This window comes from Hydrogenovibrio halophilus DSM 15072 (assembly GCF_000384235.1).
Classification (GTDB): Bacteria; Pseudomonadota; Gammaproteobacteria; order Thiomicrospirales; family Thiomicrospiraceae; genus Hydrogenovibrio; species Hydrogenovibrio halophilus.
On the sequence record NZ_KB913033.1, the window covers coordinates 230687 to 288357 of the forward strand.

The window sequence follows — 57671 nt, forward strand, 5'->3', positions numbered from 1 at the left end:
CCCATGGTCACAATGATCCCCAGCACCGCGGCCACGATACCAAACCCAGGCAACGCCTCCCCGACCTTGCCGACGGCTTCACTCGGTGCCATGGCTTCATGATGATGCACATCCAGTTCGGCAATCATCAGATCTTCCAGCTGATAGGGGTTACTGGCCCCGCTGATCATCAGTCGCAGATAATCACAGATGAAATCGACCACATGATGATCCTCGGCAATCTTGGGGAACTGGCTAAACAACTCACTGTTTTCAGGCTCTTCCACGTCCTGTTCGATCGCCATCAAGCCCTCTCGGCGGGCCTTGTTGAACAGGCGAAACATCAGCCCGATCAGTTCCATATACATTTCTTTGTCGTAGCCGGGCGATTTGACCAGTCCCAGCGCGCTGGAAAAACTCTTTTTAACCACCCAGCCCGGATTCGCGATAATAAACGCGCCAAGCGCCCCGCCACAGATGATCAAAACTTCCAGCGGCTGAATCAGGATGCCGATGCTGCCGTGCGGCAGATACCCCCCGAGCAGCGAACCGAACACCACCACTGTGCCGATGATTGCTTTCATAGTCGAACCTTATTGTTATTTTTTACCACACTTTTCACTCGGGTTGATTCAGCGCCAGAGAGCACGCTTCAAGAACTTTCGACCGCTTGAGACAAGGCCTTCTGAGACGACTTCAATTCCGCCAGATTCGCCTCGATCTCATGCAAAAAATCACTGACTTTGCTGGCCTGGCCCTGCGTTGTCTCCACACGTTCTTGACCGTTTTGCATCACACCCACTGCGCTTTGCGCACGGCCCTGCAATTCTTCGATGATGGATTGAATTTCGGTGGTGGCCTGCTGGGTCTTGCCGGCCAGCACCCGCACCTCATCGGCGACTACCGCAAAACCGCGGCCGTGTTCACCGGCACGGGCCGCTTCGATCGCTGCGTTCAGGGCCAGAAGGTTGGTTTGTTCGGCGATGTCACGGATCAGTACCAGCACCGTGCCGATGTTGCTGCTGTCTTCTTCCAGCTTTTTGATCACACTGGAAGCATGGGTGACCTCATCGGTCAAGCCAGAGACTTCGGAAATCACGCTTTCCACCGAGGACATGCCTTCGTCCGTGCCACGGCTCATGCGCTCGACCACCCCTTCAAGCTGGTCCGACAGAGACACCAGTTCGCTGTTGTCAAAACGACTGGCCGCCGGATCCGGCAAAGCCGCATCCTCTGCGCCAAATGCGTCCTGACTGCTCAACCGCTCATTCAACTGCGCCACCTCTTCTTGCAATGACATCGCCTGCTGGTTGGCCGAGTCGATTTCGGAGGATTTGACCGCCAGCGCCGACTCCATCTGCTCAAACAACTGATTCAGGGTTTTCACCACTTTGGGATCGGTGCCTTCCGCCCGGAAAGTGGGCGAATAGTCATTGGCATCCAGTTTTTCTTTCAGGGCCTCGTTGAGCTGACTTTGTTCACAGGCCCCGGATTTGTTGCACCAAAGCAGATAGACCAAAGCGCCCGCCACGACCCCGCCGACGCCCAGCGCAATCAAGACCACGCCAGTGGTTGGCAAACCGGCAATCGCAGAGGCGTGGCTGGGCGTCGCCAGACCAAGCAGTCCGAACAAAGGCAAAAGTTGGGTTACGACTCTCATGCGGAATCCTTTACTAAGTTAAGCGTAATAGTCTACTAAATTATTCGAGGTGGCCAAAACCGATTCGCGCGAAGAAGCTGTCGCTTCCTCACCGTGATCCTCTCCGGACTGGCCTGTCTGGCCCTGCGCCCGTTGCCCCTCGCCTTTCTCTTGAGCCTGGTCACCGGCGAACGACTGACGTTCCTCCGACACATCCATGGACCCGAATTTCATGCCCGCATTCTCAAGCATTTCCTTGAGTTTGGGCATCGCCTGCTCAATCGCTTCACGGGTGGTGCCCTGCTGCGTCAGCATGGACACGTGCACCGCCTGATCCTTGTCCACATTCAGCTTGACCTGGATCGAGCCGAGTTTTTCCGGATTCAGAGTGATTTTGGCTTCCTGCAATTTGTGATTGGCCATGTAGAGCACCCGGTGCCCCAGGGCCTGACTCCAGTTAGGGCTGCGACTGGGCTGCGACAAGGTCTGCAGCTGACCCGGCAAACCGTTTTTGGTGTCCATGCCCAAACTGCCCAGCAACTTTTCCACCCGCTCCGCTTTCTGCTCCTCGGTCACGCTGCCATCGGCGGCCATCTTGGTCGCCTGCTGCTGAGATTGTGCCAATTGACGTTGCTGCTGGCTCTGCTGCCATTGCTGCTGAGCTAACTGCTGGGCCAGTGATTGCTGGTTCTGCCCGGACTGGCCCGATTGTCCGCCGGAGGAGGACGCACCCGCTTGCTGCATTTCCGCGCGCAATTCCTGTTTTAATTCGTTTTTGGCCTCGGCCCAGCGCGTGGTCTCAACCTTCATATCGCGCCCATCGACTTTGAACGTGGGTTTGGCTTCGGCTTCCTGACGGCGTTTGGCCGCCTCTTCATTCAATTTGGCGTCCTGATTCAGAGAATCTGCGTTTGCTGCCAGTGCTCGATCCGTGCTGGCCGGGCGCACATCCGCCTTGCCTTCGGAGCCTCGGCTGGCTTCTGCCGCAGAACGCTCCGTCGGTGCCGCCAGGCTGGCCAACTTTTCCGCCAGCGCCTGCAAGGGCGTGCCACTCAGCGGATGCGGCTCAGAGGACTCTGTCACGTCTTCGATTGCCTTCGAATCTGTCCTGTCCGTTGAACCTGTGCCGGACGTCGATTCCGCCAATTGCGTCAGACTTTCCAGCTTGTCGGCCAGTTTGTGCAAAGCGGCCAATCCCGGCGCGGTCTTATCTTTGTCAGTGTCTGCTGTGTCAGAAGCTTTGGCTTGAATTTTTTCAGCCAATTGCTCAATTTTTGCCAAGGCCTTCTCCAGCCCCTGAACCAAAGAACCCGCTTTCTTACTGCTTTCGTCGTCTGGATTGGCAGGCTTTGCCGCTGTGGCATCGTCCGACGCCAGCAAGGCCTGCAACTGCTTGAGCACGTCTTCGATCGATTTCGCATCCGGTTTGCCCGCCGCCCCGCTTTCAGACGCTGTGTTTTTAACCAGGCCTGGTAAATTCAGTTGCGACAGCGTTTCTTCCAGCGATGTCAACCAGTCCTGCGTTTCCGCATCCAGATCCAGCTGGGAAAGCGCTTCGTCAAATGACACACCCGGCATTTTGTGTTCGATTTGCTGTAAAACCGCTTGCAGGTTTTGCGCCATGTCTTCGCTCAACTCACCATTCATGGTCAAGTTCAGCTGATCCAGTGCTGCCTGGTCCAGGCCGATGTCAGACAGGGAAGCTTCGCCCTTAAAGGCTTGAAGCCACTGTCCTTTTTTGACCTCAGACATTTTCATGTCCGATTCCTCGGCCAGGCGATTCAGCAACGCCGTGAACCCGGATGCCCCTTTCGGCAAAGATTGCCGCGCATCGGTCTTGTCGGCGCCGGATGGGCCGGAAAGCAAACTGTTGATCGTTGTTTTTTCCATCATCGTGTTGGTTCCATACGCGATTTTCCAGCTTTTCTGCCATGTGAGCCATGTAACACTCACCTGACAGAACCCTTGTGCAGGAATGTTTTAGCAACATGCAAGCCAACTTGCCCAAACAAACGCGAATTCATACTGTGACTCAGCAGGAGTGGCTTACAGCGGACGCCGGCTGCCGGCTTGAGAAGCCAATTCATCCAGCATTTTCTGTTCCTGCTTGTCCAGACGCTGGGTTTCGTGCTTTTCCAGCTTTTCCAGCAAACGGCTCAATGCCTGATGATGGGCCCGCTTTTCGATCCAGTGCTGGCGGGCTTCTTCCAGAGAATCTTCCAGTGCCGCCACCTGGCGCTTCTGCGCAACGATGGCCTCATTCACTTTATTGAGAAAGGCCTGATTGGTGTGAATCTGAGTGGTGGTTGTGTCCGCGGCCTGGCGCAAGGAGTGAAGGTAACCGATCTGGTATTCGGTCAGAGATTCCAACTGGGTCTGGTGTTGCTGCCAGGTCTGCTCCTGAGCCGCCAGATAGTTTTGTGCCGTTTCCAGCTCTCTGTCTGCCAGATCCACCAACATGCGAATGCGTTGAATGCGATTGTGTTTCATAATGGCCGACCGTCTGTATCAGTCATTATTTGAGGGCTTTTTCCAGGGCTTTCTGGCTGGCCGCCAAATCAAAAGGCTGGTTCATGGGCTGGGACAGGAATTCGGTCAATCGGGGGTAACGGTTGATCGCCTCATCAATGCTCGCATCCGACCCTTTGCGGTAGGCCCCCACATTGATCAGATCCTGATTTTGCTGATAGGTGGCGTAAATCTGTTTAAACCGGCGTGCCAGACGCGTTTGTTTGTCCGACACCACATCGATCATCACCCGACTGATCGAAGATTCGATGTCAATCGCCGGATAACGCCCGGAATCGGCAATCTGGCGGGAGAGCAGAATATGGCCGTCCAGAACCCCTCGGGCCGAATCCACCACCGGATCGGTCTGGTCATCGCCTTCGGCCAGCACTGTGTAGATCGCCGTAATCGAACCCGAATCGGTGGTGCCATTGCCGGCGCGTTCCACCAACTGTGGCAACTTGGCAAATACCGAAGGCGGATAGCCTTTGCTGGCAGGCGGTTCGCCCACAGAAAGTGCGATTTCACGCTGTGCCTGGGCAAATCGGGTCAGCGAATCCATCAACAGCAACACATTTTTGCCCTGATCACGAAAATACTCGGCAATGGCCGTGGCAAGCATGGCACCATGCAAGCGCATCAACGGCGGATCATCTGCCGGTGTCGCCACCACCACCGAACGGGCCAGGCCTTCTTCGCCCAGGTTGTTGCGCACAAAGTCATTGACTTCCCGCCCACGCTCACCCACCAGGCCCACCACCACAATTTCAGCCTCAGTAAAGCGCGTCATCATGCCCAGCAGCACACTTTTGCCGACCCCGGTACCGGCCAGCAGACCGACCCGCTGGCCACGTCCCAGCGTCAACAGACCATTGATGGCTTTGATTCCCACATCCAGCGGAGTGTCGATCGGCGCCCGATGCAAAGGGTTGATTTTTTCACCATTAAGAGACACAAACGCATCGTAATGCAGCGGCCCTTTGTCATCCAGCGCGTTGCCCGCGCCATCAATGACCCGGCCCAGCAGGGATTGAGACACGCCGACCTTGACCCCGCCCGACATGGGCATCACGGTGGCATTGGGTTCAATCCCGTGCACCTTGCCGATCGGCATCAAATAAAGTTTGTCGTTGTAAAAGCCGATCACTTCGGCTTCGACTGGGTCCTGATTTTTGGGGAAAATGCGACAGCGGGCCCCGACCGGCGCGTAGGTACCGACCACTTCCAGCGTCATGCCCACCATGCGCACCAGCTTGCCCTGAATCGACAGGGGTTTTCTGGGCGGCAATCGCTCTCGCAATTGCGCGGTTTTGGCCAGAAGTGTGTGGTTCAAGTCATTCAGACTCATGAAGACGGCGTGTCCTTGCCCTGCGGCGATTCTGACTGAGAAGGTGATTGGGGTGTAGGCTCTGGCTCTACCTGAGAGGTCGCGTCAGCAGCCTTGTCGTGACCGGCCAGTTGCGCCGCCAGGGTTCGCGTGTCACCCAAAAGGGTTTCCAGACGGGTTTGCCAGTCATTGACCACAATGGAATTGTGCTGTTTGACTTCGCAAGTCCCCGGTTTGATCCGAGCGGCCGATTTGAGCGTCCAATTTCGGGCACTGGCGTTCAAATAATCGGTCAAAGCGTTGTAATCTTCGGGATTCAGATGCACCTCAATGGCCGCATCTTCATCCGGCAATTGAGCCACGGCTTCTTCGATGGCCTCTTTTAACCAGGCCTGGTGCTGGTCCACTTCCAGTTCCACCAAACGCGACGCCAGCGCAATCGCCAGTTCGGACAGGCTTTCAAACACCTGCTCCGAGATGGCTTGATAAGGCGAAGCCATGGTATCAAGCAATGCGCCTAGCGACTCGACTTTGGGGGTCAGGGCCGCATCGGCTTCCTGCTTGGCCTGGTCAAAGGCCTGCTGACGTCCTTCCTGCCTGCCTTGTTCCAACCCGGCCTCATAACCTTCTTTTTTTGCCGACTCATAGGCTTCTTTTTTGAGAAGTTGGGTTTCTTTCTTGATTTTGGGTTCGATTTCACGGCGCAACTGTTGGGTCACTTCGACCTTGTGCGTTCTGGCCTGCTCGACCTCTTCCTTCTCAAAGTCGGTAAAGTGCCAGGCTTTGACATCCGGCTCGGACACTTCTTCCGCCGGCAAGACTGTGGCAACAGGCAAGTTCTCGTCTCTGGGACTTTCCGGGGTGACGTCCACCCCTTGCTTGTTCATGACCAATGCCGACCTCCTTTAGCCCGGAAAATTCATAAATTTGCGCCAATATCGCGCAGAATTTTGTTTTCACAAGGGAATTTCCGAAGAAATGCCGTATCAACGATTACGGCTGACTGAGGAAATATGCATTGTGGAAACAAGGGGCAAGCGAGATGGTGCATAATTTATGAATTTTCCGGGTTAAACAAATTCTTCGGCACCGCCAGGCATCATCACCTTCTCTTCGTCGGCCAGACGACGCACGGTCTGCACAATGGTGCGCTGTGCATCCTCGACGTCGCTGAGTTTGACCGGACCGGCCATTTCCAATTCTTCCTTGAGCATTTCGGCCTGACGCTTGGACATATTGGACAAAAACAGTTCTTTCATATCGTCGTCCGCCCCTTTCAGAGCCACCTTCAGCACATCGTTGGGCACCTCGCCCAGGATGGTCTGAATGCCGCGCGGTTCGATGCCGCTGATGTCTTCGAACACAAACATCTTGTCCTGAATCGCTTTGGCAATGTCATCGTGTTCGACAGAGATGTCGTCCAGCACACGGGCATCCACGCCGCCACCGACCATATTGAGGATTTCGGCGGCGCGTTTTTCCCCACCGATGGTGGCCAGCTTACCGCCCTCGCCATCGCTGGAGGCATGCTCCAGCACGTCGTTCAAATCAAACAGGGCGCGCGGCTGAATGGTGGTCAGAGTGGCGATCCGGTAAATGACTTCGGACTGGAAACGCTCCGGAATGCCGGCAAGAATTTCCGCCGCCAGATCGGGTTCAAAATACGACAGCACAATCGCCACCACCTGCGGGTGCTCGTTGCGCAGCATGTTGGAGATGGTCGCCGGATGCATCCACTTGAGTGCCTCCAGCCCTTTGACCTGGTCGCCCAGCATGGCCGCGTCCATCAGGCCGCCACCGCCTTCGCCCAGCGCATCCACCATCAGAGACTGTGCGTATTCCGTCGGGTTGATGCCCAGCGCATCATCGCCCAGCTCGCTCAAAAATCCGTCCAGCACAGCATGCATCTGATCGCGCGTGACTTCTGAGACACCGGTCATGGCGGTCCCGATCTGCTGCACTTCACGCGGATTCAGGTGCGACAATACCTTGGAAGCGGTCTCTTTGCCCAATGCCAGCAACAGGATGGAGGTCTTGTCCAATCCGGTCATTTCGTCCTGAATTTCTTCGATTTCTGCCTTGGCCATACGCTACTTCTTGTCTTTTGCCATCCATTGTTTGATGATATGTGACGCCAGTTTCGGATCGGCCGAGACCAGTGCTTTCACTTTTTCCAGTGTTTCCTTATCCTGCTCGGACGTCAGGTCTTCTTCTTCTGCCTGCTGACCAACGTCTTCGTTCATCTGCTCAAGCGCTTTGGAGATTTCTTCGGCATTTTCCAGCTCGTCTTCTTCTTCGTCCACGTCTTCCGGGTATTCCAGCTTGATTTCTTCGTGCTTGCTCAAGTCGCGGATCATCGGACGAATCACCCCGAAAATGATGATCAGCACGGCCAATCCGGCCAGAACCTGCTTGACCAGTGTCCAGAACCAGGACTCTTCCCAGATTGGCGGCGGTTCGTAATCGTCGGTCTGCTCTTCCACAAAGGACGCATTGACGATGCTCAGTGTGTCGCCCCGAGCCGTGTCCAGACCGGTCGCATCACTGACCAGAGAACGGTAACGCTCGATTTCTTCCTGGGTGTAGGGGGTGCGGGTAATGTCGCCATTGTCCCCCACCGAAACCTTGTCATCAATCACCACCGCCACAGACAGACGACGGATATTGCCCACCGAATTTTTGATGTGGCTGACCGTACGGTCAATCTCATAATTTTTGGTGGTTTTTTCCTTGGAATTCTTCAGGTTCGGGTCCTGGCCGGGGTCGTACCCTTCTTCCGGCGCAATCCCGGCTCTGGGCGGCTGATTGGTCAGCGCACCGGGCACGCCAGCCGGACCGTTTTCACGATTGATTTCGCGAATGGCCTGTTCGGAACGCACCGCATCCGGATCAGGCTCGTAGTTTTCACGGGTCTGTTCCTGCTGGGTAAAGTCCAATTCGGCGGTTACCTGTGCCCGAACCTTGTGCAAACCGCCGGCAACCGGAGCAAGCAGGCGCACAATCCGATCCGACAGGGTGTTCTCCACCTGACGGGTGTATTCAAGCTGTTTGAGGCTGACATTCATCATGCCCGAATTGTCGTCCTGGGTCAGCAGGTTGCCATTCTGGTCAACCACTGTGACCCCTTTGGGCTTCATATTGGGCACACTGGAAGACACCAGATAGACAATGGCACTGACCTGCTCATCACTTAATGAGCGTCCAGAATGCAGTTTGACGGTGACTGACGCGGTGGGTTCCTTTTGCTTACGCACGAAAACGGTTTTTTCCGGCATCCCCAGCAAGACCCGAGCGGAATCCACTGAATTGATGCTGGACACCGACTTGGCCAGTTCGCCTTCTATGGCGCGCTGATAGCGCTTGGTTTCACGAAACTGGGAAATCCCAAACCCCTGATCGACGTCCAGAATCTGGTACCCGCTCGGGGCCTGCTTGGGATAGCCTTCGGCGGCCAGAGACAAGCGCAGTTTGTGTACCCGTTCCTGAGGCACCATCAAGGCCCCGGTGGCCTCATTGATCTCGTAAGGCACCTGCTGGGCGTCCAGCGTCTGCATCACCTCAGACAGATCCTGCGATTCCATATTGGCAAAAAGAAGGGAGTAATTGGTGGTCTGAGACCAGAGAAGAATGCCAATCGCCAAAGCCACCGTCGCCGCCAAAGCGATGATCAGGCTCACCTGCTTGGCCACAGGCAGAGACGTCAGGTTTTTCAACAACACGGACGCACTGGTGTTTTTTTCCGGTGAAATGCTTTGATCCAGTGTGGGTTGTTCTGCCATGTACCTGTCAGTCTCTCATTTAAGCCACGTGCAATTTCAGTGACTTATCGTTCCGTTCCGGGGTGGTGTGATGCCCCCGAAACGACCGTGATTAAAGGGCAAATTATACAAGGCCAATGAATCAGATTGGCATGTTTTTAATGTCTTTGTACGCCTCAACCAGTTTGTTGCGCACTTCTTTCATCGCTTCAAATGACAAACTGGCCTTCTGGGCCTGCAACATCACCTCGGTGAGTTCGATGTCTTCGCCGCGCTCAAACGCTTCTTTCATGTCGCCGGACTTGTTCTGCTCACGGGCGACGGCATTGATCGACTGATTCATCAGATCGGAAAAGCTTTCCGCCGCTTCCATGCCTTTGGCCGGCTCCGTCGGAGCCTGAACCGATTTGTTTTGCGTTGAGGCTTCTGCGGCCAGGGAGCGCATTTGCAACATCAAGCTTTGTGTGTCCACGGAGTTTGTCATCAATCCGTCACCTTCTTTCACCGGGTTGAGGTTTCCATGCAGGGGTTAAAATTCCCTGCAAGATCAATTTTATGGCACAAAGCCGATGTCATTCGTCTTTGGGGTGCCTGCGATAACGATTTGTGTAGCAATTTCAGTGCCATTGACCGTTTGTCATCATGCTTTTCACCAGGCCTGGTCAAAACGCCCTTTTTGCGCACAACAAGGCCGGTTCAAACCACATCCAGACCCTGCTCTTTGAATTTCGCCAGTTTATAGCGTAACGTACGCGGACTGATATTTAAAGCCTCGGCGGTTTTTTGACGGTGACCGTCGTGCGCTTTGAGCGTTTTGAGAATGATGTGGGCCTCACGCTCTTTCAAGTCGGTAATTTCCAGATCCGGCGCATCGGTATCAACCCGGTCCACCGATTCCGCCTTCACAGGCTCTGAATTGGGCTGCTCGGCAGGCGCAGGCGAACCGGGCTGGGTCATGGGGCCGTCAAACATCAGGTCTTCCGGATGAATGGTGTCTCCCGACATCATCACCAGTGCACGCTGAATCACATTGTCCAGTTCCCGGATATTGCCCGGCCAGCGGCATTCTATCAACGCTTTCATCGCCGGTGCGGCAATCATGGGCTCGACGCGTTGGCGGCCGCAATGGCGCTGCAACAAGCGGTCAGTGATCGCGGCAATATCACGAGGGCGCTCGCGCAACGGCGGCAAGCGCATCGGAAACACATTCAAGCGATAAAACAGATCCTCGCGAAAGTCGCCACTTGTGATGGCTTTTTGCATGTCGATGTTGGAGGCGCTCAATACCCGCACGTCCAGTTTTTGGGTTTTGGTACTGCCAATTCTTTCGACTTCTTTTTCCTGGAGCACCCGCAGCAGCTTGGCTTGCAGATCGGCCCGCATTTCACCGATCTCATCCAGAAACAAAGTACCGCCCTGTGCCTGTTCAAACTTGCCGGGCATGGCTTTCATCGCACCGGTAAAGGCGCCTTTTTCATAGCCAAACAAAGTCGCCTCAAGCATGTTTTCGGGAATCGCGGCACAGTTAATGGCCACAAACGGTTTTTGCCGTCGCGGCGACTGATTGTGAATGTAACGCGCCAGCACTTCTTTGCCGGTGCCACTTTCGCCGGTGATCATCACCGTGGCTTCGCTTTCGGCCACTTTTTTGGCCATGGCCTTGAGCTTGACTGTGGTCGGGTCTGCGACCACAAAATCCTCGTCACTGGAGGCATCACGGTAAAAATAGGCTTTGGCCTTTTCCACCAGTTCATCGGCTTCGAAGGGCTTGAGAATGTAGTCCACCGCACCCGCTTTCATCGCATCAACAGCCTGCTCCACTGTGCCGTAGGCGGTCATCAGCACCAGTGGCAAATAGGGCTTGATCGCACGAATGCGTTTCATCAGATCATAGCCGTCCATGCCGTCCATGCGGATGTCGGTAAAGACCATGGCAATCTCATCATCGAGGGCCACCAACGCGTCTTCGGCGGAGCTAACGGCTTCGACCTCAAATTCGTTGAGTTCAAGCGTGTCCACCAAGGCTTCCTGCAGCTCTGTGTCGTCTTCGACCACCAATATTTTAGCGATGCTCATGCCTGCTCCTTTTGCGCCGCCAGCGGCAAACACAATCCGAATTCTGCGCCCTGTCCAGGAATGGAATGCACCCAGACATCGCCGTCGTGCGCCTGCGCCACCGCCCGAACCACTGCCAGCCCCAGCCCGGTACCTTTGGCCCGGCTGGTAAAAAACGGTTCAAAAATTTTCTCGTGCAAACTTTCTGACAAACCCGGTCCCTGATCTTTCACGCTGATGTTCACCCGAGGGTCCTTGCCCTCACGGGTCACGGGGCTGACCCGGATCCGGATGTCCGCATGCTCGCCCACCACATCGATCGCATTGCTCACCAGATTCTGCAAAGCGGTCAACAAAGCGTCCTGATCTCCCATCACGACCAGGCCTGGTGAAATGTCATCATAAGCGATCACACTGCGACTTTGAAACACTTTTGGCTCCACTGACGCCTGCAATTGCGTCATCAGATCCGCCACGTCCACAGCCTGATCCTTGGCTTTGCCGCCCCGCGCGTATTGCAACATGTCTTCCACCAGGGCTTCCAGATGGCGCAGGCTACTGAGGGTTTTGCTGGCGAATTTTTCGCGTTTGCTTTCGTCCAACGCTTTGGACGAAAGCTGCGACACGTACAACAGGGCCGAAGCCAGGGGCGTGCGGACCTGATGCGCCAGAGACGCGGCCATTTCCCCCATGGAACTCAAACGCTGATGGCGACTGATGTGGTCACGCAGAGTGCGCGCATCGGTCACATCCTGAATCAACAGAATTTTGCCTTTCAAGCTCGCATCGGTCTGGGACAGGTTCAACGGCGTCTCGGAAAGCTGGTAAATGGTCTGGTCATGGGTAATCAGTTCGCTGGCCGCATTGTGGGTCAAGAACGCATTGCGAACCACCACCGGCCACTGGCGACCCAGCGCGTCTTTGCCCAGAATTCGGGCCGCTGCCGGGTTCATATCCGTAATGTGTTCTTCTTCGTCCAGCACCAGCACGCCCGCGGGCAGCAACGCCAGCAACTGGTCCAGTCGCTCGCCCACCCGGTGCTTTTCTTTGTTGCTTTGGGCCAGCTTTTGCTTGAGCTCAATCACTTCGTGCTGCAGGGACTCATAGGCCTGCGTGAGCTGGGTAGAGGTTTGATTAAACAACTCAAACGCTTCTTCCAGCTCTTCCAGACGTTTTTGCTCGACCTCATTGATCATTGGGTCCCCTTTGTTTGATGCGCGTGGTTCAGTTCAGATTGAACTTGCGGATTTTTTCCACCAGCGTGGTGCGATTGGTCTGCAGCAACTTGGCGGCCTGACTGACATTGCCTTCCGTTTCCGTCAGCGCTTTTTGGATCAACTGCACTTCCATTTCAACCAGATAGGATTTGAGATTCAACCCGGTCGACAAGTCGGGTTCTCTGGTCGTTGCGGTCAAATCAATCTCGGATTCGGTCACGCCGGATTCGTCCACAGTGGCTGCGTCAGGCGATTGTTCAGAAGACGTCACCGATTCGGTGTCCATTGGTGCGGCTTGGCTGGGGTTGGCTTGTGCAGGCGGTTCTGACGGTGTTGTGATCAGTTCCGCGGACTCGGGGAGTGCCACCTGGTATTTGCCCGGCAAATCTTCGTAGGTCACAGGCGCATCCGGGAACAGAATCGACAAGCGCTCGGCCAGATTCCCCAGCTCTCGCACATTGCCCGGCCAGTGATAATGCTGCAGTGCCATCAAGGCCTCTTCGGTCATATTGGGCACCGGACGCTGCTGGTCGCGCATTTTGGCAAACATAAAATTCAACAGATCGGGAATGTCTTCCGGACGCTCACGCAAGGCCGGCATTTCAATGGGGAACACATTCAGGCGGTAAAACAAATCTTCGCGGAAGCTGCCTTCGGCGATGTTGTCCTCCAGCTGACGGTGTGTGGCGGCAATCACGCGCACATCGCATTCAAAGCTCTTGTTGCCGCCGACACGTTCGTACATGCGTTCCTGCAACACGCGCAACAGCTTGACCTGCATCGGCAACGGCATGTCACCGATTTCGTCCAGAAAAATGGACCCTTTTTCCGCCAGTTCAAAACGGCCTTTTCTGGCCGTGATCGCTCCGGTAAAGGCCCCCTTTTCATGGCCGAACAATTCGGACTCCAGCAGTTCCCCCGGAATGGCGCCACAATTGATCGGCACAAACGGGCGTTCCTGGCGGTTGGAAACCGCATGCAGGGCCTGCGCCACCACTTCTTTGCCGGTGCCGGACTCGCCCAGAATCAAGACGGTGGCATCGGTATGGGCTACTTGTTTGATCAGAGTTTTGACCTGCTGCATGGCCGGGCCATCGCCGACCAACGATGCGAGAGGGGAATCTTCCATGGTGCCGCCATAATTGACCGTAACTGCAGACGTTATATTCGTTTTTTTACTGGATGTCAAAAATTTGGCGGGCATTCTGATGCATTTTCGTCAAATACCGTAAACTTCACTGCGTGAAGACTTGCGGCAAGAGCCACGCCCCAGAGAAAAACGAATGACCATCATACTAAGCATGAGCTCAAAGCACACTGCAAAATAAAAGTGTCGCCAACTGGAAACGCGTTATCATCTTGTTACTGTAGCCACAGTTGTACAAAAAAGACTGACTGTTTCAAAGTCATCGTTGTTAAGCAGCTTTTGTGATTCCTTTTTATCCCATTCGCTGAATTTGATCATTTGAAGCCCGCTTGTACGTATCCGGCAGTTCATTCCAGGCTTCTCTCAACGGCTTGATCAACTCGCTAACCTCATCAATCAACGCATGGTCATTTGAAGCAGATGCACGAAACAACTGACGGTAGGCAAAGTCGTACAAACCATAAAGATTCTGGGCGATTTCTCCCCCTCTATCAAAATCGATACCGACCCTCAACGAGTTCAAAATAGCCAATGCCTTGCTGATGTGCTCGGCTTTTTTCGTGTAATTTTTTTGTTCGATAAAAACTTTTGACAATGTCAGGTTTTTCAATAATCCCTCATAAAGCATGTCCACTAATTTATGGGGGGTCGCTTCAGATACGGACGTTTCCACATAATTCTGGGCATATTGCTGCGCCATATTCTGCATCATCATGTTTTTTTACCCTTTTTTTGTGTGTTAGCTTATTTCAGACCGGTTCACAAAACATTCAGCACACCCTGACGACACACTTTAAACCTCTGCAAACACCAAATTGACTAAGCCACGATTGTGGCAGGTTTTGAAATTGCAAACGGAACTACGTGCCTCTCTTACAACCGGTAACTCCTGCTAAATGGCTTGAATACTTCCTGGCGTTTTAAACGTCTCTTTCATAGAAATTAGCGACCAAAAAACCAAAAACTTTAACCGAATTCATTCAGCTTCCCAAACCCTTTGTAAAAAATGCACTCGACTCCAAAATATGAATGAAACAGCCACGTTCCGGTAACGTTCGGGATCAACGGGATTCCAAATATTTGTGAACTGACCGAAAATTCTTTTGTTCTTGATTACGTTCAACTTTCAACGCTGCCTGTTGCTCAGAAATGATTTGTATCAATTGATTCTGAGCATCAGTCAATTGATCAATTAGAGGCTTGTCTCTGAACGTAACGCCCTTCAAAAAATCTGCCACTTTACGTTCAAACATCGGCCCTAACTCTTCCAGAGTCTGCCACTGTCGATTTTCTGCTGCATTTTTCAACTGAACCGACAAGGTTAACAACTCAACCGATTTGACTTGATGATTATTCATACTGATCAAAACCCATTAGTTGTCACTGCTGAAGGTCTGGGTGAGCATGCTTCGGGTACTTTCGGCCTGCGACAGGATAGACTGCAACATTGAAAACTGTCGGTTATAACGCTCTTCCAGTAAAATGTAACGATCATCCAGTTCTTTTTCCCTTTCATCCAGGCGCTCCAAACGATCGTCAATGCTTTCAATACGTTGACCTACCACACCAGTTTCGCTGTCAATGGCCCGATCAACCGTCTCCGAAACACGGCTGGCAAATCCCTGGGTAAAGTCAATGCTGCCACGTGCACCAGTTGATCCCCCAAGCACCTCAAATTCAAGACCTCGAACATCTGCTGGTGTCACATCATCCCCCGTACCGGTGAACGCAAAATCTGAAATTTTCACACGTCGACCGTCTTCAGGGTCACCATAAGCACCGATATCAAGCTGATCACCATTGCTCATGGTCAGCTTGCCCTGCACGTTAGACCCCAAATCTTCATTAGCAACGAGGCCGGCATCACCCCATCCCGTTCCAGCCAACCCGGACAGCCCCACTTTGGAGTTGGCACCGTATCGTTCAGAAGCAAGCTGAAAACTGCCATCCGCCAAAACGTCCACAGACATCCTCGCGCCGGTCGCACTGATATCGGTATTGTTATTAACCGCCGATTGAAGTGTGGACGCAAACTCTTCTCGGGTATAAGTGCCATCGGCCAGATTGATCGTGACAGGGTCACCTTGATCAAGAGTGATATCAAAGCTGGCTCCCGTTAAAGTAATGTTTGCCGCCGCCGGGCTGTCCCCTGTAAATTGCGCTCGTGTGGCCACATCATCAATTTGCAGATCATAACTGCCTGTTTTAGTCTGATCTCCGCCAGAAATGACTTTCACCAGGTTTTCGGGGTCTGTCGCACTTCCCCCCTTGGAAAACAACTGCGACAAACTCTGCATATCATTCTGAGCGACCTGAGTCAATTTTTCTTCATCCAACTGCATTTGACCTTCACGATCAATGCTCAGCCCTACTGTTCCAAGCGAGTTGTATGGCTCTTCCAACTGATCCAGTGCGCCGCTTAACGATTCTCGAATCTGTGAACGCAAATCCCGCAAAACCCCACTGCCGGCCAAAAAACCGGTAAACTCTTTTTCAGGATCTTCTTCACGTTCCTCTTCAGTCGGCTCGTCGTAGGAACCAACATCATCAAGAATCCTGTCAAGCTGATTAAAAACCTCGACAAACTCCCTGACCTTTTCCACCACGCCCTCGCTATCACGACCGACGGTCAGAGATTCATTCACACCTGGCGCTTCAGATTTCAACCGGAAAGACAAACCGTCCAGCACTTGATCAAACGTATTGGTATCACTCGATACCGTTAACCCATTGACCTTGGCCTGTGCATCCTGGGCCGTAGATGTCTGGATAAAATCCCCGCCAGTCGGGTTATCCGGATCAAACTCAAATCCGTTTAAACCAGACATCGAAAACGCATTGTCAGCACCAGTACGGTCACCGCTAAGCATCAGCTTATACTGACCGCCATCCTGAATAATTGACGCACTTACACCGAAATCGCCGCTGTTAATGGAACGCTGCAAACCCTCCAAAGTATTATTGGAGCCATCAACGGTTAAGCTTTTAAGCTCACCACCCGCAGCGATATTCAGCGTCCCCTGATCGATGATACTGCTACGCGAACCATAACCTGTGTCAGTCACAATGGTCTGGGTTTTAGCCATCTGAACCGACTCGATGCTGTAAGACGAACTCACCGGCTGCCCAGTGACGGTCGCCTCGAACACAGATTCGTCAGAAGACTCTGCTGAAAACTGATTAAATGTACTCGGCGTAGCCAAATCCGCAGCATAACCGTTAAAAGCACTCAAATTGGATTTAAGGTAATTTAAAGTCGTTGACTCCTGACCCAATTCGGTCTGCTGACGCTCGACAATCTGCTTGGGTCCGGCAACCTCCGCTTCCGCAATGACTTTGGCCATCTCACCACCATTAAAGGTGCTTTTGGTCAAGGAATTGATTAACGTTGAACCGATGTCATTTGCCATGATGTGTCCTCTTCTGGTCCGCATGACCGATACTACCTATCATGCTAATCGAATTATTCTCTTATGTGAAGTTTATCGACCGCGAAGCAGAGAACTTTAGAAATGGTGGAAATACCAACAGAACTTGAAGGTTGGCAGTAATAAGAACGAGATTAGAAAAGATGGATAAAAAAAAGCGACCTAAGAAGGCCGCAAACACACAAGGGAACCATGTACCCTGTTACAGGTCAAACTGTTTCATTGGCAAAAAAACTTAAAAGAGTGCTAGGTTTTGCATTTTTATCGTATTCAGTGGAAGATTCGTTGGTTAAATATTCATCAATATTTTTCGCAATTTTTAAAAATGTTTCGGACGGAATCTGTCGAATCACTTCGTCTGTTTCAATATTTTTAACCAGGACTTTTGTCTGACCGCTGTCAGGGTCCACTTCAAACCGAAGCCCGATGCCCATGGCCTCAAGCTGATGACTCGCTTTACTGGCTTCGTCTTCCGAAGCCATACCCTCAGAAGCGATATGATTTGACTCAGGCCGAGCCTGTTCCATGACCGGCTTTTCCTGAGATGATGGTGCAGCCGCCGCTGCCTCTCTGGCGGAAACTTCTTGCACGTTGAACCGGCTTTCAGGGGTAAGCGTTCGCTGTTCCTGAGCAACCCACTCCGCCTGATTAATCGCATCCATGTATCACCTCCAAGAGAGCGTTCGGCCTTTGGCCATGCTAACTCTAAAAATTCAAAGCCTATCACAAAACACATCTCAAGGCGATAAGCAACTGATAAAGCAACAACTGCCATCACGACTGCATGACAAATATCTTTTGGAGCAATCGCTTATTTCAAATGCGACCATTATCAAAACAATTAAAATATTTCAAAACTTATCCCAAAACATTTTAATGCTTTTGATAAAAAATAGAGCCAGGCTCACGCCCGACTCCAAATGATTCAACCTTTTACCTCAGCAAGGACAGAACTTGTTGAGATTGCTGATTGGCCTGACTCAGCATTGACTGGCCAGCTTGCTGCAGAACCTGAGTCCGTGCAAGTTCAGCACTTTCTTTTGCAAAGTCGGCATCCTCAATCCGTGATCTGGCACCTTCAATGTTTTCGTTCACGTTTTGCAGGTTCGCTACGGTGCTTTCAAGACGGTTTTGCACCGCACCCCAGTGAGAACGCATGGTTTTGATGGCTGACAAACCATTATCAATCGCAGCTACTGCGGCACGAGCCGTACTCACGTTCGCAGCGAAAGTCGCACTGACACCATCAAGCAACTTCACTGCATCTGAACGGGCAGACAAAGTCTTGAAGTCCATCAATGCAACACCCACTGTGTTGACACTGGCTTTACCCCAGTCTGTGTCGGTTTCCCAACCCACTTGCATCTGCATTGAACTGGCCTTGCCTTGCTGGGCAACGAAACCACTGTTTGCTGCAGCACCGACCTTGCCAGCGCTCAGCATAGCAAAGCTTTGACCTGCCTGGGTTGCCGATGTCATGACATTCATGCCGTTAAACTTAGTGGTATCAGCGACCCGGTCAATTTCCAGCTGCAACTGACGGAACTCCACCTGCATCTGCTGACGGTTGTCATTGTTGTAGGTACCGTTCATGGACTGCACCCCTAACTCTCGCATTCTCTGCATCATGTTAGTGACTTCATCCGTGGCACCGTCAACGGTTTGAATAAAACCAATCCCGTCATTGGCGTTTCGAACAGCCATGTCCGTACCAATGGTTTGTGTTTTCATCCCTGTAACCGCAGCTAGACCAGCTGCATCATCTGCAGAGCGGTTGATGCGTAAACCCGAAGTCAAACGCTCCATGGTATTTTCTTGTGCACGGCTGGTTTGATCCAGAATACGGTTAGCATTGATTGCCCCCATATTGGTATTGATTCCCATTGCCATAATTGCTCTCCTTTTTGCTTTAACGCCATTTTTAGCCTGATAAATTTGACCCAATGCCTTAATTATCTACCAGGCCTGGTTATGACCTGGTTATTGGAGTAAGGACAACACCTGCTGTGATTGCTGGTTGGCCTGACTCAACATGGTTTGACCGGCTTGCTGCAACACCTGAGTACGGGCAAGTTCGGCACTTTCTTTGGCAAAGTCCGCATCTTCGATACGCGCTCTTGCTCCTTCAATGTTCTCGTTCACATTTTGCAGGTTGGAAACGGTGTAATCCAAACGATTCTGTACCGCCCCCCAGTGGGAACGCATGGTTTTCATGGCCGACAAGCCAGCATCAATGATGGCAACTGCACCTCGTGCCACACTGACGTTGGCAGCAAAACTGGCTGAAACCCCTGCTAGTAACTTCACGGTTTCTGAACGGGCTGACAAAGTCTTGAAGTCCATCAAAGCCACGCCAATGGTATTCACACTGGCCTTGCCCCAGTCCGTATCGGTTTCCCAACCAACCTGCAACTGTAACCCACTGGCCAGACCCTGCTGTACCACAAAGCCACTTGCTGCAGCCTGATTAACAGCACCGGCACTCAGCATGGCAAAGCCATTTGCTGACACTGTGGTCATAACCGACATACCATTAAATTTGGTGGTATCGGCAACACGATCAATCTCCAGTTGCAACTGGCGAAACTCTACCTGCATCTGCTGACGGTTGTCATTATTATATGTACCGTTCATGGACTGGATACCCAACTCACGCATGCGCTGCATCATGTTGGTCACTTCTTCCGAGGCCCCATCAACGGTTTGCACCAAACCAATCCCATCGTTTGCATTTCGGATCGCCATCTCAGTACCGATGGTTTGAGTTTTCATCCCGGTCGTAACGGCCAAACCGGCTGCATCATCTGCTGAGCGATTAATACGCAAACCGGAAGTCAAGCGTTCCATCGTAGTTTCTTGAGCACGTGATGTTTGATCCAGAATGCGGTTTGCATTGATCGCGCCCATGTTTGTGTTGATTCCCATTGCCATGATTGGCCTCCTTGTGTGTGTTAAATTTCTATTGTTTATCTACTTTTATGATTGAAGCAGATCGTTTGATGCCTGCTTTATTTCCCTTTCAATAGCGTTAACGACAACCGAACCAATCTCTTGAGACTTTTTTTATATTTTTTTCAGACAACTGGTTCAATGAACGTTCGAGTGGAGATGGGGTGGGGTATCAGGTAAATCAGGAATAAGATGAGACAAGTCTATCAGGAACTTTCAGAGAGCGGGATGGAGTGTCAACGGTATTTCGTGCCTAGATTCCTTTCCAGTTTTTCCAAATGCACCCGGCGCAATGCTTCGAAGCGGTACGGGGCCAGATAACCATTGTGACTATGCGGCCTGACTGTAAATAACCCATGTAATCACTGATCAACCACCGCATTTGGTGCGCCTGGATTTGCTTTTCTAACTGGTAAACCGTCTCAGTCTTCAGCGTTTTGAAAAAGCTCTCAACCACGGCATTATCCCAGCAATTCCCACGACGGCTCATGCTTTGTTTGAGTCCCCAGTGCGACAGTAATTTTCGATAACGCTTACTGATGAACTTGTTCCGGTCAAACAAAATCGGACACTTTTTGCGCTGAGATGGCTACGTCATCTGTGCCAACAGCACCTGCGCCCCCTCATTGTCCGGCTCCTTTTCCTGAACCAACTGCAACGTTTCTTTAGCCAGGTCCTGGAGCCCTAGCTCCGCTTGACGCTGAGCAATCTTTAAAAGCACACCGATATGATCCGGATGTTGCTGAGCATACATGACGAGAACACGCACAGAATTTTCTTTCTGCCCCATAACATCCAAAAGATCCGCATAAGAGATCATATAATCCAAAGAATACTGGCAGAGCTGCTCAAGCAAAGGTAAAGCCGCTTCCTGATCCATCCGATCCATGGCCAAGGCAAGACGGCGCTTCAATGCCAAATGGTGAAAGTGACCTGATTCAATGGTCTGATACCATTTTTCAGCTGCATCAGCATTGCCATTCAATTCCTCCAGCAAACCAGACGTTAACGCAAACACACCGTCAAGGTTCGTTTTGTCTTTGGCATAATCCTGAATGTTCTTGATTTCGTTGGGCTTGCTTTCCTGAAAGAGCCTTTTCAGCTGAATATTCAACCTTTCCGGGTCATCCATGGTTTTTGTCAGCTTTTTGGTCATGCCTGTTTTGGATGCACGCAAAATTTTTGCAAACTGCGTTTCACTTTTCTCCAACAAGCGGCTTTCATCAGATGAAAGGGCACGATATTGATGCCACTCGCGCCATTGAAGTGCACGCCCATATTCGTCCCAGGCCTTCCACAAGGGGTACAAATCAGACACTTTTGAGTCGGGTGAGGTTTCATCAACTCTCATTTGCGCTCGTTCAATCCCAAGCTCCAAAAGTTTTGTCATTTGTTTGGCTGTATTTTGGACACCTCTGAAAAAGCCTGACATTTGAGTCTGAACCGCGGACGGCTCCATTTCAGCTTCGTTGTCGACATGCACAAACGTTTCTGAAAAATTCTGCGTATTGTAGGAAAAGAAATAATCCCCATCCGGGTCAATTTTTCGATTCACCTTTTTGCGAAACCTTTCGACGCGGCTAAGTGCTTTTGACTTAAGCTCGCCAGTCTCTTTGGAATACATTTTCGGCACCACTTCAAGGGCCTGATCTGCCAACGTTTTTATACCTTCAAGGCGCTCTATCTGATTTTCCAGTTCAGATTTTGTCTTCACAGCATAGTCGTGCCTATCCGACTGCGTCAGCTCAATTTCTGCACGAAACGCCTCCATTTGTTGCACTTTCTCATCAAAAAGTGCCAATTCTTCGGCTGGCCGATAGTCCACTCCCTCAATCCTTGCTGAATTTTCACCCAAAGAGTACATAGTCAATTGGGGATTGGTCGATTTATAAAAAGTCACTTGTTCTTGCAGGGTCTCTAGAGAGGTTGATAAATTTAAATCTGTTTTCGCTTTTTCCCCAGCATTGGTTAGCACCTCACGCACCGCATTTTGATAACGTAAATACTTATTCGTTTTAACTTCATCACTGCTGGACTCATGCGTTTTACCATCGTAAAAACACAAATCAACCCCGCTCAAAATAATCTGTTCACACCCCAAGCTAAAGGCCGCCGTTAAAGCCGAGTTGGTAACAGTGGGCCCCATGGTGGGAACATTTTGCATGTATTGTTCGTTGTACCACCCATATTTTAATCCCATGTAAAGACTGTTGCCTCTCCATTGGCTCAACAGCTTGGGGTTTACATGATAAGAATGAATCAAAGCTGAGCGGTTTGTAAATTCAAACATGCTTTTCGCGTTATCAAAACTGATGTCCTGGGGATCAACTGACACAAAGAAATCCGGGGTAACTCCCTCCAGTTTCAATCTTTTGGCAATTCGACCGACAGCAAAAATAATCAAATGCTTTTCATTTTCTCTAACCCAATCGATTGTGTCATCCAATGAAGGCCCCCCAGCTAAAATAATCGCACTGGACTTTTTAAACCGATTTAAATGCAGATTAAGAGGCAATACATTGTCAGCCGCATTCAAAATCCTGGGTTGTTCAAACTGAAGCGCCTGCTGACTGACAAGTTGAAACTTATAAAAAGCGTTAAACTGAGAAGACATTTCTCTGCGTAATTGCCAGTAAGGCGAATCAAGATCGCTGTCAACCACGGTAAGAGAAGAAAAAAGCTTTACTTGATCTTTCAGGATAAAATCATCAAATTCTTGTTCCAGTCTGGAAAAATCAAAATCCTCGTCCACCAACCTGACATTGCCTTCCCAGATTTCCTGGTCTGCTTCTACCAGGCCTGCTTTTTCAAGTACCGTCCTAAAGTCAATCAGGATAAACTGTCGCTTAGGATGATTTTCTCTAGACTTCAGATATTGATATAGCAAACCGGAATCAGAACCGATGATAATAAAGAGCCCTTCTTCTTGAGAAAGGATGTCTTTGTAAAAATCGGCCAAAACAGTGGAAGCAGGACTTTTTAAAAAAGATTGGTGATTGATTTTTGGAAAATACCAGTCTCCAAAAGGATTTTGTTGTAACTTTCCTGGCTCAAAACTCATAGGTATACCTTTATTAGTCAATTCAGTTGATTCGTTTTTGATTCAAAACAGTCTATTCATTGAGCACTGGGCCCTTTCCACAAATCAGAAACGGGACAAGCATGAGAAGAATCTGATCATTTTCACCTGTGTCATATCTTGTGCAAAGGATGCTGCCATTGTTTGATTATTTAAAAAAGATTTCGTAATCGGCCTGCGCCTGCTCATAATCGGGAATGTGGCCGATGTCCATCCAGTATTCCGCTAACGGAAATCCACCCATTTTGGTTCCCTTGGCCATTTGCGCTTTAATCAATTCCGGCATGTCATAAAATTGACCGGCAGGCACCGAATCAACCGCCTGAGGCGACAAACAATAAATGCCGGCATTCACAAAGTAACGATAGGTCGGTTTCTCGACCAATTGCGAAATGGTGGATTCCTGCAATTCCACCACGCCATAAGGCACCTGGTGTGAGTATTCACGCACACAAGTGGTAATGCAATTGCCATGACTCTGGTGAAAGTCCAGCAATGACCGAAAATCGATTTTGGTTAACAAATCCCCATTCATCACAACCATAGGCTTGTCCGCGTCCCTGACGGACGCCGGCAACAGACTTAATGCCCCAGCGGTGCCAAGCGGCTTTGGTTCTTCAACATAGTTGATACGAACCCCCCAATCCGAACCATCACCAAAGTAGGAACGGATTTTGTCGCCCAGGTAGTTGATGCAAAAATAAAACTCGGTAAACCCCTGTTCGGCAATGTGCTTCACAATGGTTTCAAGAATTGGTTGATTACCTAGGGGCAGCATTGGCTTTGGAACGGTTTCTGTTAAAGGTCGAAGACGCATGCCCAGCCCGCCCAGCATCAAGACCACCGGGTTTTTTCGTCTTGGTGTTTGCTGCGTCTTGTGATAATACAAGCCAACGAGTTGTTTGCGTCGGTTCAGAATCGGCAGATGGCGCAGGGATTTACGTTTGATGTGCTGTTGCCATACGATCTCGGTTTCGTCATCGTAACCGACCGTCGGAGTCTGGTTGGCCACGGTGTCAACCGGGCTGTCCAGAGTTTCACCGCGCAGCAGACCGCGACGAATGTCCCCGTCCGTCACCGTCCCCAAAAGCCGGTTGTCTTCAGACACCATCAAAACGATTTGCATGGCTTGTTGATCTAGCACAGTCAGGGCTTCATGTATCGTAGCACTTTCATTTATGGAAGTAGTCTTCCAATCAAATAAATCCATTACTCCCCCAAATGTGCCTTTATGAGATATTCCATAAATGTTTGACACACTGTCATAAAGGCTTCATTAGTAATTGAGAGAACTTCATTCTAACCCATAGGAAACATCTTGACAGGTCACAGTTTTTATCCACGGTTTTTGGCTTGGTAAATCAAGGCAACAAACTTATCCCACTCAACTTGAGACACGCGCCCCTTCATAAAAAGCGCATTTTCAAGCAAAATGGCCATGGATCTGATTGATAAAGCTATCTTGCTTTGTGTCAAATCACCTTCAAAGCCGTAAGCTTTGCACAAAAATTTTTCTAAAACATTGGCTTCTAGCTGATCAAGCTCACATAATAATCGCTGTGAAGCCATAGCCAAATCAAACTTTACAGGAAAAAAGCTGTAACGAGCATTTTCATAATCGATTACGCAAGGATGGCCTTCCAACGAAAGTACATTTCCAGCATTCAAATCCCCATGTACCATTTGAGCCGTATCCAAATCAAAATCCAATAACGGATAATGCTCGACGAATAAACGCAATTCACTTGGCGAAATCGTAAAGTCATCAAGCATCCAATACGAATCGGGAAACTCTTTAAGTCGCTCTGTGACTTGCTGCAAAACCCGGTCAAAATTCATTTTGCGTTCGATCCAGTTATCACGGCACTGGGCATTCAACGGATGCTCCCTCAAAACCCGGTGTAATTGACCAAGATAGTGGCCCAATGCAATCATTTCGGACTCACACTGGAGCAAGGGAGAAAAATTCAGAAAGTCGCCACGAATCAGGCAGAGCGTGTCATCCCGAAATTTGGCAACCTCAATCTCCAGAGACCGTGCCAGCACGCCCGAACGGTTTAAATCGGCTTCCAACCGAACCGAAAAAGCTTCTAAATCATAAAAAACTTTGGGGAGCAACTTAAAAAACTGGTTAGTCACCGCCGGCTCACCAGCATCAAAACGGTAAAAGCCAAACGGATAGTCATAGGCCGTTCCTTCCATGCGAGATAGACAACCGTCTTTCAAGCCCAAAAAGCGGCGTAAAGCCCTTTCTTTGGAAGACGACAGGGGCGCATAGCTCACTCGTCTCGGTGCATGGTATGGAAACGCCGGTGGTTTATTCATTCCTTTCAAGGTGGCTCCAATGAATCACCTGCCCGCGAGTGAGCGGTTTCGCCAACACAGCCTGATCAACTTCCGACCAATCCTGGGTACCGATTCCCAAAGCCGGGAAGGCAAAATCAACAACATCCAAATTTAACACAGACCCTACAGGCAAATCTTGTTTGGCAATCAACCCCATTCGGGCACGATGCGGTTTGGTTTCCAACGGTGCTCGCCCATCACCCAAGGCTGCATGAATTTGTCGGATCTGGCTCAACGTATCCGCTACTTGTGACACTGGCATAGAATGATACACACCTTGGTCCATCTCCACGCCGTCCATATAAACGCCTTTTTCCAACACCGCCACATCCATCATCGTTGCCGCCAATAGCATTTCCGTACCGGCATGATGGTCAGACAACCCGGTCAGACAACCGAAGGTCTGTTGCAAGGTCTGCATAAACCGCAAATTATGTTCGCCCACCAGTGCCGGAGGCGCTTTCGGGCTTTGTTGCACAATCAAATTCCGAGCACCGGCTTTTTTGGCCCAACCGACAGCCCGCGAAATTTCGCTTAAATTTGCTCGACCTGTATCCATTATCATCGGTAAACCAAGACGAGAGATATGCTCTATCAACGGTTGATGGGTAATATTGGACGAAGCGACTTTTAACGCCACACAACCCTCTTCCACAGCAAATTGGGCTCCGTCAAAATCATAAACCGAAACCACAACCTGCATACCCAGCTGGTGACACAGGGCGAATAACCGTTGATAATCCACGAGACTGACTACTTTGCGTTCAATCAATCGACGATAATTTTCTTTTTGAACCCGGTTACCATCGACTAAATACTCGTCGTCGTAATCTATATCCAGCGCAATATCCGGTCGATGCAGGATTTCCCCTTTCACCACCTTGACGCCAGCTTCCGCCAACTGGCGAATCATCTGCTCGGCTTGCTCAATATCTTGATTGAAAAAAGTACCGATATCCGGCAAAAAAAGCGACTCTTCGCCCAGTCCAACGGGATGCCCACCAATATCAAACTCCAATGCAAAATGTTCGGCCATCGTCTCACCACCCATTTCTTATCATTTTAGTGGCTCCATTTTGTGACCCTTAAACATTTGATGACGTGCATTTCAAGCCATTTGTTGAAGGACATACTGCATACGATAATGCCGCTGATCTTTACCGAACAACTCAGGATAATCCAGCACCGGCAACAGCAGCTCGGTAAAGACTTCCACCCACTCCTGTTTGATCTCCATACGGTTATCGCCCGACAAATTGGCGGCCAGCTTATTCAACACTGGAAAAATCGGACGCATCCCCAAATTCCAGATATGCGCTAAGCTGGCGGGCAAAATATCGCGAGATTCCACAATTTCCAATCCACAACCCGAAAATAACGCTTCCCAGCTGATTTCATCACGCAATCCCGGGTTCGTCGCCTGACGCCCACGGTTCAACAATTGCTGCCACAAATCAGGCGTATCCGGCATCAACTTTCCCCAGTCCAATTCTTTTTTTTCCGTGGTAAAAACATCAACGACCATCACGCCGGAAGGCTTTAATTTACGCTTCATGGCTTGCAGCGCCACATCGGTTTCCGCCACCCAATAAAGGCTATTACAATACACCTTATCTATACTACCATCCTCAATTCCTTTTACTTCATCACGCAAATCAGCCAAGTGCAAACTTTGATAAAAACCCAATGTCTCAGCCTTTTTCAACAGATTTTCTTTATGATCGGTACCATAAGTAACCCCTTTTGCTGGTCTCTGTTCAATGACCGGGCGATAGGCCTGATCGTAATAATCGAAAACATCAATATCTTTCGCAGCGACATCTGAGGTCTTTTGCTGACCAGCTCCGGCAATAAACAAATCAAAGTCTTCGGTGAAGCGCCCACCACATTTAAAGAAGGTATTCACACCATCCCCACAGGCATAATCGGCAGTTATTTCACCATTTTTCGGGGTTAAATCAACGCCATTGATCACATAGGAAGCCAGCGCGAGGGCATTTTCCGGCCGCAGCCACCACAAATTCAAAGCGTGTTTTAAAACTTCACGAGATTGAAACTGGTTCATACAAAACCCTCTTGATGTATGTTATTTGCTAATACAGCTTGGGCAAAAACCAAATCCACCCGATTATCGATATCGATCGAACTGGCTTCCGGCATTCTGTAAATTTTCATGTTATCTGTGTAGAAACGTTGTTCGGAAAGAAACACATCTGTGTGCGCAAAATAAATGGCACCGTTCGGGTAAAAATATTTAGGGTTGGCTTGCAAGCGTGTCGCAACAAAGTCGGCTGAGCAAAACTGCTCTGATACTAAAGCCAGGCCGTCCTCCGACTGACGGAACATGAATTGCGGCAATTGAGCGGATTGCTTCATCGATACCACCGATTTGACTTCGTCCGTCAATAACGCAAAGGCACGTTGAATATCTTGAGCGTCTCGGAAAGGACAGGTCGGCAACAGCAAACTGCAGGCTTGGTAGTTTTTGCCTTCAGCGGCGCGCCGGGCAATCACATCCGAAAGCACTTGAACCGCCGTGGCATCGTCCGTGGCTAAATGTAGCGAACGTAACTCATATGTCAACCCTGCATCCTGATAACCAGAGACGGTTTGCAGAATTTCATCACTGTCCGAAGACAGAACCACTTCATCAAAAACACCACTTTCCAATGCGGCTTCAATCGTCCAAGCGAGTAATGGCTTATCGCCCAACATCGCTAAGTTTTTACGTGGAAAGCGCTTAGAGTTGGCTCTGGCAGGGATCAATGCAATAACAGAAGGCATCAAACCACCACCTCTTTCACACTCATAAAAGCTTCGGCGGCGATTTGGTTTATATCAGCACCTCGAAGTGTTGCCAGTGCACGAATCGACTTCTCCGAGCGGGGAAAAGGGTGTTCAGCCAGTTCGGATGCATAACATCGCATGATCTCGACTTTTTGTTCCATGTGGTCACTGACATCCACCCAAAGGTTGGGTTTAAATCCCGTGTCTTGCGTACTCAAGCCAAAACCGGTTTCCGACAAGGTTTCATAGACCCGAACCGACTGAACCGCCGGATACCGAAAGTTTTTGGTACAAGCCGCCACCGCATCATATACATACGCATGATCCGAATGCGCATCTCCTCGATAAGGCAAATACAATACATTCGCTTGGGTTTGCTGAACCACTTCAGAGCAAGCACCTACCAAATTCTTCATTCCGACCTGATCCAATTCCGCGACCGGAAACCCCAATTCAAATACCTGATGGAATCCGTAGGCTGCAGCCACCTGTTTGATTTCGTCTTGCCGTTTGGCCTGACGATCGGCATCAAAGCCCATTTGCTCCGTCATGCGGGTCACAATCACCCAGCTTACCTGATCACCCTCTGTTAGGTGCTTTAATAAAGTCGCGCCGCATCCCAGGGTTTCGTCATCCGGGTGAGGTGCAAAAACAACAACATTTGCCATGATCAATCCATATATGTCTCGGGCGTAAAGTCCAACGCCGGTTCTGCCTGTTTCAACTTCAGCATGCCATCATAGGCCTTGACAATCGGTTGTCCATTCTGCAAAGCGACAATTTTGCCGGGTTCATGATACGCAACTTCGCTTTCTATATAAGGCCAATCAACACTTTCCACCTGCCAAACGATCAACTCGGTGCCACCATAGCTTGTTGTTGCACCAGGATATGGATGGTGCAAGGCGCGTACCAAATGATCAATGGCTTGCGTCGACATACGCCAATCGATCTGCCCATCTTTTTTTGAACGTTTACGCCAGTGATTGCCCTCTTGAACCGCTTGTGGCTTTGCTTGAACCTGATCAGATTCAAGTTGATGATACAGGTCAGTCAACAGCGGACTCGCAAAAGACGTTACTTTATCATACAAACTTTGTGCATCATCCTTTGCATCAATGAGGATTTCAACCTGGGCCAGAATGTCACCGCTGTCAGCGCCTTCATCCATTTGAAAAAAAGTGAGCCCAGTTTTTTTCAACCCAAGTGCCAAGGCCCAAATCAAAGGGTGACGTCCCCGGTTGTATGGCAATAATGACGGGTGCGCACCAATCACCCCTTTGGGCGCGAGATCCAATAAAGGACGTTTGATCAGTTGAGACCAGCCCACACAAAAAACCACGTCCGGTCGACGTTGTTGAATCCAGTGCAACGTTTCTTTCGAGTTAATATCTGTAACTCGCTTGAAGCACCAGCCATGATAATCGGACAGCGACTCAAGATCAGCATAGTCGGAATAACGGCTCGGGTCAGACGTGGTCACCACGCCAACAATGTCAGCGCCCGCTTTACCCAAGGTTTCCAGACAATGCAAACTGAAGTCCACTGCACCAATGACCAGAACTTTCATCTCTCCCCCCGCTCTTTCGGCCAGTCATAAAATCCTTTCTTCAATAACCAGGCCTGGTCATTCAAGGGCAGACTTTTCAGTTGTTGAATCATTTTTTCTGCTGTTTTTCCCTCACCGTATGGATTGCGTAAACCCGACAGAGTTCGATTAAATGCATCAGATCGGGCCGTTTCTATGGCTTGTTCAATCGCCAGACAATCACATGCGACGCGCAATACGTTCTTGCCCGTGACTCGTCCTTGTTGACGCGTTCCTATATCAACCACCGGTTTTTTAAATGAAGCAGATTCAATGATACCGCTTGAGGAATTTCCCAGCACCACGGCGCAATGGTACATGGCGCTTAAATAACGTTGCTGTCCCAGCGATTTAATCAAACGGAACTGCTCGGGGGTTTCTTGTTGCATGTCCAAAATAGCTTGATAGACTTTTCCACCACCCGCATCCATATTAGGCATTGTGATCAACGTTTGCATCCCGCTGTGTTGCACCGCTTGCAAGATAGTTTTCATTTCACCATAGGCCGAGGCCTGATCATTTAAAGTCACTGGATGGTAAGTCAGCAGAATCGTTGGTTTTGACCAGTCAAGGTCGGTTTGCTCAGACAGGGTTTGCCTGGAAAGCAACGCCATATCGGCAATATTATCGAGACCGATGGCACCGACATTGAAAACCCGGTCCGGCTGCTCACCCATCTGAATGACGCGATTGGCATAATCCGCATGGGAAACGAAATGCAACGCAGCCATTTTGGTCAAACTGTGACGTACCGCATCGTCAATCAGGCCGAATGTGGCTTCGCCGCCATGAATATGCGCAATCGGCAAACGATTCAACATCGCCGCCATGGCCACCGACAGCATTTCAAAACGGTCACCTAAAATCACTAACAAATCAAAATAGTGTGCCTCAAACAACGAAGAAAACCCATCCAAAGCACGCCCGCAGGCCGAACCCAGTTGCGCTGGTCGGTCGCCTTCAATCCGCATGTCTACTGTCAACAATGGGTCAGTGCCTTCGTTTTTCAAAACTTCCAACGTATGACCCTGTTCTTTCATCAAATGCGCGCCGGTCGCAATCATGGTTGGTTCAAATGCCACATCGGCTTTGAGTTTTAACCACAAGGGTCTTAACAGACCGTAATCCGCTCGACCACCTGTGACCACTGCAATACGATAAGGTTCAGGCATAATCATCTCTCTGTATCGGATCATTGGTGGCCAAATTTCGACTGGCTGACCGCCCGATCAATTCATCCCAGTATGTGGCTTCCAGCCCATGGTCAGAGCGCTTTAAGGTGATGTTTGTTTCTGTCAAACTTTCACCGGCTTGGATGCCACAGGCAGCAACAATGCGTTTTCGCACTACCGCACGATTGCCCGATTCGGAAAATGAGGGCTCTTTTATCCCATCGCCCAGCGCCTGTTCAATATGGCGAATGCTTTGAACCATGTCTTTGAGCGCAGCCGGTTCCAAGCTGGCCTTATGGTCGGGGCCGGGCAGGTTTTTGTCCAGGGTAAAATGCTTTTCAATGACTTGAGCCCCCATTGCCACCGCCGCAATCGGCACCTCGATCCCTTGCGAGTGGTCGGACAGGCCGACGGCCACCTCAAACCGCTTGGCCAAAGTGGGCATGGCCCGCAGGTTCACCTCTGAAAACGGGGTCGGATACGCCGAGGTCGCATGCAGAATGGTCAGGTGGTTTTTGACCAGGCCTGCCTGCAAAAGCGTCTGTACCGCGTATTCGACTTCCGCCAGACGACTCATGCCAGTCGACAGAATCGTCGGTTGATTCAAACGGGCGATTTGCCGCAGATACGGCACTGACAGCAGTTCACCGGAAGGGATTTTCCAGCGTTTCATCCCCAGTTGATGCAGGAATTCGATGCTGGACGAATCAAACGCGGTGGACATGAATTCGATGTTTTGTTGCTGGCAATGTGCCCACAGCTGGTCATGGTCGGACTCGGACAGTTCCAGTCGTTTGAGCATGGCATACTGGCTTTCTCTGACCCCGGTGTTCCGGGTCTGGTAGTCGGCTTGATCGGCCGCTTCGGTGACCAGTTCTTCGGTTTTGAAGGTCTGGAATTTGACCGCATCGGCACCGGCTTCGACCGCCACATCAATCAACCGTTTCGCCAGGTCGAGGGAACCATTGTGGTTCACCCCCGCTTCGGCAATGACGAAAGTGGACGGGTTGGCGGCTCGGTCCTGATTCATAATCCTTCCACTTGATTCAGTTCACGTCCCATATCAACGTAACAACCGGGGCTGGCAATGTCTCGGATAATGCGTGCGCCGGCACCGATGATCACATTGTTGGCGATTTGAACGCCTTGTTTGATCATGGCTCCGCTGCCAATCAGGCAACCATGCCCGATCTGGACATCGCCATTGACGATGGCACCAGTGGCAACATGGGTGTGATCGCCAATCACGGCGTCGTGCTCGACCAGGGCTTTTGAATTGACGATGGCATTGCGTCCGATTGAGGCGCCACTGTTCACCAGCGCGTGATGCATGACCACCGAACCCGCTCCGATCCGGGCATGGGGCGACACATAGGCCAGTGGTGACACCAGGCCTGGTTGTATAAATCCTAACTGATTAAGCAGATCGAAAAGTCTGACTCTATGCTCAGCTGATGCAGTCTGCCCGACCGTCACCAAAGCAACTTCATAGGTCTTTCTTAAATCAGGCAAATCCTCATCCGAACCAATCACCGGATAACCTGATACTTCGGTCACGCTTGCATCGATACGGTCAATAACGCCTGCAATCTGCCAATCATTGGTTTGCTCGAGGACATCGATACAGGATCGGCAATGGCCACCCGCGCCAAGAAGCAGTAGTTGTTTCATAAACTCAAATGCCTTGCAGGGTCTTGACTGCCATGTAAAATTCTGGCGATCAATATCTTTTTTGCATCCAAGCGATAATAAATGACGTGACTCTGATGCACTAATCGACGATAACGCTGTTTAATGTCAGAAATGTCCTGTCCCAGCTCTGGGTATATCTGCAACTGCTCACATTGTTCAATCACGTCTTGAAAATATTTTTCAGCTTGATTGACGCCAAATTGTTGAGCACTGTACACATAGATATCTTCCAAATCCAAAACCGCGAACTCTGAAAGCTCATACTTCATTAATTTTGCAGTCTGTTCATTGCTTTTTGTTTGATCTGAGCCACTGTCATTTGGCTTGGGGTATTGGCCTTTGGATCAGACAGAACCGATTTCAAAGCCAGAACCGCTTTTTCTTTCCGGCGTGCCTCTTCAATGAGTTCGATTAAATAATCGTTCAGGCGTTCGGGATGACCGTTTAAATGCTGTTGTAAATAGTCACCAATTTCGTCAGGGAGTTCTATTGTCTGCTTGTACATTTGTTTCACCCATTCATGTCGTCTGCATCTGCTGCTTATCTTACACTGCTTGGCAGGTTGACCAAATGCTCAGATAAATATTGAGCGTTATTTTGAGGCATGGCCAAACAGTCTTTAAACATGGGCAAGGTGTTGAGCAATGTCCAGGCAGGCCTGGTCATCACACCTTGGTTGTTGGCATATTCTAAAAAATTTTGTTGTTCTGCCTGATCTTTTAACAATATCGCATTCAGCCAAAAGTTTGAAGCCGCATTGGGAGGCTCTGAAACAAACGCAACCTGATTGCTTTGGCACCAGGCCTGGTACTTTTGAGCCGTCTCTCGCTTATTTTGAATGTAAACCTCAAGCTTTTCCAGTTGCGCGCACAGCAAGGCGGCATTGAGATTGGGCATGCGATAGTTGTACCCAATCTGGTCGTGATTGAATGCCCACTTGTGAGGGACTTTGGCTGTGGTAGTCAAATGCCTTGCTTTTTTGGCCAGTTGTTCGTCTTGAGTGATGATGGCCCCGCCACCGCCCGCCGTGATGATTTTGTTGCCATTAAAGCTGATCGCGCCCAATAAACCAAAGGTCCCGGTGTGCTGATTTTGGTAAACACTGCCCAGTGATTCGGCCGCGTCTTCTACCAGGGGAATGCACCATTTTTCACAAATCGCTTTAATTCTGTCTATTTCACAAGGGTGGCCAAACGTGTGCATGGGCACACAGGCGGAAATACGGTTTTGGGTGTGTTTGTTAAAGCATTGTTCATCTTTGACAAAGGCGTATTGCGACAAAAAATCCGACAGGGATTCGGCGGACAGCCCGAGGGTTTGTTTGTCTACATCCACAAACACCGGGCTGGCACCGCAATAAGAGATGGCATTACAGGTGGCAATAAAACTCAATGCCTGAGTAATGACTTCACTACCGCGTTCAACCCCCGCTAATAAAAGCGAAACATGCAGTGCCGCCGTCCCATTGACGGTCGCGATGGCGTACTTTGCGCCAGTATAGTCAGCGATTTGCTTCTCAAACTGGTCCACATAAGGCCCCACACTGGAGACAAACGTGGAATCAATGCAATCCATCACCAGCTCTTTTTCACGCTCATTAAACCGTGGCTCGTGCAATGGCAGAAACGCTTCGCACTGGTACATTTCCTGAATATAGGCAACAAGATTTTTGAGTTGCGGTCTAAGCATGACACGTGACCCACTCACAGCTGATCCATTTCATTTTGACCGAAACCGGCAAGAGAACACAGTCGTCCGGCTGCTGGTAATGGGTTCGAATCAATGTCTGCAGGGAGGACCAGACCGATGGATCAGACATTGTATTGACCTGCCTTGTAACGCGCGAGGTTGTCGGATTGGGTAAACCAGTCGATGGTCTGTTGCAGTCCCTGTTCCAGAGACGTACCCGGCTCAAAGCCGGTCAAGTCAATCAGTTTTCGGTTGTCGCCCCACAGCCGGAACACTTCGGAGTCCTTGGGGCGCAGTCGCTGTGGGTCCTGCACAAACTCGACGTCCGAGTGCATCAGGCGCTTGATCGTGTCCAGCGTTTCCTGAATGGACACCTCAAAGTTGCTGCTGATGTTGACCGTTTCGCCAATGGTCTGGTCGGTGATCATCAGCGCCATCATCCCCTGACAGGTATCGCTCACATAATTGAAATCGCGGGTTGGTGAGGTGTCACCCAGCTGAATTTGCGTCATGCCGCTGGCAATCTGACTGATGATGGTGGGAATCACCGCACGCGCGGATTGGCGCGGGCCGTACGTATTGAATGGCCGGGCAATGGTGACCGCAAAACCGAAGGCATGGTAGTAAGACATCGCCATCGCATCCGCACCGATTTTGCTGGCGCTGTAAGGCGACTGCGGCTGCATCGGGTGGTCTTCGTCAATCGGCACCCGTTGCGCCGTACCATAGGTTTCAGAAGTGGAGGTATGCATAAAGCGGCGCACGCCCTGATCTTTGGCCGCCTGCACCATGTTCAGGGTGCCGTTGACATTGGTTTCCACATACGAGTTCGGGGCGACATAGGAATAAGGAATCGCGATCAACGCGGCCAGATGAAAAACGGTGTCGATGTTTTGACAGAGGCTTTGACACAAAAACGGATCACGGACATCGCCGCTGACCACTTCAATCTGTTCGGCGACCGGACTGGCATCCAGCCAGCCCCAGGAATTGAACGAGTTGTACAGAACCAAAGCGCGCACATTCGCGCCAGCACTGACCAGCGTCTCGACCAAATGCGAGCCGATGAACCCGTCTGCACCTGTGACCAATACATTTTTTCCGAGCCAACTCATGCCAGTTCCATTTAATTTCATTTTAAAAATTGAGAAAGTGATTCAAAATCCACAGAATCAATTCCCATCCCCCACAAAGGGCCTGCATCATAACACTCAACACCGCCTGCTTTCGCTGCCTCGAGCGCTAATGAAATACCATGGTTTTGCCTTTGTATGCGTTCCTGTAAAAACGACTGGGTTAAATGTGACTTTTTATCAGGATAGTATCCCTTCATAAAGTGCATCTCTGATTGTTTTTTTCCATAATCCTGATCAACACCAATAAAATAAATACGCTTCACTCCCATATAGACTGCCATGTAAACCATGGGGCTGATAACGGATAACCCTTTAGGTAGCCCATATTGATATGGATCGATAGAGTGCTGACACAACCGATAACTTCTGGGATAAAAAACCGTATTTGAGTGATCAAACTGACAGGACTTGAGATGATTAGGCACGATCTTCATCCCTTTTAGACGATCAATTTCTCTTTGCCAATACAAAGGGGCGTTTCGATCCACCATAAAATAATAATCAGGATCAAATCCCTCCAGCTGACAAATACCATTGCACCCCATTACAACTGCATTTTTAATGCGTCTTGGATCTGTTTGATTCAAACTGGGACCATTACCCACGATAAAAGCGGATTCATTGATATGTTTATTTTCGAGAGAATCAAAAGAAACCTTCTCGGAAGGCGTCACATCATACTCCAAGGCCAAGCATTCAGAGTTTGGAATCGAGAAAACCGGTGCTTCGATTGAATGCTTCAAAAGCAGGTCGGCCTGAAACTGAGCATTGGCCAAGCTGCCTAAAATGACAAAGTTTACACTAGATTCTTTTAACTCAGCCAAGGACTTGACTGGAACAGTTCCAATAAAAGTTATACTGGGGTTAGAGGCAACGTAAACACCATTTTTAAAACCCAAAGCATGAAGCTGACCCATTACTTCTTGACAATAAGAAGTAGTACCAAAAACAGCATAAAAAACCTGATATTTTTTAGCCTGTGTTATTTCTTTGAGCCATAAGTGAATGGCCTTCTGCGAACGCTCTTTCAGACTTAAAGCCATATAAACGACACCTTGTAAATATGTTCGAGCTTAACTTGGATATTTATCTTCGGTTTCTTCGGTGCAAATTTGTGGAATATTCGGCTTAAGAAATCATTCTTTCTATGAGTTCCCTGACTCTTAAACTCGATTGATTGTCTTGATAAAAATGGGTGCTTTCCGCCAATTTTGAACGGCTTTTTGAGTGAAACCCGGGCCTTTCAAAGGAATGCAAGCATGTATGTTGTAACTGCTCCTGAGAAGAAACACTGACTCCCGGTGACCAATCGTCATTGGGTTCAACTAAAAAACCTCGATTGTGTTCGTAACGCTTTTGGTCAGTCCGGACAAAAATCATCGGTTTGTCGAGCAATAAATAATCGAAATAAACCGAGGAATAATCGGTAATGAGCAGATCTGTCGCAGGCAGCAACTCGTACAAATCGATTTTATGCTCCGATAGTTTTTCTTCATCCAGCATCACCAGTCGATCAGACCACCCAATCATCTCCTGCAAAAGCCCCGCATTGACATCCCAGGGGTGAAACTTCATAAAAAAATAAAAGTCATTTTGCTCTAGAAACGCAATAAACGCTTCAATATCAAACGCAGCAAACCCAAATAGCTGGCTGGGCACTTCTCCATTGTGATACCCATATTTGGATTGCCTGAATGTTGGGAGATAAACAATGCATTTTGCAGATTGGATGTCGACACCTGTGATGGTTTGTAGTTTTTCTTTTGCATTGGGTTCAAACAACAAATCATTGCGTGGCATGCCTGTCACTGTGTAATAGCTGGAGTCGAGTCCATAGCAGGCATTGATAAAGGTATTGTACAGCTGGCCGTAGGATGTCACTGCATCATAGGCTTTCCATGGCTGCACATGACGTTTTTTTGCCTCTGATGTCATCGAAACATTCATCAATCCCAGGGTTTTCAGTGGAAATCCGTGCCACAGTTGCACTGTTTTGCGTTGCGCCAAGCCATCTCTGGCGTGCGTATGCACCGTCACTCGACTGCGCAGCATGTGATTAAAAAAATTATTCGATTTTGCGTCTGTCACCTGATAGTCGAAATCCTGCATACACCCCATTCGATGCAGGGCAAAGGTATTTGAACCAGAATAGTTCTCAACCACCAAATTGACGTCCGTGTCCACTTCGTCACACGCCGGGTCAACCGGTATCAACTGATAACCCGATGAAAACAGCTCAAAAACATAAAACACCTGGCTCATATAGGGCAGAATTTGCTGCACTATCTGCAGTGAAAAATTGGATGCAATCACTAGAGTGGTGTTTCTGGCGTAGTGGCGTTGATAGTGGTCAAACCCGATGATTTTTCTTTGTTGCAGCTGGGTGCCCTGTTTGCTGGCATCATTGTCCACAAACGCCACCACATCATGGTGTTGTGACAAATGTTGCCATGCCATTAAACCTTTATTAGACGCGCCAAAGATAACGATTTCCATAATGCCTGCCCGATTTAACTGTGTGCATCCACTGCCTGAAGCAATCGCTCACTCGCTGATGTTTTGGATGAAGCCGACCCGAACAATTGTTTTCTCAGGGTCTGTCTATCTGTCGCCCACGCATCAGATGAAAGTGACTCATCAAGCGTGCGAATCAATTGATCGGTCTCTGGTGCATAAACTTTGGGCCCCGGTGTGAAGTTTTCAAAATCATACGTCCACCCCGATTTGTTTTCAGTGTAAGCCTCAAAATCATAGCAATAAAAAACGATCGGCTTGTCCAACAATAAATAATCAAAATACACCGAAGAGTAATCCGTCACCAAGGCATCCGTGTACGGCAACAATGAATAAATATCTTCTTGTGCAGGGTACAGCCGAATGTGCTTGAGCCGAAGGCGCGCCAAAACAGATTGGTAATGTGCTTCCACAAAGGGATGCAGTTTGATCAACATCACCCACCCTTCTTGGGCACAATGACGATCTAAGGCAACCCAGTCCAATGGTATTTCCTGAAAACCAAATCCATCCACGCCCACATCATACTCACGATGGGTGGGCATATAGACCAGCACTGTCTGCCCTTGCGCACACTTGTCTTTCACCCATTGAATCAGCGCCGGTTCTGATAACAATGCATCCCGTTCAATCAAACCTGGCGTGAGCAGGTCATTTCTGGGATAGCCGCTGTGAATTACATTTTTGTGTTCAAACAACCCACCCAGGCTGGTTTGGGTGACATACTCGGTTGTGGAAACCAGCAGGTCGTAGCAAATGTTCTTTTGCGCACTCAATCGTTTCAATGGAATGCCGTGCCATATTTGCACCGTTTTTTGCTGATGCCCGAAACAGGGAAAATATTCGGTGTGGTTGGCTTGATCCTGTATCAACCAATAGGCTTTCGCCATTGCCCAGAGACCACGCCAGCCACCCAACCAAACCACAGGCAAGTCGGCCGCTTTAAGCGTTTGATAAGCTTGTTTATTCTCAGTCAGTAAAACCACGGGGCGACGGTGTTGCAGACAATACAAATAAAAAGCCTTGAGATTGCTGCCAACAAACCCTTTGGCAATCAATGCCATTGTTTGACGATCTCTGCCCAACCAATCAAACCATCGGTTAAGCCATTGCAGGCATGTCAACTTCAAGGTCTGATACATCTCACCTCGACGCTGACGCCGTATCTGGTTGTGATCATAAAAACGGTATTGATAAGCCTCGATCTGCACTTTCACCAGCTGAGACAATGACACCTTGTGTTTCAGGTCACGGTAAAGGCTGTCAAAATGATTGGGCGAGAGAATCAATACCCAGTCAAAGGCGTGCGCTTTGATTTGATCCAAAGAAAACACATCCGATCCGGTTTTGTAATTGTCCAAATACCCCAGTATTTTCAGGGTCGGTTCATGCGCTTGCAAGGCGTCCGCCAAGGCTTTTGAGGTGGGCGACAAAGGAGCGATCAGTATGCGCTTGCCCGCGAAATTCATGGCAACAGCCCTTGCACACCATGCTCAGTCAGAAACTGATTGAGCGATTGTTTCAGCTCGGTCGTGGAAACATCCTGCGTGCGCGGGAGATACACGACCTCACAATAAGGCTTTAAAAAATCAAATGCCCCCTGCCAGTCATTGCCCATGGCAAACACATCCACCTGATAGCGCTCAATATCATGTTGTTTTTGCTCCCAACTTTGCTCTGGCACCACCTGATCCACGCAGGCAATATTGGCAACGATTTCTGCTCGCTGATCATAAGGGATGAGCGTTTTTTTGTTTTTGAGCGCATTAAACTCATCGGTGGAAACCGCCACAATCAATCGATCTCCCAGTCTGGCCAAACGCTGCAACAGACGCAGGTGCCCGATATGAAACATATCAAATGTGCCATAGGTGATCACGATCCTGTTTTTCATTGGAAATACTCCCAAGCCGTTGCCTGGCCTCGTAAAACCGCTTGGTTCAATCTTTTGCCGACAAGGCCGGGCTGATGTTTGGGTGCCAGTCCTTTGCCCGGCCGAATGCTTTGAATATCCTGTTCCGTGACAATATGCCCGTTGGGCAGGTCCCGCACAAAATAAAGTGAACGACGGTGTTGTACAGAAACGGCTTCGCTGGCCGTATTCCCATAATGCACATGCCCGAGTGCTTCCCAGGCTGTACGGCTGGCATGGCATAATGTCCCGAGTTCGCCGGGTTCAAGAGAAAAACTGTCATCCGGTCCCCCTGCGGTTCGATCCAGAGTAACATGCTTTTCAACCAGACTGGCACCCAGCGCAACACTGGCAATGGCGGTGGTATTGTCCAGGGTATGATCTGACAAACCGACCGGCACCTCAAAACGCTGTTGCATGTCCGCCAAGGTACGTAAGTGATATTCATTTGCCGGCGCCGGATAACCACTGACACAATGCAACAAGGCCAGTTCTTTGCAACCGGCATCACGTGCTGCGACAACTGCTTCCTCAATTTCTTCGAGGCATGCCATACCAGTCGAAATGATCATGGGCTTGCCCGTTCGCGCCACATAAGCGATCAGGGGCAAATCCACCGCTTCAAAACTGGCAATCTTGTAGGCTGGTGCATTCAAATCTTCCAGCAGGTCAACGGCTGTCCGGTCAAAAGGCGAACTGAAGATGGTCAAGCCCAGTCTGCGTGCATAATCAAATAAAGGCGCATGCCATTCCCACGGCATATGCGCCCACTCATACAGTTCATACAGGCTTTTGCCTTCCCACAGACCATCTTGAATCATAAACTCGGGGGTACGCATATCCATGGTAATGGTATCAGGGCGGTAGCTTTGCAGTTTGACTGCATCGGCACCGGCTTTTTTGGCCGACAGGATGATCTGATACGCGCGTTCAATGTCACCATTGTGGTTGGCAGAAAGCTCGGCAATCACATAGGGCGGGTGTTCTGGTCCAATAGAGCGTTGGTCTATTTGCATAGGTCAGCTGAGCCTTTTCTTTTTAAAGCGGTCGCCGAAATGCGTCTGGTCAACAAACTCGATTCTGGCCGGAATCTTAAACCGCGAAAGACGTGCGCGACAATGCTGGCGCAGCAGGCGTCTGACCGATTTTGGATCTGCCTGCGGTGCCAGCACAATCTGGGCACAGACCATTTCTCCGGTAATGGCGTTTTCAGCGCCGTAGACCATACAGTCTGCAATCAAATCCAGTTCAAACAAAACTGACTCAACTTCGGCAGGCAAGACCTTTTCGCCACCGACGTTGATCATTTCCTTGATGCGCCCTCTGATGCGCAAATAACCATCCTCCGACACCTCAACCAGATCGCCTGTCCGAAACCACCCATCCTCTGTAAAATCATCCATGGGCGCATTCAAGTACCCCATTATCTGAGTGTCACTTTTGAGCCATAATTCACCATCAACCACTCTGGTTTGCACGCGGGGGTCATCCAGCTTCATCTCCAGACTGGCCGATGAACGACTGGTTGTCTGGGCAATGCCGGTCTCTGAAGTCCCGAATGTTTGCAGAAGACGGGTTTTGGGAAAGGCCTTTTTCAGTTTTTGCAACAAACTCTCTGGCATGGATTCGGTGCCGTAGGTAATCATTTTCAAAGAGCGCATATCAAAGCGCTCATGGACCTTTGCCATCAACATCAGATTCAAAAAAGTGGGGGAAGCAGGAAGCACATGAATGCGGTGTGCTTCAATCAACTTCGCCACAGCTTCCGCATCACGCGCTTGCACCAGTACGATTCTGGCACCCATGGCCAAACTGTTGAGCAGAGTATTGAGTCCCCCGATGTGGTCAAACATCAGAAACACCAGCATATTTAATTGCTTGGGTTTTTTACCCTGAACACTGTCAACCAGCCTGGCCAGATTATGCACCATACCTTTGGGTTCGCCAGTGCTTCCACTGCTGAAAAGCACCAGGCCTGGTTCTTTTTGGGTGCGCAATGCGTTAATCATTGGTTGAGATGAATGACTTTCTGCGGACGCGAAAGGCGTCATGTTGAGCGTTTCTCCATTCAGTTCAAGCACCCAGTCGGCGTCCACCACGGCCAGACGTTTGTCTATTTCAGCCTGCCGGGTCGAGACAATAGGCACTATCACAGCCTGTTTTTCGTACAAAGCAAAAAACAATGCCACCGCATAAAAATTGTAATCAGACAGGATGGCCACCACCTGACCTGCGTCTATGGTTTTGCTCAGATGTCGGCGAAAGCTTTGAATCTGGTTCACCAACTCATGATAGTCAAACGTTCCCCGTTCATCGACTATGGCAGGTTTGTCTGCGAAGCTCTGTAAGTGCGTAAGCCAATCAGTCATGATCAAACCACTCCGCCTAAATAAAGGGTTTGCCCGGTAATAAAATCACTGTGCTCGCTGTTAAAGAAATCGACCACATTGATCACATCAGCCACTTTGCCATACCTCACAATGGCCTGCCGATCCAATAACGCCTGTAATTTCTGTTCAGGAACATGCTTTATCAGATCGGTTTCAATTGGCGTAGGACCGATGGCATTAACTCGCACGCCAAACTGAGCCAGCTCTTTCGCCGAGACTCGGGTCAAACTTTCAATCGCGGCTTTGCTCGCCGCGTAGACAGCTTCACCCGCCAGGTCGAGCGCCACTGCGACCGTCGTATAATTCACGATGGACCCGCAGCGTTGACGCATCATCAGCTTGGCCACTTCTCGACTGAGTAAAAAGGTGCCAAAAAAATTGGTATTCATCACCGACTGTGCCTGAGCGTAAGGGGTCGTCAGAAAATGGTTCATGGCAGCTATTCCGGCATTATTGAGCAGATAATCAATCCGTCCATGCCTTTTTCTGACGCTTCGCACCATCTGAATGACCGCTTTTTCATCGGTGACATCCAGTTCATAATGCTCATAACGGTCGTGACTGATCGTGCCATGCCCTCGACTGCACCCCACAACAACACTCTCACCCTGGCTAAGATAATGCTCGGCAAGGTGTTTGCCCAATCCTTTGCGAGTACCGGTGATCAGATAAATCCTGGGAGTTATGGCGTTCATGCTGATGTTTTGGCCTCATCCAACAGGGTCTGTGTGTACTGAGTCAGTGTCTTGACGCTGCGAAATGGCGATGTGTTTTGGCTCATGGCCCGTTCGTCTGCCAGCGTTATGGCGAGGTCCCACTCCTCACTGATTCGCGCTTCCAAATCCGTTACCAAAAACACAATGCCCATACTGTCCAGATTCCGACCAAACAACGGCGTTTCCAAATCGGCATTCACAAGCGCCTTGTTTTCTTGATCGGATCCCAGCTCTCTGACCACCTCCAACACCAAGTCTGAAACCTTATTCATCCATGACTTCCTTTGTTCTTTTCTATCACATTGCTTAGTACAAGCCTCACAACACCGTTTGTATCAGTTGGAGCAGGTCTGAAACCAAAACGTTGGTGCAATGCAATCACATTTTTATTCTCTTCCAGCACTTCAGCAATCAAAGCGGTGAACTGCCGTTGGTCAAACCCATAATAAATCAACGCATTTTCCAGTATGAACGCCGCCATCGGGTGCGTGCTTTCCAGGTTGGAAAACATCCCCACATAAGCGCTTTGTGCTTGCTCATCGGCATCAGTAACGTTGATTGCACCCAGTATCTTATCCTGGTACAACACCAGAAAATGCTCGGTGTCCGTCCGCTTTGACAGACGGTTGATAAAATGAAAATGCTCGGATTCGGTGATCGGATCGTGATCAAACATTTTTTTTCTGACGTCAGGGTGGTTGCGCATTTTCAAAACCGCCAACAACGCCTCATGACTCAGGTGTGTGTAGTTTTTCAGCACAACCTGCCCAAACTTTGGCATGTCAATCGTGACGGTTTTCATGGTTCACATTTCCTGTAATACTCTTTGCACTCCCCGCCCATCACAAATGCCTGAAGCATGCTGACTTACCGATGGCATCCAACCGGACGCCCGGATTACCAGGCCTGACAGTTGCGACAGCGAATCAATGGACTTGGCTGCTTTCGCTTGAGCCAGATGTTTTGCAACCTCTTTCTGGTTATCGGCAATCACCAGCTGAACTGTAGGCAAGCCCAGACAACAGCGCTCCCATGACGTTGCCCCCGCTGCGCCAATGGCCATATCCACCTGACTCATCAGCCGGGCCATATCCTGCACATTGGTCCTGACTTGCACCGACAGTGGCAAGGTTTCTGCCAGAGTACGCACCTCATCAAGATGGGGTGCCTTGCTGCCCATTACTACGATAACCTTCAACGTCAAAGGAACATCGGACAAACACCTCAAAACCTGAACGGTGACGTTATTTCGATCCACCCCGCCAAGGGTGACCAGAATCGTTCTGACCTGGCGAACCTGTTGTCGTCTGGCCAGGCTCAAAGGCCGCCACTGTGCAAACTCCGGCCTTAACAGTGCATAGTCTGTGCCAAGAAGCATGCGACAGGTTTCAGGCACCAACCGTGAATACTTTGCGGGCCTTGCACCATAATTCTGATCCAGCAACAGATCACACTGGTGTTTCCGATCGCCCAGATCGTCAATCACCATCAGCTTCCTGCTGGTCGATTGCAATGCTCTTTCCCATCGCAGATCCAACGCATAATGATCCACCACCAGCCAGTCCGGGCGCAACCTTTGCAGGATTGACCGACACTGCGTCACTTCACGAGACAGAGTCGTCTCCAACCATGACGCATGATAAAGCATGGACAGGCCTGTGTCAGTATCTGTACCTGCTTCTGAAGACAACGGAATCCAGTCGGGGTCTGCGGGCAGCTCTGTCACCTCAAAACCTTTGGCCTGAATCAAATCAATCAGATGTCCCACGTGCGCACGGCAAATAAAATGAACACTTGCCCCGGTCGCTTCAAGCGCCTCGGCCAGAGTCAAACAACGCATCACATGCCCGGTCCCGATCTCGATGGACGCATCCACACGAAACACTACCAGTGGCCTTGAATGACAGAACGTATGCAGCATTAGAAGTCAGGAAGAATATTCAAGTGGCACTCGTGCAAGATAAATCTGACTGTTGGCCAAACCCGCATCGTCTTGAGGCGTCGAATAATAACTGATCCACAATACCCGATCGTATTCAACCATACCGGCGTAGCTGCAGTCACCCTCGGCAGGCAGGCTACCCAAAGGGATCAACGCAGCACGATCCGGATCCACCTCCGCCACTTCCAGCCGCACCAACTCATGTTCGTAATCGATCACCCGATAGACCGCAATCAGAGTTCCATCACTCAAGGTAATCAGTTTGGGTCCACCAATCGCCTGGTGTAGTGTTTGCCAATACCAATCATCAAACGGTGGCTTTGCTGTGCCCAGCATGGCTGAACAGCCGCCTTTCTGATCACAACGCAACAGACAGACCAACAGATTGTGCCGGGAAGCCAGCGTGGCTTCATTAAAATAAAGGCGTTGCGCAGGAAAAAAAGGCGTGACCCAGTCCTGCCAGTGCAAACCATCCGCTGAACGGGCCAGTACACCCTGGTTCGCCTGTCCGGTATAAGCCACCGTGTAAACAAAATCGCCATGACGATGCGGCATCCAGCGCCAGCGACATGCGGCGGACCTGTCGACCACAGGCGCCAGCCAGATCTGCTGACTGGAGTCAAAGCGCCACCCAGCCGAAAAAAAGCTGCAACGGGGCTGCACGCGGACTGCCAGGCGAATGCCGGCATTGAGTACCAATTGCCCCTGTGCATTCACCACAAAATGCGGGTCACGCAAATCTCCACCAACCCAGGACAAAGTCCAGCGCACAGACCAATTACTGCCATCGACCGAAGACATGATTCGAATCCGGCCATCATAGCTCATGTGGGTCCGCCCTTCGCGAAAAGCGCAAAACCAGATTCCGTCAAACCGGATCAAATCGGTAAACGCACAATGCCCATCACTGGCGTAAAGCCGAAAATAATCCAATGAGGCCAATACAGGTATTAACTTAGCCACCTTGGTTCAGCTCCACGCCGTGAACGCGGTAAAACGCTTCGGCCAGCGCCCAATCTTCCGGGGTGTCGACATCGTGTGCCAGATGATGTGGCAGGACAAATGGCCAGGTAGCATCAGAATGAATCGGGATTTTTTCTGCCAACGCAACAGGGTCGCAAAAATAAAACATTCCGGCATCATAAAAAGTGTTGGGTAAATCCTGGGTGCGCAAACCGCGAAATTCCGGCCAGACACTACCGACACGCCCATCCGGCAAAGCCTTCAAAGCCCGATAAGGAGAGGAAGGAAACTCAGCCACACTCATGCAATAAGACGCCTGCGAAAATAACCAGGCCTGGTAAGCCTCTTTCAATAAAGGTGCCGTAACAAAAGGCGTAACCGGATACAAACAACACAGCTGATCAATGGCCACACCCTCCTGTTCAAACCGGTTGATGACATGCAAAAGCACGGCTCGGGTACCGGTGTGATCATCAGCCAACTCTGCTGGACGCTTGAAAGGCACGCTGGCCCCCATGGCCACGGCCACCCTGGCAATTTCATCGTCCTCGGTTGACACCACCACCCTATCAAACACCCCCGAAGCCAACGCAGCCTGAACGGGATACCCAAGCACAGGCTGACCTGCAAACGATTTGATATTTTTGCGGTGAATGCGTTTACTCCCGCCTCTTGCTGGAATCACACAAATCTTCACGCCAATGCCTCCTCCAGACAATCAACCACCCACTGTTGCTGGGAAAACGTCAGTTTGGGGTGCAAAGGCAAAGTCAAAGTGCGCCGATACCAGTCCTCTGCCTGAGGGAAATCTCCCCAGTCAAATCCGAACTGACGGTAAAAAGGTTGGGTATGCACTGGAATGTAATGCACATTGACGCCAACGCCTTTGCCTCTCAGACGGGAAAATACCGACGTCCGCAGCCCCGGGTCATCGAACAGTAACGTAAACAAATGCCAGGCTGAGCGCCCTTGCCCATGTTCGACGATGGACTGCACTGGCAAACATGACAGTTTTTTTTGATAGTGTGTAACGCGCTGACGGCGGAATTGTACAAAATCTTCGAGCTTGCTGAGCTGACTCAGACCCAGCGCCGCCTGCAATTCCGTCATGCGATAATTCAGTCCCAGCATCACCTGCTGGTATCCCCAAGGGGTTTCGTCAACAGGTTCCGTCATTTGTGAACGATCACGGGTCACGCCATGACTGCGCAGCAACCGCATGGTTTCAACCAGGCCTGGTTGATTACTGGTGGCGACGCCTCCTTCACCGGTGGTCAGTATCTTGACCGGATGAAAACTGAACACCGTCACATCCGAAAACTGACAGGCACCCACTGGTCTGCCAAGATAACTGGCACCAATCGCATGTGAAGCGTCTTCGATGATGTAAAAACCGTATTGCTGGCCCAACTGATGCAGTCGCTGCATATCACAGGATTGACCGGCAAAATGCACTGGCATCACAATTTTAGGCATGCGGCTGTCTTTATTGGCTTGCACCAGCTTCTGCTCCAAAGCATCCATAGACATCAAACCGGTATCAAGGTCAATGTCAACAAAATCCACCTTGGCACCGCAAAGCTTCCCTACATTCGCAGAGGCGACGAACGTATTGGGTGACGTCCAGAGCCAGTCGCCCTCACCCAACCCAAGCGCCAGACAGCTCAGATGTAATGCCGAAGTGGCACTGTTGACCGCCACTGCAAATCTGGCCTCAACCCGTTCAGCCAGGGCCGATTCAAAACGGGGCAAAACAGGACCCTGAGTCAGAAAATCAGATTGCAAAGCCGCCACCACGGCATCAATGTCATTTTGATCAATGGACTGAGTTCCATATGGAATCATAGATACCCCAATGTTAACCGATGCACTGATCCGCCAGCTTCAGGAACGCTTCGGGCGACAGCCACTGTTCATTGGTGCCCGAGTTGTATTCAAATCCCGTGGTGACCGGCTTGCCAATTTCGCCCAATGCATTAACACCAAACTCGGTTTTATTGGAAAACTGAATGGTAGGCGTGATCACATAATGATCATTAAATTCCAGCGTCAAATGACTGTCATCCGCCGGGCACATGATTTCATGCATTTTTTCACCCGGACGAATGCCCACCACGTTTTGGGGCACACCGGGTGCCATGGCGGACGCCAGTTCCGTGATTTTCATGGAAGGAATTTTGGGCACAAAAATTTCACCACCCTGCATACGCTCAAAGTTTTTGAGCACAAACGCCACGCCCTGAGGCAGGGTAATCATAAAGCGGGTCATGTCCGGGTGGGTGATGGGCAGATGATCGGCCCCCTTCTCAATCAAGCGTTTAAAAAAAGGCACGACCGAACCGCGCGAACCGATCACATTGCCATAACGCACGACTGAAAAGCGGGTGGGCTTGTTTCCAGCCACATTATTGGCAGCCACAAACAACTTGTCAGACGCCAACTTGGTGGCACCATACAGGTTGACCGGATTGGCGGCTTTATCCGTAGAAAGCGCCATCACTTTTCTGACATTGTTTTCCAAAGCCGCCTGAATCACATTTTCGGCCCCATTGATATTGGTCTTAATGCATTCCATGGGATTGTATTCCGCTACTGGAACATGCTTAAGTGCGGCCGCATGAATCACATAGTCAATGCCGTTCATTGCCATTTTAAGACGCTCGCCATCACGAACATCGCCGATAAAGTAACGCATGCACTTGTGATCGAACTCCTGTTGCATTTCGTATTGTTTCAGTTCATCGCGAGAAAAAATGACGATTTTTTTAGGTCGATACTGCGCCAACAAAGTGCGTGTGTACTCTTTGCCGAAAGATCCGGTCCCCCCGGTAATCATAATGGACTGATCATCAAACATGTCATTTTCCTTAGAGACGTGCCGACACAAACAAAGAGCCGCACGACAACCGCACCATGCCAGAACCGAACTCAAGCAATACAAAACATGCGCTTCCTGCAAAAAACAAGGAAACACAATTGTTCTTTATTGTAAGGGGAAACCTGCCTGGTTACCACTCAAAGAACCTGTTCAAAAGGCATTCACTTCAGTGACTGGCGACGACCAGCCCGGTCGAGCCAAACTTTCGAACCATCGACTCTGCCGCTCGCAAAGCCGTATCAGGCAGGGCCAAATGCTCAAGAGCCACACTTCGGTATGCTTTAAGCTGAGAATGCACAAACTCTTCGTCCTGGGTATCCAGCACAATATAGGTGGCTACCATGATCAAAGCAGCCAAATGACAAACCTTGGGATGATGACTGGCAACACAGGCAAAGTTCTGATCATGATGCAGCAAAATGGCCTTTGCCACATTGTCATTCACGTGCCATTTTTTGGCCAGAACCAGTCCCATGTGTGTATGAGAAGTTCCAAGCAGCTCAAGCTCCCGGTCATGAGCATCAAAAGGTTGGGTGGTTTGAGGTTCGTAAAGGGCTCGGTACCCTTCTTTGTCACGGCGATACAGATACACCACGCCGACATGATGAAACAACCCTGCCATGTAGGCTTCAGTCCGGCTGACGTCCTGAACCCAGTAGCTGAGTTCGGCTGCTGCCAACCCGACTTTGACGGAAAAAGACAGTAGCTCCCGCTCGTAATAATCATCGGCCAAATGTTTTTTGATGGCCGTACAGGCATACAGATTGCGAATCTCCTCCATACCCATCAAGTGAGTGGCGGTACGCGCATCCCTGATCGGTTCCTTGCAGACAACCACCTTATTGGCAACGTTAATAAAATCAGCCAGCATTTCCGGATTCTTTTCAATAATATGAGCGACCGTGACAATATTGGAAAATTTTTTTTCAATCTCCTCGTTCAGCATCACAAGCTCAACCGGCATATCAGGTACAGACATGGATTTAATAATCGCCTGAGCGGTGCGAATATGTTCGTGCAATGCCATATAATTAATCACTCTTATTTCTTGGCGGCTGGGGAAAGCCGCCCTTTTCATGTACACCTTTGGTGGTTATTCTAATAATTCTAGCGTTGAAACCCAGTTCAGACCAGACAATCCAGTTTTCCGGCAAAAAAATACTCGGGGTTTTGACCCATATCAACTTTTCAGTTTGCCGTCTGTGTGCAGCAGGGACTGATAACGGTTGCGGGCTTTTAACACCTTGTCAAGATACTGACGGGTTTCACTGGAACCATGCTGATACCGCAAGGTGCGGTAAATCTGTTCGGGAGAACGCCGGTTCATCTGTTTCAGCGCCCGGGCACGGTCGGGACCAAACAGATCCATAACAGTTTTAATGCCACCGTTGTAAGCGGCAATTACCAGCATTTCCCGGCTTTTCGGGTTGTTGACTGGCTGTAAATACACTTCGCGCAACATCCATAAATAAGCCGTCCCCATACGAATATTGTTTTCGGAATCAAACAATTCATTCAATGTAGGCTGACCATGCCTGGCGTCCACATACTCAAACACATCTCGCCCTGCCGCTTCTGGTTTGAGCTGCATCAGACCAATGGCATTGGACTGACTGACTGCCAGAGGATTAAAGTGGCTCTCAGTTTCCATCACGGCATAAATCAGAGCGACATCAACGTCAAAGGTTTGCGCGTACCGTCGTACCGTGGGTTCAAATTGCCTTGCCCGTTCAGAAAACCGGATGGATTCCAGCGGAATTTCAATGCTGATCACCCCGGTCTGCTCGTCCCGATATTGTCGGTTCTGCAATAAAAAATCGGCGTAATCATGTGCCTGAGCCGGGTAACGGACAGGCTCTCCATGATGATCCAGGATGCGCTGATAATAATAAGGCGTCTGCGCCACGTTGATTGACGAGGACGCCAGCAACGTTTCTTCTTTTGGACGGGTTGGAGACAGAAACAAACGGGCCAAAGCCTTTTTCATTACTTTTGAAGAGGTCTGGGGCGGCACAAATGACAACTCCAGCCCATGCTCGTATTCTGTCAACAGAGGCGTCAGAACGGGTGAAGGAACCGGATCCGGCCCGGGGTCTGACCGATTGTCTGAAAATGATGAGCGGGGGGGGTCCGGACGCCTGTGCGCTTCGATCACCCCTTGATCATTCTGTTCATTGAGCACCTCATCATCTGGATGATACACCGCATTTTTTGGCTTTGCCGCCGGCATCGACGGATGGTTTGACGTTACCGGTATCACGGTTTGTTGCGACTGAAGGGCCGAAGGGGCCGAATGCACCTTTGACGGAAGCTGTGATGAAGCCGCCGCCAATTGCCTGGCCACCTCCTCTCGTGTCGGGAAAGGTCGGGATGGCGTTTTATCAGAAAAATGCAAAGCCAACCAGCCCAGCAACGGCTGAGAAGTTTGTGTCAGCATGACGCCACTCAGCAGGAAACTGCCAGCCAAGCCAATTGCCCACAATTTCAGCATTACATTGCCTCTTACACGAATTGGTCCAACCATGTAGAGTCTTAGCAAACAACAGGCCAACCACAGATTACTGGATGTAATTGAACAACGTCATGCCCTGTACTTTGGAAAACACCTGCTGCGAGACTTGCAAAGCCGTCTGATATTGGGTCAAATCCGAAATGCCCTGCACCAGATCTTTGTCTTCAAGTTTTCCACGACGTTCCTGCAGACTCACAGAGTAACGCTCCCCGGCCTCTCTCTGGGCATCAATCCGATTGACACGGCTCCCAACGTCCGAGACCTGTGATTTCAGCGTATCAAGACCGGCATCCATATCATCCGCAATCGCCCCGAAATGCTTGGTTTCCCCTGAAGCCAGATCCTTTTGAAACTGCACCATGGTGTTAAGCAGGTTCGCATCGACCTCAATCGGATTGCCATTGACGTCTTCAACGTCTTGCAAGGCGTTAGCACCAGATTTCAACACCTGAGCGCCATTGTCCGACACACGCACGCGACTGTAATCCCCCTGGTCATTGGCATTGAGCTTATGGTCACTGTCATAAGCAATTTGCACAAAGCGCCCACCAAAATTTGCCAAAGGCTTTTCTTCCGCCCCGGCATTATGACTGCCGATATAGGCATAATAATCCGGGTTATCGGGGTCCTTTACGAACGCCTGGTCCGCTTTCACCCCACCGGCAAACATCAACTCGCCTTCACCATTGGTTGTGTTCATCAGGTTGGCCAGCTGCTCGGTTAACTGCGCCACTTCGACCGACGCATTTTTACGGTCGGCTTCGTTATAGGTTCCGTTGGAGAACTGTATCGCCAGTTCACGTGCGCGCTGGGTCAGATCAACCGCGGAACTTAGCTGCGTTTCCTGACGCTCCAGCTGGGAACGTGCATAATCACCATTTTTTTCATATTGTTCAATCGTTTTTATCGATTGATTCAGCCCGTGGATTTGCGACAGTGCGACTGGGTCGTCACTCGGTTTATTCACCCGTTTACCGGTTGTAATCTGCTCCTGCAAGTCCACAATGGCTTTTTGATTTTTGCCAATCGCAGAAAAGCTCTGGGTATTGAATTGCTCTGTCGAGACACGCATAACCATAATTTTTACTCCTGTCTCAGCGCTTAAATGCGCACCGCACCAAGCAAAGATTGAAACAACGACTGCGACGTCTGAACAATCTGTGCCGAAGATTGATAAGCCTGCTGAAAACGCATTAAATTGGCTGCCTCTTCATCCAGATTCACCCCCGAATACTCTTCCCGTCTCTGGCTGATCTGCTCGTACACATTGGTTTGTGAAGTAAGCTGAATATCGGTGTTACGGACATAACTTCCGGCACTGGAGGCCATTGTTGAATAGCCCCCAAGCAAAGTTTCTGATGGCTCACCGCTTTCATTGTTATAAAGCACAGGCTTATCCTGTAAACTGGCCATATTGGCAATATTGGTGTTATCGCCTTCGGCGGCTGGCCCCATGATCGCGTTTTGCTCAATCCCCGTGGCAGGGTCTTGATATTCAGCCAGCGTGATTTCATTGTTTCCACCAGCCACCGCCGCAAATGACCCCGTGCCGAAAAAGGCATCAAAACGATCTTCCAAACTCTCACCATCAAAATCATTTTCAGGCGCATCACTGTCTAGCGTATCAGTGGTCACACCCAATATTTCTTTGAGATCATCATAATCTGGAAGCGGAGCTTCACCTCTCGTCGCCATTTTCTGGGGATCCGTCATCGCCATATCAAACTGAGAGACCATATCCTTGTGGGGGGTCACCAAAAAACGATCACCGTCATTGTTGGTGATCCCCCTTAAATCGAACTCCAGCCCATCCACTTTGTACACTTGATCATTGGTGCCATCATCATCGATATCGACTTGAGTCGGCGTCAAAGTTTCGCCGGTTTTGCGATCGTGAAACGTAAAATTGGTGCCATCCGCCCGTATCTCGTACTCTCGCGCCTTCAGTTGCCCCACATCGTCATAGGCATTTTGCAACTGCGCCTCTTTAGACGCATAGTCGGTCGGTTGCGTGGTGTCATAGGGCGGCTCACCATTGTACCCCGCAGGATACCCACCCGCTGGCTGAGAAGGGTTGAAACGCACGTTAATGTCCGAGCCGTCAGCGACATTATCCCGGCTGTTAAAAGCGTTGGTCTCAAAGGCTTTGAAAAATTCCTGCCCCGGGTTACCGTCTTCGTCATAGCCTTGAAAATGCTGCCAATTGGTCGAAGCAGTCAACCCATTAAGCGCCACACCCAGATCGTTCATGGCAGGGTCCAGCATGTTTTTACGGAAATCAAGCACGCCACCCAGTTGACCGCCTTGGATCTGATCACTGACCTCCAGCTTGCGCCCGCCAATCTGCATAGTCACTTCGGTCCGATTTTCCTGGGTAAACTCGGTCTTGTCAGCTCCCAAGTAGGTCAAAGTATTGTCACTGATCAATGGCAAGCGCCCATTTCCTGTATGAATGTCAATGCGCCCATTTTCCTGGCGAAAGGTTTTGATATCCATGTACTCGCTAAGCTGTTTTATGGATTCATCTCGTTGATCCAGCAAGTCATTCGGTGCCTGTGCTCCATTAGAAAACGCACGTGTGACTTCTTTGTTGATATTATGAATGGAATCCAGATGACGATTGACTTCCTTTGTCATATCTTTGATTTGAGTATTGACCTGTTTTTCGGTGGTTTCCAGCACTTCAGAGGCATTACGCACCATTGTTCTCAACCCTTGGGCTTCATTGAGGGTGTGCTGTTTTTGGGTATCTGAGGTTGGGTTATTGGCGAGTTCCTGAAAGCCGTTGAACAAATTCTGCATTGAATCCTGAATGCCGCCATCGTTGCTGGCAATCACCCCTTCTACCTGTTTGGACAAGCTCAATTGTTCTTCATAGCGGCTTTTCAGACTCTGGGCATCTACCAACTGGTCCTGAATGTAACTGGCATAGATTCGCTCGATGGAGCTGACGCGCGATCCCGCTCCACCAAACATCGTCGCATCGCCACCATAAGACTGACTGGAAATTTCAGCACGTTGGCGACTGTAGCCTTCGGTATTGATATTGGCAACATTGTGGCCGGTCACCTCAAGCCCACGCTTAAAGGTATTCAGCGCATTGGTACCGATATTAAGCATATCTGCCATAATAGCATTCCTTCTGGTCGGTAGTGCATATTTTTAACCAGGCCTGGTGGTTTTGTCTGTAGCCCTGATGTTTTTTATTGTTTATGGCAACAACGCACGCTGATCAAGCTGCTCTTGCGTTGTCTGTGGTGACTGACCCGTCTTTGTATTCGAGTTGACGGTCGATTGCGTCTGTTCATTAATGTAAGCCTGTTTAGAGGCCTTGTGTTCTGCCAGCGCTTCGGGTGAAAGCGCTTGCAGCTTGGGAGAAAGCTCCTCGACTATTTTATCGGCCAGACCCAGAGAACCTTTAGAGCCCAGATCCTGCGCCAACTGCTGGTCATACCAGTCTTTGTAAAAATCGGCGTTTTCCCCATCCATGAATTTGTCATCAAAACTGACCTCGCGCGACTGTTTGAGAATCTGCGACAGAAACATGGATTCAAACTGTTCCGCCACTGGCCGCAAGGCCGCTTGCTGATCGTCTCGCGCCTGGTTTCTCAGGTCCTGAAAACCGCCGCTGTTGCCATAAATCTGCTTGTGCGCAGCGGGCGCCATGTCCATTTTCTGGGATTCGAGTACACTCATGCCTGTCTCCATTTAAATGACCATCAATTCGGCTTTGAGCGCGCCGGACTGTTTCAGGGCTTCCAAAATGGCCACCAGATCGCCCGGTGCGGCCCCCACTTTATTGACCGCCTGCACAATGTCGTCCAGGGTCACGCCCTGCGGGAACTTGAACATGCGCCCTTCGCCCTCTTGCACTTCCACATTGCTGTCGGGATTCTGTGCGGTCTGACCGCCGCCCAAGGCATTGGGCTGATCCACGTCGGTCTCTTCATCGACCTTCACAATCAGGTTGCCGTGGCTGACCGCTGCGGCCGACACTTGCACGTTGGCTCCGATCACCACCGTGCCCGTACGGGCGTTGATAATGACTTTGGCCGCTTCCTGTCCGGGTTGGACGTCAATGTTTTCCAGCACCGACAGGAAAGACACCCGCTGATCCGGCACTCTGGGAGCCCGCACTTCAATCGATTCACCATCCAGCGCAAAGGCCGTGTCTTCGCCCAGGGTCTCGTTGATGGCTTTCACCACATTGTTGGCGGTGGTAAAGTCGGCGCGATTCAAATTCAAGGTAATGGTATTGCCCAGGTCAAAGCCACTGTTGACCGCTCGCTCGACCGTCGCCCCACCCGGCACGCGCCCGACGCTGGGCACGTTAATGGTGATTTTGGAGCCATCCGCCCCCGAGGCATCCAGCCCCCCGACAATCATGTTGCCCTGGGCCACCGCATAGGCTTTGCCATCCAGCCCTTTCAACGGCGTCATCAGCAAAGTCCCGCCGCGCAGGCTTTTGGCGTTGCCCAGTGAGGACACGGTCACGTCAATTTTTTGACCCGGTTTGGCAAACGCCGGCAAATTGGCATTGACCGCGACCGCGGCAATGTTTTTGGATTCGGGATTGGTGCCTGGCGGCAGATTGATCCCAAACTTGCTCAGCATGCTTTTCAGACTCTGGGTGGTATAGCTGGTTTTGTCGCCCGTGCCATTGAGGCCCACAACCAGACCATAGCCAACCAGCTGGTTGTCGCGCACTCCGGCGACGCTGGCCACGTCTTTGATGCGCTCGGCGTAGCTGCTCAAAGGCAGCCACAGCGTCAGCACAAGCAATATCATCTTTTTTCTGGTAAGCATAACGTTCCCCTTTGTCGAACGAAATCGCACATATGTTTTTATTGTTCTGAGTTCATTGAAGCACGGCTTGTGCCAAGGCGACATTTTTTTAACAAAAAGAGCTAAAGTTTTCGAGAACTGGACGAGTCGGTTCGCTGAAAGAAAATTGAGGAGAAATGACAGACAAAAAAATGGGGCAAAAAATTGCCCCCAAAGACCAGAAAAAAAGCGGTAATCACCAGGCCTGGTGAAAAATAGGGTTCTGAGCCTGAAACGCTGAACCCTAATGAAAGAAAAAACCGACCTGCAAAAAGGAGAGAGTGAAAACAGGCCGGTAAAACCTAAAAATTCAAATTGTCACTAGAACTGTTCAAAGTACTGTCATCCCGACCACCCCTTGTCATCCCGACCGGAGCGGAGGGATCTTCTCAATCCTGCTCCGCCTCAAAAGACCCTTCGGCTTCGCTCAGGGTGACAGCATTGTCATCCCGACCGGAGCGGAGGGATCTTTTCAATCCCGCTCCGTCTCAAAAGACCCTTAGGCTTCGCTCAGGGTGACACGGTATGATTCGTTCAGAGTGACTGGCGTTTTTAAAATGGCCAGTATTTGTTCAACCCTTTGGTGACCGCGCCGGGACGATTGGTGTCGCCCGACATGCCCACATCTTTATAAATCACTCGGGCATCGGCCACTTTGTTCGAGGCCACGGTGTTTTCCGTGCTGATGTCCTGGGGGCGGATGACCCCAGCAAAACGAATCACTTCGTTACCGTCATGCACGGTGATCCATTTTTCGCCACGCACCACCAGATTGCCATTGGGGGACACTTCCACCACCGTGACCGCAATGGAACCGGTCAGGTCTGAGTTCTGTTTCACATCGGAGGAACCGGCAAAACTGCCGTTGGAACCATAACCGATGCCAATGCCTGTGGGATTGCCTGCGGCAAACGGCGCGGTGACCGGCGAGGTCAATGCCTGACCGAAAATGTTCAATGGGGTGTTCACGCCAAAATCCTGCTGATTGCTCTTGTCATAACTGGCTTGGTCTTTTTTCTGCGCATCAAAGCTTTCGGCCAGCTGAATGGTGATGATGTCGCCAATCCGATGGGCGCGTGCATCATTGAACAGCGACATGCTGTTGGCGCTCTGATAAAGAGACCCGTTCTGCGGGCCGTCGTTCTGAGGCGCGCTCACGGGAAAGCTGGGTTCGTAGCTGAACTCCTCCAAGCGCTCTGGCGTGGTGGAACACCCCGACAGCAACCAGCCGGTTGCGGCCACCAGGGCCATTTTCTGAATCATCTGTTTTCTGGTCATGGTCTTCTCCTTGTGTGTGGCAAGAGAGTATTTATTTTTTATACGTTATTATTGAGGTACTGCATCATGCCGTCCGCCGCGCTGATGGCTTTGGAATTCATTTCGTAAGTACGTTGCGCCTCGATCATGCCGATCAATTCATCCACGGTATTGACGTTGGACGATTCCAGCGCGCCCTGTAACAAACTGCCCGCCTCTTCGGTCTCAGGTGCTTTGATATTTGGCGGCCCACTGGCCAGGGTTTCG

General features: G+C 50.3%; 56 protein-coding genes and 1 pseudogene (2 of these 57 running past the window's edge). All 57 read right to left on the minus strand.

Annotated features, from left to right (window positions below; translation table 11 throughout):
• Window positions 1-563, minus strand: partial view of a flagellar motor stator protein MotA gene (motA, locus tag A377_RS0101145; RefSeq protein WP_019894239.1) — the 5' portion only. 289 nt of this gene lie to the left of the window's left edge; 563 of the gene's 852 nt are visible here — the first part of the coding sequence; the start codon lies at window positions 561-563; its stop codon lies off the left edge, out of view.
• Window positions 564-631: 68 nt separating this feature from the next.
• Window positions 632-1639, minus strand: coding sequence for a methyl-accepting chemotaxis protein (locus A377_RS13320; RefSeq protein WP_028485159.1), 1008 nt, complete (start codon window positions 1637-1639; stop codon window positions 632-634).
• Window positions 1640-1657: 18 nt separating this feature from the next.
• A complete protein-coding gene (locus tag A377_RS0101155; protein ID WP_019894241.1) occupies window positions 1658-3511 on the minus strand; it encodes a flagellar hook-length control protein FliK in 1854 nt (617 codons plus the stop codon).
• 153 nt (window positions 3512-3664) lie between these two features.
• Window positions 3665-4108 (minus strand): flagellar export protein FliJ, encoded by a 444-nt coding sequence (gene fliJ, locus A377_RS0101160; protein WP_019894243.1) that lies wholly within the window; start codon window positions 4106-4108, stop codon window positions 3665-3667.
• 25 nt (window positions 4109-4133) lie between these two features.
• Window positions 4134-5474 (minus strand): flagellar protein export ATPase FliI, encoded by a 1341-nt coding sequence (gene fliI, locus A377_RS0101165; protein WP_019894245.1) that lies wholly within the window; start codon window positions 5472-5474, stop codon window positions 4134-4136.
• A complete protein-coding gene (locus tag A377_RS0101170) occupies window positions 5471-6340 on the minus strand; it encodes a FliH/SctL family protein (protein ID WP_019894247.1) in 870 nt (289 codons plus the stop codon). Before A377_RS0101170 ends, fliI begins: the two co-directional genes overlap by 4 nt.
• Before the next feature lie 183 nt (window positions 6341-6523).
• Entirely contained in the window at window positions 6524-7540 is a 1017-nt protein-coding gene (gene fliG, locus A377_RS0101175; RefSeq protein WP_019894248.1) for a flagellar motor switch protein FliG, read from the minus strand.
• Window positions 7541-7543: 3 nt separating this feature from the next.
• The gene (fliF, locus tag A377_RS0101180; protein WP_019894249.1) at window positions 7544-9232 is read right to left on the minus strand and encodes a flagellar basal-body MS-ring/collar protein FliF; all 1689 of its coding nucleotides are present in this window, start codon (window positions 9230-9232) and stop codon (window positions 7544-7546) included.
• A 121-nt stretch (window positions 9233-9353) separates the two neighbouring features.
• Complete coding sequence (gene fliE, locus A377_RS0101185; RefSeq protein WP_019894251.1) at window positions 9354-9695, minus strand: flagellar hook-basal body complex protein FliE; 342 nt, start codon at window positions 9693-9695, stop codon at window positions 9354-9356.
• Between the two features lie 212 nt (window positions 9696-9907).
• The gene (locus A377_RS0101190) at window positions 9908-11287 is read right to left on the minus strand and encodes a sigma-54-dependent transcriptional regulator (RefSeq protein ID WP_019894252.1); all 1380 of its coding nucleotides are present in this window, start codon (window positions 11285-11287) and stop codon (window positions 9908-9910) included.
• Window positions 11284-12462: a sensor histidine kinase gene (locus tag A377_RS0101195; protein ID WP_019894253.1), complete on the minus strand. Its 1179-nt coding sequence runs from the start codon at window positions 12460-12462 to the stop codon at window positions 11284-11286. Before A377_RS0101195 ends, A377_RS0101190 begins: the two co-directional genes overlap by 4 nt.
• 28 nt (window positions 12463-12490) lie before the next feature.
• Window positions 12491-13612, minus strand: coding sequence for a sigma-54 interaction domain-containing protein (locus A377_RS11570; protein ID WP_157760662.1), 1122 nt, complete (start codon window positions 13610-13612; stop codon window positions 12491-12493).
• A 310-nt stretch (window positions 13613-13922) separates the two neighbouring features.
• On the minus strand, window positions 13923-14345 hold the full coding sequence (gene fliS, locus A377_RS0101205; protein ID WP_019894256.1) for a flagellar export chaperone FliS: 423 nt from the start codon (window positions 14343-14345) through the stop codon (window positions 13923-13925).
• Window positions 14346-14691: 346 nt separating this feature from the next.
• A complete protein-coding gene (locus A377_RS0101210) occupies window positions 14692-14988 on the minus strand; it encodes a hypothetical protein (RefSeq protein WP_019894257.1) in 297 nt (98 codons plus the stop codon).
• Between the two features lie 15 nt (window positions 14989-15003).
• Window positions 15004-17040 (minus strand): flagellar filament capping protein FliD, encoded by a 2037-nt coding sequence (gene fliD, locus A377_RS0101215; protein WP_019894258.1) that lies wholly within the window; start codon window positions 17038-17040, stop codon window positions 15004-15006.
• Between the two features lie 227 nt (window positions 17041-17267).
• Window positions 17268-17720 carry a flagellar protein FlaG gene (locus tag A377_RS11575; protein WP_019894259.1) on the minus strand — a complete coding sequence of 151 codons (453 nt, stop codon included), beginning with the start codon at window positions 17718-17720 and terminating at the stop codon, window positions 17268-17270.
• 271 nt (window positions 17721-17991) lie between these two features.
• On the minus strand, window positions 17992-18948 hold the full coding sequence (locus A377_RS0101230; RefSeq protein WP_019894261.1) for a flagellin N-terminal helical domain-containing protein: 957 nt from the start codon (window positions 18946-18948) through the stop codon (window positions 17992-17994).
• Between the two features lie 90 nt (window positions 18949-19038).
• Window positions 19039-19989, minus strand: a complete 951-nt coding sequence (locus A377_RS0101235; protein WP_028485160.1) for a flagellin N-terminal helical domain-containing protein — start codon at window positions 19987-19989, stop codon at window positions 19039-19041.
• A 271-nt stretch (window positions 19990-20260) separates the two neighbouring features.
• Complete coding sequence (locus A377_RS13375) at window positions 20261-20440, minus strand: hypothetical protein (RefSeq protein ID WP_407635293.1); 180 nt, start codon at window positions 20438-20440, stop codon at window positions 20261-20263.
• Window positions 20425-20518: pseudogene (locus tag A377_RS13380) on the minus strand (integrase core domain-containing protein); the annotation flags it as partial. The gene A377_RS13375 and the pseudogene A377_RS13380, both read right to left, overlap by 16 nt.
• A 78-nt stretch (window positions 20519-20596) precedes the next feature.
• The gene (locus tag A377_RS0101245) at window positions 20597-23068 is read right to left on the minus strand and encodes a 6-hydroxymethylpterin diphosphokinase MptE-like protein (RefSeq protein ID WP_019894266.1); all 2472 of its coding nucleotides are present in this window, start codon (window positions 23066-23068) and stop codon (window positions 20597-20599) included.
• 166 nt (window positions 23069-23234) lie between these two features.
• Window positions 23235-24344: a nucleotidyltransferase family protein gene (locus A377_RS0101250; RefSeq protein ID WP_245546748.1), complete on the minus strand. Its 1110-nt coding sequence runs from the start codon at window positions 24342-24344 to the stop codon at window positions 23235-23237.
• A 77-nt stretch (window positions 24345-24421) separates the two neighbouring features.
• Complete coding sequence (locus A377_RS0101255) at window positions 24422-25411, minus strand: phosphotransferase (RefSeq protein ID WP_083919052.1); 990 nt, start codon at window positions 25409-25411, stop codon at window positions 24422-24424.
• Complete coding sequence (locus A377_RS0101260; protein ID WP_019894269.1) at window positions 25404-26483, minus strand: N-acetylneuraminate synthase family protein; 1080 nt, start codon at window positions 26481-26483, stop codon at window positions 25404-25406. Before A377_RS0101260 ends, A377_RS0101255 begins: the two co-directional genes overlap by 8 nt.
• A gap of 57 nt (window positions 26484-26540) precedes the next feature.
• On the minus strand, window positions 26541-27497 hold the full coding sequence (locus A377_RS0101265; RefSeq protein ID WP_019894270.1) for a class I SAM-dependent methyltransferase: 957 nt from the start codon (window positions 27495-27497) through the stop codon (window positions 26541-26543).
• Window positions 27494-28216 (minus strand): acylneuraminate cytidylyltransferase family protein, encoded by a 723-nt coding sequence (locus A377_RS0101270; RefSeq protein ID WP_083919053.1) that lies wholly within the window; start codon window positions 28214-28216, stop codon window positions 27494-27496. Before A377_RS0101270 ends, A377_RS0101265 begins: the two co-directional genes overlap by 4 nt.
• On the minus strand, window positions 28216-28887 hold the full coding sequence (locus A377_RS0101275) for a PIG-L deacetylase family protein (RefSeq protein ID WP_028485163.1): 672 nt from the start codon (window positions 28885-28887) through the stop codon (window positions 28216-28218). The genes A377_RS0101270 and A377_RS0101275 overlap by 1 nt, the downstream gene beginning before the upstream one ends.
• Window positions 28888-28889: 2 nt before the next feature.
• On the minus strand, window positions 28890-29789 hold the full coding sequence (locus tag A377_RS0101280) for a methionyl-tRNA formyltransferase (RefSeq protein WP_019894275.1): 900 nt from the start codon (window positions 29787-29789) through the stop codon (window positions 28890-28892).
• A complete protein-coding gene (gene neuC, locus A377_RS0101285) occupies window positions 29786-30979 on the minus strand; it encodes a UDP-N-acetylglucosamine 2-epimerase (protein ID WP_019894278.1) in 1194 nt (397 codons plus the stop codon). Before neuC ends, A377_RS0101280 begins: the two co-directional genes overlap by 4 nt.
• Window positions 30972-32009, minus strand: coding sequence for an N-acetylneuraminate synthase (gene neuB, locus A377_RS0101290; RefSeq protein ID WP_019894279.1), 1038 nt, complete (start codon window positions 32007-32009; stop codon window positions 30972-30974). Before neuB ends, neuC begins: the two co-directional genes overlap by 8 nt.
• Window positions 32006-32650 (minus strand): acetyltransferase, encoded by a 645-nt coding sequence (locus tag A377_RS0101295; protein ID WP_028485165.1) that lies wholly within the window; start codon window positions 32648-32650, stop codon window positions 32006-32008. The genes neuB and A377_RS0101295 overlap by 4 nt, the downstream gene beginning before the upstream one ends.
• Complete coding sequence (locus A377_RS0101300; protein WP_019894282.1) at window positions 32647-32940, minus strand: type II toxin-antitoxin system RelE/ParE family toxin; 294 nt, start codon at window positions 32938-32940, stop codon at window positions 32647-32649. The genes A377_RS0101295 and A377_RS0101300 overlap by 4 nt, the downstream gene beginning before the upstream one ends.
• Entirely contained in the window at window positions 32940-33176 is a 237-nt protein-coding gene (locus tag A377_RS0101305) for a hypothetical protein (protein ID WP_019894283.1), read from the minus strand. The genes A377_RS0101300 and A377_RS0101305 overlap by 1 nt, the downstream gene beginning before the upstream one ends.
• 35 nt (window positions 33177-33211) lie before the next feature.
• On the minus strand, window positions 33212-34360 hold the full coding sequence (locus A377_RS0101310) for a LegC family aminotransferase (RefSeq protein WP_019894284.1): 1149 nt from the start codon (window positions 34358-34360) through the stop codon (window positions 33212-33214).
• Between the two features lie 122 nt (window positions 34361-34482).
• On the minus strand, window positions 34483-35475 hold the full coding sequence (locus A377_RS0101315; protein ID WP_019894285.1) for an NAD-dependent 4,6-dehydratase LegB: 993 nt from the start codon (window positions 35473-35475) through the stop codon (window positions 34483-34485).
• A gap of 17 nt (window positions 35476-35492) precedes the next feature.
• On the minus strand, window positions 35493-36539 hold the full coding sequence (locus A377_RS12615; RefSeq protein WP_019894286.1) for a 6-hydroxymethylpterin diphosphokinase MptE-like protein: 1047 nt from the start codon (window positions 36537-36539) through the stop codon (window positions 35493-35495).
• A gap of 85 nt (window positions 36540-36624) precedes the next feature.
• Window positions 36625-37992 carry a CDP-glycerol glycerophosphotransferase family protein gene (locus A377_RS0101325; protein WP_083919055.1) on the minus strand — a complete coding sequence of 456 codons (1368 nt, stop codon included), beginning with the start codon at window positions 37990-37992 and terminating at the stop codon, window positions 36625-36627.
• A 14-nt stretch (window positions 37993-38006) separates the two neighbouring features.
• Entirely contained in the window at window positions 38007-39335 is a 1329-nt protein-coding gene (locus A377_RS0101330) for a CDP-glycerol glycerophosphotransferase family protein (RefSeq protein WP_169338002.1), read from the minus strand.
• 140 nt (window positions 39336-39475) lie between these two features.
• On the minus strand, window positions 39476-39904 hold the full coding sequence (tagD, locus tag A377_RS0101335) for a glycerol-3-phosphate cytidylyltransferase (protein WP_019894290.1): 429 nt from the start codon (window positions 39902-39904) through the stop codon (window positions 39476-39478).
• Entirely contained in the window at window positions 39901-40938 is a 1038-nt protein-coding gene (gene pseI, locus A377_RS13190) for a pseudaminic acid synthase (RefSeq protein ID WP_019894291.1), read from the minus strand. Before pseI ends, tagD begins: the two co-directional genes overlap by 4 nt.
• Window positions 40939-40941: 3 nt before the next feature.
• Window positions 40942-42291: a class I adenylate-forming enzyme family protein gene (locus A377_RS13195; RefSeq protein ID WP_028485166.1), complete on the minus strand. Its 1350-nt coding sequence runs from the start codon at window positions 42289-42291 to the stop codon at window positions 40942-40944.
• 2 nt (window positions 42292-42293) lie between these two features.
• Entirely contained in the window at window positions 42294-43007 is a 714-nt protein-coding gene (locus tag A377_RS0101350) for an SDR family NAD(P)-dependent oxidoreductase (RefSeq protein WP_019894293.1), read from the minus strand.
• Window positions 43004-43300 (minus strand): hypothetical protein, encoded by a 297-nt coding sequence (locus A377_RS0101355; RefSeq protein ID WP_019894294.1) that lies wholly within the window; start codon window positions 43298-43300, stop codon window positions 43004-43006. The genes A377_RS0101350 and A377_RS0101355 overlap by 4 nt, the downstream gene beginning before the upstream one ends.
• The gene (pseH, locus tag A377_RS0101360) at window positions 43297-43830 is read right to left on the minus strand and encodes a UDP-4-amino-4,6-dideoxy-N-acetyl-beta-L-altrosamine N-acetyltransferase (protein WP_019894297.1); all 534 of its coding nucleotides are present in this window, start codon (window positions 43828-43830) and stop codon (window positions 43297-43299) included. Before pseH ends, A377_RS0101355 begins: the two co-directional genes overlap by 4 nt.
• A gap of 3 nt (window positions 43831-43833) precedes the next feature.
• On the minus strand, window positions 43834-44913 hold the full coding sequence (pseG, locus tag A377_RS0101365) for a UDP-2,4-diacetamido-2,4,6-trideoxy-beta-L-altropyranose hydrolase (RefSeq protein WP_019894298.1): 1080 nt from the start codon (window positions 44911-44913) through the stop codon (window positions 43834-43836).
• A gap of 42 nt (window positions 44914-44955) precedes the next feature.
• Window positions 44956-45933, minus strand: a complete 978-nt coding sequence (locus A377_RS0101370) for a hypothetical protein (RefSeq protein ID WP_157760670.1) — start codon at window positions 45931-45933, stop codon at window positions 44956-44958.
• The gene (pseF, locus tag A377_RS0101375; protein WP_019894300.1) at window positions 45926-46630 is read right to left on the minus strand and encodes a pseudaminic acid cytidylyltransferase; all 705 of its coding nucleotides are present in this window, start codon (window positions 46628-46630) and stop codon (window positions 45926-45928) included. The genes A377_RS0101370 and pseF overlap by 8 nt, the downstream gene beginning before the upstream one ends.
• Entirely contained in the window at window positions 46627-47778 is a 1152-nt protein-coding gene (pseC, locus tag A377_RS0101380; RefSeq protein ID WP_019894301.1) for a UDP-4-amino-4,6-dideoxy-N-acetyl-beta-L-altrosamine transaminase, read from the minus strand. Before pseC ends, pseF begins: the two co-directional genes overlap by 4 nt.
• Before the next feature lie 13 nt (window positions 47779-47791).
• On the minus strand, window positions 47792-48790 hold the full coding sequence (gene pseB, locus A377_RS0101385) for a UDP-N-acetylglucosamine 4,6-dehydratase (inverting) (RefSeq protein WP_019894302.1): 999 nt from the start codon (window positions 48788-48790) through the stop codon (window positions 47792-47794).
• A 187-nt stretch (window positions 48791-48977) separates the two neighbouring features.
• Entirely contained in the window at window positions 48978-49838 is an 861-nt protein-coding gene (locus A377_RS0101390; RefSeq protein ID WP_019894305.1) for an HDOD domain-containing protein, read from the minus strand.
• 153 nt (window positions 49839-49991) lie between these two features.
• Window positions 49992-51302: a murein transglycosylase domain-containing protein gene (locus tag A377_RS12620; RefSeq protein ID WP_019894307.1), complete on the minus strand. Its 1311-nt coding sequence runs from the start codon at window positions 51300-51302 to the stop codon at window positions 49992-49994.
• A gap of 67 nt (window positions 51303-51369) precedes the next feature.
• A complete protein-coding gene (flgL, locus tag A377_RS0101400) occupies window positions 51370-52395 on the minus strand; it encodes a flagellar hook-associated protein FlgL (protein ID WP_019894308.1) in 1026 nt (341 codons plus the stop codon).
• 29 nt (window positions 52396-52424) lie between these two features.
• Entirely contained in the window at window positions 52425-54452 is a 2028-nt protein-coding gene (gene flgK / locus A377_RS0101405; protein ID WP_019894309.1) for a flagellar hook-associated protein FlgK, read from the minus strand.
• Window positions 54453-54533: 81 nt separating this feature from the next.
• Window positions 54534-55019 (minus strand): rod-binding protein, encoded by a 486-nt coding sequence (locus tag A377_RS0101410; protein ID WP_019894310.1) that lies wholly within the window; start codon window positions 55017-55019, stop codon window positions 54534-54536.
• A gap of 12 nt (window positions 55020-55031) precedes the next feature.
• Entirely contained in the window at window positions 55032-56129 is a 1098-nt protein-coding gene (locus A377_RS0101415; protein WP_019894311.1) for a flagellar basal body P-ring protein FlgI, read from the minus strand.
• 570 nt (window positions 56130-56699) lie between these two features.
• The gene (locus A377_RS0101420) at window positions 56700-57425 is read right to left on the minus strand and encodes a flagellar basal body L-ring protein FlgH (protein ID WP_019894312.1); all 726 of its coding nucleotides are present in this window, start codon (window positions 57423-57425) and stop codon (window positions 56700-56702) included.
• Between the two features lie 38 nt (window positions 57426-57463).
• A protein-coding gene (gene flgG, locus A377_RS0101425) for a flagellar basal-body rod protein FlgG (RefSeq protein ID WP_019894313.1) crosses the window boundary here: on the minus strand, window positions 57464-57671 show its 3' end. It continues 584 nt past the right edge of the window; 208 of the gene's 792 nt are visible here — the last part of the coding sequence; the start codon falls outside the window, past its right edge; the stop codon is at window positions 57464-57466.

Coding starts and splice junctions, on each gene's coding strand:
- A377_RS13320 (WP_028485159.1), bottom strand. CDS start 1,639: ATGAGAGTCGTAACCCAACTTTTGCCTTTGTTCGGACTGCTTGGTCTG.
- A377_RS0101155 (WP_019894241.1), bottom strand. CDS start 3,511: ATGATGGAAAAAACAACGATCAACAGTTTGCTTTCCGGCCCATCCGGC.
- fliJ (WP_019894243.1), bottom strand. CDS start 4,108: ATGAAACACAATCGCATTCAACGCATTCGCATGTTGGTGGATCTGGCA.
- fliI (WP_019894245.1), bottom strand. CDS start 5,474: ATGAGTCTGAATGACTTGAACCACACACTTCTGGCCAAAACCGCGCAA.
- A377_RS0101170 (WP_019894247.1), bottom strand. CDS start 6,340: ATGAACAAGCAAGGGGTGGACGTCACCCCGGAAAGTCCCAGAGACGAG.
- fliG (WP_019894248.1), bottom strand. CDS start 7,540: ATGGCCAAGGCAGAAATCGAAGAAATTCAGGACGAAATGACCGGATTG.
- fliF (WP_019894249.1), bottom strand. CDS start 9,232: ATGGCAGAACAACCCACACTGGATCAAAGCATTTCACCGGAAAAAAAC.
- fliE (WP_019894251.1), bottom strand. CDS start 9,695: ATGACAAACTCCGTGGACACACAAAGCTTGATGTTGCAAATGCGCTCC.
- A377_RS0101190 (WP_019894252.1), bottom strand. CDS start 11,287: ATGAGCATCGCTAAAATATTGGTGGTCGAAGACGACACAGAGCTGCAG.
- A377_RS0101195 (WP_019894253.1), bottom strand. CDS start 12,462: ATGATCAATGAGGTCGAGCAAAAACGTCTGGAAGAGCTGGAAGAAGCG.
- A377_RS11570 (WP_157760662.1), bottom strand. CDS start 13,612: ATGGAAGATTCCCCTCTCGCATCGTTGGTCGGCGATGGCCCGGCCATG.
- fliS (WP_019894256.1), bottom strand. CDS start 14,345: ATGATGATGCAGAATATGGCGCAGCAATATGCCCAGAATTATGTGGAA.
- A377_RS0101210 (WP_019894257.1), bottom strand. CDS start 14,988: ATGAATAATCATCAAGTCAAATCGGTTGAGTTGTTAACCTTGTCGGTT.
- fliD (WP_019894258.1), bottom strand. CDS start 17,040: ATGGCAAATGACATCGGTTCAACGTTAATCAATTCCTTGACCAAAAGC.
- A377_RS11575 (WP_019894259.1), bottom strand. CDS start 17,720: ATGGATGCGATTAATCAGGCGGAGTGGGTTGCTCAGGAACAGCGAACG.
- A377_RS0101230 (WP_019894261.1), bottom strand. CDS start 18,948: ATGGCAATGGGAATCAATACCAATATGGGGGCAATCAATGCTAACCGT.
- A377_RS0101235 (WP_028485160.1), bottom strand. CDS start 19,989: ATGGCAATGGGAATCAACACAAACATGGGCGCGATCAATGCAAACCGC.
- A377_RS0101245 (WP_019894266.1), bottom strand. CDS start 23,068: ATGAGTTTTGAGCCAGGAAAGTTACAACAAAATCCTTTTGGAGACTGG.
- A377_RS0101255 (WP_083919052.1), bottom strand. CDS start 25,411: ATGAATAAACCACCGGCGTTTCCATACCATGCACCGAGACGAGTGAGC.
- A377_RS0101260 (WP_019894269.1), bottom strand. CDS start 26,483: ATGGGTGGTGAGACGATGGCCGAACATTTTGCATTGGAGTTTGATATT.
- A377_RS0101265 (WP_019894270.1), bottom strand. CDS start 27,497: ATGAACCAGTTTCAATCTCGTGAAGTTTTAAAACACGCTTTGAATTTG.
- A377_RS0101270 (WP_083919053.1), bottom strand. CDS start 28,216: ATGCCTTCTGTTATTGCATTGATCCCTGCCAGAGCCAACTCTAAGCGC.
- A377_RS0101275 (WP_028485163.1), bottom strand. CDS start 28,887: ATGGCAAATGTTGTTGTTTTTGCACCTCACCCGGATGACGAAACCCTG.
- A377_RS0101280 (WP_019894275.1), bottom strand. CDS start 29,789: ATGAAAGTTCTGGTCATTGGTGCAGTGGACTTCAGTTTGCATTGTCTG.
- neuC (WP_019894278.1), bottom strand. CDS start 30,979: ATGCCTGAACCTTATCGTATTGCAGTGGTCACAGGTGGTCGAGCGGAT.
- neuB (WP_019894279.1), bottom strand. CDS start 32,009: ATGAATCAGGACCGAGCCGCCAACCCGTCCACTTTCGTCATTGCCGAA.
- A377_RS0101295 (WP_028485165.1), bottom strand. CDS start 32,650: ATGAAACAACTACTGCTTCTTGGCGCGGGTGGCCATTGCCGATCCTGT.
- A377_RS0101300 (WP_019894282.1), bottom strand. CDS start 32,940: ATGAAGTATGAGCTTTCAGAGTTCGCGGTTTTGGATTTGGAAGATATC.
- A377_RS0101305 (WP_019894283.1), bottom strand. CDS start 33,176: ATGTACAAGCAGACAATAGAACTCCCTGACGAAATTGGTGACTATTTA.
- A377_RS0101310 (WP_019894284.1), bottom strand. CDS start 34,360: ATGCTTAGACCGCAACTCAAAAATCTTGTTGCCTATATTCAGGAAATG.
- A377_RS0101315 (WP_019894285.1), bottom strand. CDS start 35,475: ATGAGTTGGCTCGGAAAAAATGTATTGGTCACAGGTGCAGACGGGTTC.
- A377_RS12615 (WP_019894286.1), bottom strand. CDS start 36,539: ATGGCTTTAAGTCTGAAAGAGCGTTCGCAGAAGGCCATTCACTTATGG.
- A377_RS0101325 (WP_083919055.1), bottom strand. CDS start 37,992: ATGGAAATCGTTATCTTTGGCGCGTCTAATAAAGGTTTAATGGCATGG.
- tagD (WP_019894290.1), bottom strand. CDS start 39,904: ATGAAAAACAGGATCGTGATCACCTATGGCACATTTGATATGTTTCAT.
- pseI (WP_019894291.1), bottom strand. CDS start 40,938: ATGCAAATAGACCAACGCTCTATTGGACCAGAACACCCGCCCTATGTG.
- A377_RS13195 (WP_028485166.1), bottom strand. CDS start 42,291: ATGACTGATTGGCTTACGCACTTACAGAGCTTCGCAGACAAACCTGCC.
- A377_RS0101350 (WP_019894293.1), bottom strand. CDS start 43,007: ATGAACGCCATAACTCCCAGGATTTATCTGATCACCGGTACTCGCAAA.
- A377_RS0101355 (WP_019894294.1), bottom strand. CDS start 43,300: ATGAATAAGGTTTCAGACTTGGTGTTGGAGGTGGTCAGAGAGCTGGGA.
- pseH (WP_019894297.1), bottom strand. CDS start 43,830: ATGAAAACCGTCACGATTGACATGCCAAAGTTTGGGCAGGTTGTGCTG.
- pseC (WP_019894301.1), bottom strand. CDS start 47,778: ATGATTCCATATGGAACTCAGTCCATTGATCAAAATGACATTGATGCC.
- pseB (WP_019894302.1), bottom strand. CDS start 48,790: ATGTTTGATGATCAGTCCATTATGATTACCGGGGGGACCGGATCTTTC.
- A377_RS0101390 (WP_019894305.1), bottom strand. CDS start 49,838: ATGGCATTGCACGAACATATTCGCACCGCTCAGGCGATTATTAAATCC.
- A377_RS12620 (WP_019894307.1), bottom strand. CDS start 51,302: ATGCTGAAATTGTGGGCAATTGGCTTGGCTGGCAGTTTCCTGCTGAGT.
- flgL (WP_019894308.1), bottom strand. CDS start 52,395: ATGCGTGTCTCGACAGAGCAATTCAATACCCAGAGCTTTTCTGCGATT.
- flgK (WP_019894309.1), bottom strand. CDS start 54,452: ATGGCAGATATGCTTAATATCGGTACCAATGCGCTGAATACCTTTAAG.
- A377_RS0101410 (WP_019894310.1), bottom strand. CDS start 55,019: ATGAGTGTACTCGAATCCCAGAAAATGGACATGGCGCCCGCTGCGCAC.
- A377_RS0101415 (WP_019894311.1), bottom strand. CDS start 56,129: ATGCTTACCAGAAAAAAGATGATATTGCTTGTGCTGACGCTGTGGCTG.
- A377_RS0101420 (WP_019894312.1), bottom strand. CDS start 57,425: ATGACCAGAAAACAGATGATTCAGAAAATGGCCCTGGTGGCCGCAACC.